At 66.4% G+C, this 56,113-nt stretch carries 52 protein-coding genes (2 of these 52 cut by a window edge); 19 read left to right on the forward strand and 33 right to left on the reverse strand.

What is annotated here, in order from left to right; translation table 11 throughout:
• The 17 genes from nuoN to AC1DIN_RS13715 all read right to left on the reverse strand — a co-directional run.
• Positions 1-196 carry the beginning of an NADH-quinone oxidoreductase subunit NuoN gene (gene nuoN / locus AC1DIN_RS13635; protein ID WP_441470613.1) on the reverse strand. Its footprint begins 1,232 nt before the window's first position, so 196 of the gene's 1,428 nt are visible here — the first part of the coding sequence; the start codon lies at positions 194-196; its stop codon lies beyond the left edge, outside the window.
• 9 nt (positions 197-205) lie between these two features.
• Positions 206-1,720 carry an NADH-quinone oxidoreductase subunit M gene (locus tag AC1DIN_RS13640; protein ID WP_441470614.1) on the reverse strand — a complete coding sequence of 505 codons (1,515 nt, stop codon included), beginning with the start codon at positions 1,718-1,720 and terminating at the stop codon, positions 206-208.
• Positions 1,721-1,724: 4 nt separating this feature from the next.
• Positions 1,725-3,761 carry an NADH-quinone oxidoreductase subunit L gene (gene nuoL / locus AC1DIN_RS13645; protein WP_476810196.1) on the reverse strand — a complete coding sequence of 679 codons (2,037 nt, stop codon included), beginning with the start codon at positions 3,759-3,761 and terminating at the stop codon, positions 1,725-1,727.
• 29 nt (positions 3,762-3,790) lie between these two features.
• Positions 3,791-4,099: an NADH-quinone oxidoreductase subunit NuoK gene (gene nuoK, locus AC1DIN_RS13650; protein WP_061968159.1), complete on the reverse strand. Its 309-nt coding sequence runs from the start codon at positions 4,097-4,099 to the stop codon at positions 3,791-3,793.
• Entirely contained in the window at positions 4,099-4,722 is a 624-nt protein-coding gene (locus AC1DIN_RS13655; protein ID WP_441470616.1) for an NADH-quinone oxidoreductase subunit J, read from the reverse strand. Before AC1DIN_RS13655 ends, nuoK begins: the two co-directional genes overlap by 1 nt.
• A gap of 232 nt (positions 4,723-4,954) precedes the next feature.
• Complete coding sequence (nuoI, locus tag AC1DIN_RS13660) at positions 4,955-5,443, reverse strand: NADH-quinone oxidoreductase subunit NuoI (protein ID WP_038367698.1); 489 nt, start codon at positions 5,441-5,443, stop codon at positions 4,955-4,957.
• A 19-nt stretch (positions 5,444-5,462) separates the two neighbouring features.
• Positions 5,463-5,693 (reverse strand): hypothetical protein, encoded by a 231-nt coding sequence (locus tag AC1DIN_RS13665; protein WP_441470617.1) that lies wholly within the window; start codon positions 5,691-5,693, stop codon positions 5,463-5,465.
• Between the two features lie 2 nt (positions 5,694-5,695).
• Positions 5,696-5,860: a hypothetical protein gene (locus AC1DIN_RS13670; RefSeq protein ID WP_441470618.1), complete on the reverse strand. Its 165-nt coding sequence runs from the start codon at positions 5,858-5,860 to the stop codon at positions 5,696-5,698.
• A gap of 32 nt (positions 5,861-5,892) precedes the next feature.
• Positions 5,893-6,945, reverse strand: coding sequence for an NADH-quinone oxidoreductase subunit NuoH (gene nuoH, locus AC1DIN_RS13675; RefSeq protein ID WP_441470619.1), 1,053 nt, complete (start codon positions 6,943-6,945; stop codon positions 5,893-5,895).
• Between the two features lie 6 nt (positions 6,946-6,951).
• The gene (gene nuoG / locus AC1DIN_RS13680) at positions 6,952-9,030 is read right to left on the reverse strand and encodes an NADH-quinone oxidoreductase subunit NuoG (RefSeq protein WP_441470620.1); all 2,079 of its coding nucleotides are present in this window, start codon (positions 9,028-9,030) and stop codon (positions 6,952-6,954) included.
• Positions 9,031-9,034: 4 nt separating this feature from the next.
• Positions 9,035-10,339 carry an NADH-quinone oxidoreductase subunit NuoF gene (gene nuoF / locus AC1DIN_RS13685; protein ID WP_441470621.1) on the reverse strand — a complete coding sequence of 435 codons (1,305 nt, stop codon included), beginning with the start codon at positions 10,337-10,339 and terminating at the stop codon, positions 9,035-9,037.
• Positions 10,340-10,349: 10 nt separating this feature from the next.
• Positions 10,350-11,279 carry an NADH-quinone oxidoreductase subunit NuoE gene (gene nuoE / locus AC1DIN_RS13690; protein WP_441470622.1) on the reverse strand — a complete coding sequence of 310 codons (930 nt, stop codon included), beginning with the start codon at positions 11,277-11,279 and terminating at the stop codon, positions 10,350-10,352.
• Positions 11,280-11,569: 290 nt separating this feature from the next.
• Complete coding sequence (locus AC1DIN_RS13695; protein ID WP_441470623.1) at positions 11,570-12,760, reverse strand: NADH-quinone oxidoreductase subunit D; 1,191 nt, start codon at positions 12,758-12,760, stop codon at positions 11,570-11,572.
• Complete coding sequence (locus tag AC1DIN_RS13700) at positions 12,757-13,197, reverse strand: GFA family protein (protein WP_476810197.1); 441 nt, start codon at positions 13,195-13,197, stop codon at positions 12,757-12,759. Before AC1DIN_RS13700 ends, AC1DIN_RS13695 begins: the two co-directional genes overlap by 4 nt.
• Entirely contained in the window at positions 13,197-13,802 is a 606-nt protein-coding gene (locus tag AC1DIN_RS13705; RefSeq protein ID WP_476810198.1) for an NADH-quinone oxidoreductase subunit C, read from the reverse strand. The genes AC1DIN_RS13700 and AC1DIN_RS13705 overlap by 1 nt, the downstream gene beginning before the upstream one ends.
• Before the next feature lie 40 nt (positions 13,803-13,842).
• The gene (locus AC1DIN_RS13710; protein ID WP_441470626.1) at positions 13,843-14,427 is read right to left on the reverse strand and encodes a NuoB/complex I 20 kDa subunit family protein; all 585 of its coding nucleotides are present in this window, start codon (positions 14,425-14,427) and stop codon (positions 13,843-13,845) included.
• 65 nt (positions 14,428-14,492) lie between these two features.
• Entirely contained in the window at positions 14,493-14,873 is a 381-nt protein-coding gene (locus AC1DIN_RS13715) for an NADH-quinone oxidoreductase subunit A (RefSeq protein WP_400510278.1), read from the reverse strand.
• A 340-nt stretch (positions 14,874-15,213) separates the two neighbouring features.
• On the opposite strand from AC1DIN_RS13715, the gene AC1DIN_RS13720 reads away from it, so the two are divergent.
• On the forward strand, positions 15,214-15,921 hold the full coding sequence (locus AC1DIN_RS13720) for a YcbK family protein (RefSeq protein WP_476810199.1): 708 nt from the start codon (positions 15,214-15,216) through the stop codon (positions 15,919-15,921).
• 71 nt (positions 15,922-15,992) lie between these two features.
• Here AC1DIN_RS13720 and AC1DIN_RS13725 read toward each other — a convergent pair whose 3' ends face one another.
• Positions 15,993-18,554 (reverse strand): bifunctional acetate--CoA ligase family protein/GNAT family N-acetyltransferase, encoded by a 2,562-nt coding sequence (locus tag AC1DIN_RS13725; protein ID WP_476810200.1) that lies wholly within the window; start codon positions 18,552-18,554, stop codon positions 15,993-15,995.
• A 178-nt stretch (positions 18,555-18,732) separates the two neighbouring features.
• Entirely contained in the window at positions 18,733-19,506 is a 774-nt protein-coding gene (gene pcaD, locus AC1DIN_RS13730) for a 3-oxoadipate enol-lactonase (protein WP_476810201.1), read from the reverse strand.
• Positions 19,507-19,623: 117 nt separating this feature from the next.
• Here pcaD and AC1DIN_RS13735 point away from each other — a divergent pair, with 117 nt between their 5' ends.
• The 7 genes from AC1DIN_RS13735 to AC1DIN_RS13765 all read left to right on the forward strand — a co-directional run bounded on the left by AC1DIN_RS13735 (position 19,624) and on the right by AC1DIN_RS13765 (position 26,041).
• A complete protein-coding gene (locus AC1DIN_RS13735; protein WP_441470630.1) occupies positions 19,624-20,274 on the forward strand; it encodes a TetR/AcrR family transcriptional regulator in 651 nt (216 codons plus the stop codon).
• A gap of 14 nt (positions 20,275-20,288) precedes the next feature.
• Positions 20,289-21,527: a metal-dependent hydrolase family protein gene (locus AC1DIN_RS13740; RefSeq protein WP_476810202.1), complete on the forward strand. Its 1,239-nt coding sequence runs from the start codon at positions 20,289-20,291 to the stop codon at positions 21,525-21,527.
• 18 nt (positions 21,528-21,545) lie between these two features.
• Positions 21,546-22,766, forward strand: coding sequence for an ABC transporter substrate-binding protein (locus tag AC1DIN_RS13745; protein ID WP_441470632.1), 1,221 nt, complete (start codon positions 21,546-21,548; stop codon positions 22,764-22,766).
• Between the two features lie 74 nt (positions 22,767-22,840).
• Entirely contained in the window at positions 22,841-23,704 is an 864-nt protein-coding gene (locus AC1DIN_RS13750; RefSeq protein WP_441470633.1) for a branched-chain amino acid ABC transporter permease, read from the forward strand.
• Positions 23,704-24,588 (forward strand): branched-chain amino acid ABC transporter permease, encoded by an 885-nt coding sequence (locus tag AC1DIN_RS13755; protein ID WP_476810203.1) that lies wholly within the window; start codon positions 23,704-23,706, stop codon positions 24,586-24,588. The genes AC1DIN_RS13750 and AC1DIN_RS13755 overlap by 1 nt, the downstream gene beginning before the upstream one ends.
• Positions 24,585-25,343, forward strand: a complete 759-nt coding sequence (locus AC1DIN_RS13760; protein WP_476765107.1) for an ABC transporter ATP-binding protein — start codon at positions 24,585-24,587, stop codon at positions 25,341-25,343. Before AC1DIN_RS13755 ends, AC1DIN_RS13760 begins: the two co-directional genes overlap by 4 nt.
• Positions 25,340-26,041, forward strand: coding sequence for an ABC transporter ATP-binding protein (locus AC1DIN_RS13765; protein WP_441470636.1), 702 nt, complete (start codon positions 25,340-25,342; stop codon positions 26,039-26,041). The genes AC1DIN_RS13760 and AC1DIN_RS13765 overlap by 4 nt, the downstream gene beginning before the upstream one ends.
• Before the next feature lie 65 nt (positions 26,042-26,106).
• On the opposite strand, the gene AC1DIN_RS13770 is transcribed toward AC1DIN_RS13765, so the two are convergent.
• Genes AC1DIN_RS13770 through AC1DIN_RS13780 form a run of 3 tightly spaced genes read right to left on the reverse strand, consistent with a single transcriptional unit; the run spans position 26,107 to position 29,344 of the window.
• Positions 26,107-27,579, reverse strand: a complete 1,473-nt coding sequence (locus AC1DIN_RS13770) for a protein adenylyltransferase SelO (RefSeq protein ID WP_476810204.1) — start codon at positions 27,577-27,579, stop codon at positions 26,107-26,109.
• 40 nt (positions 27,580-27,619) lie between these two features.
• A complete protein-coding gene (locus tag AC1DIN_RS13775; protein ID WP_441470638.1) occupies positions 27,620-28,936 on the reverse strand; it encodes an MFS transporter in 1,317 nt (438 codons plus the stop codon).
• 45 nt (positions 28,937-28,981) lie between these two features.
• On the reverse strand, positions 28,982-29,344 hold the full coding sequence (locus tag AC1DIN_RS13780) for a MarR family winged helix-turn-helix transcriptional regulator (RefSeq protein ID WP_476810205.1): 363 nt from the start codon (positions 29,342-29,344) through the stop codon (positions 28,982-28,984).
• Positions 29,345-29,615: 271 nt separating this feature from the next.
• Here AC1DIN_RS13780 and AC1DIN_RS13785 point away from each other — a divergent pair, with 271 nt between their 5' ends.
• The 6 genes from AC1DIN_RS13785 to AC1DIN_RS13810 all read left to right on the forward strand — a co-directional run bounded on the left by AC1DIN_RS13785 (position 29,616) and on the right by AC1DIN_RS13810 (position 37,108).
• Positions 29,616-30,461, forward strand: a complete 846-nt coding sequence (locus AC1DIN_RS13785; protein WP_476810206.1) for a VOC family protein — start codon at positions 29,616-29,618, stop codon at positions 30,459-30,461.
• Positions 30,462-30,520: 59 nt separating this feature from the next.
• Positions 30,521-32,125 carry an ABC transporter substrate-binding protein gene (locus AC1DIN_RS13790; RefSeq protein WP_476810207.1) on the forward strand — a complete coding sequence of 535 codons (1,605 nt, stop codon included), beginning with the start codon at positions 30,521-30,523 and terminating at the stop codon, positions 32,123-32,125.
• A gap of 62 nt (positions 32,126-32,187) precedes the next feature.
• Positions 32,188-33,165, forward strand: a complete 978-nt coding sequence (locus tag AC1DIN_RS13795) for an ABC transporter permease (protein ID WP_476810208.1) — start codon at positions 32,188-32,190, stop codon at positions 33,163-33,165.
• 3 nt (positions 33,166-33,168) lie between these two features.
• Positions 33,169-33,999, forward strand: a complete 831-nt coding sequence (locus AC1DIN_RS13800) for an ABC transporter permease (protein ID WP_476810209.1) — start codon at positions 33,169-33,171, stop codon at positions 33,997-33,999.
• On the forward strand, positions 33,996-35,630 hold the full coding sequence (locus AC1DIN_RS13805; RefSeq protein ID WP_476810210.1) for an ABC transporter ATP-binding protein: 1,635 nt from the start codon (positions 33,996-33,998) through the stop codon (positions 35,628-35,630). The genes AC1DIN_RS13800 and AC1DIN_RS13805 overlap by 4 nt, the downstream gene beginning before the upstream one ends.
• Entirely contained in the window at positions 35,627-37,108 is a 1,482-nt protein-coding gene (locus tag AC1DIN_RS13810) for an NAD(P)-binding domain-containing protein (protein WP_476810211.1), read from the forward strand. The genes AC1DIN_RS13805 and AC1DIN_RS13810 overlap by 4 nt, the downstream gene beginning before the upstream one ends.
• 18 nt (positions 37,109-37,126) lie before the next feature.
• On the opposite strand, the gene AC1DIN_RS13815 is transcribed toward AC1DIN_RS13810, so the two are convergent.
• Both AC1DIN_RS13815 and AC1DIN_RS13820 read right to left on the reverse strand, forming a co-directional pair.
• Positions 37,127-38,413, reverse strand: coding sequence for an NAD(P)/FAD-dependent oxidoreductase (locus AC1DIN_RS13815; RefSeq protein WP_476810212.1), 1,287 nt, complete (start codon positions 38,411-38,413; stop codon positions 37,127-37,129).
• A 190-nt stretch (positions 38,414-38,603) separates the two neighbouring features.
• Positions 38,604-39,788, reverse strand: coding sequence for a MalY/PatB family protein (locus AC1DIN_RS13820; protein WP_476810213.1), 1,185 nt, complete (start codon positions 39,786-39,788; stop codon positions 38,604-38,606).
• A 326-nt stretch (positions 39,789-40,114) separates the two neighbouring features.
• Between AC1DIN_RS13820 and AC1DIN_RS13825 the strand changes: the two genes are divergently transcribed.
• A complete protein-coding gene (locus AC1DIN_RS13825) occupies positions 40,115-41,494 on the forward strand; it encodes a M20/M25/M40 family metallo-hydrolase (protein ID WP_476810214.1) in 1,380 nt (459 codons plus the stop codon).
• Between the two features lie 84 nt (positions 41,495-41,578).
• On the opposite strand, the gene AC1DIN_RS13830 is transcribed toward AC1DIN_RS13825, so the two are convergent.
• The 5 genes from AC1DIN_RS13830 to cyoA all read right to left on the reverse strand — a co-directional run bounded on the left by AC1DIN_RS13830 (position 41,579) and on the right by cyoA (position 46,667).
• Positions 41,579-42,334 (reverse strand): SURF1 family protein, encoded by a 756-nt coding sequence (locus AC1DIN_RS13830; RefSeq protein ID WP_476766383.1) that lies wholly within the window; start codon positions 42,332-42,334, stop codon positions 41,579-41,581.
• A 154-nt stretch (positions 42,335-42,488) separates the two neighbouring features.
• Entirely contained in the window at positions 42,489-42,863 is a 375-nt protein-coding gene (gene cyoD, locus AC1DIN_RS13835; protein WP_476810215.1) for a cytochrome o ubiquinol oxidase subunit IV, read from the reverse strand.
• Entirely contained in the window at positions 42,860-43,495 is a 636-nt protein-coding gene (gene cyoC / locus AC1DIN_RS13840) for a cytochrome o ubiquinol oxidase subunit III (RefSeq protein ID WP_476766381.1), read from the reverse strand. Before cyoC ends, cyoD begins: the two co-directional genes overlap by 4 nt.
• Positions 43,496-43,504: 9 nt before the next feature.
• Complete coding sequence (gene cyoB, locus AC1DIN_RS13845) at positions 43,505-45,505, reverse strand: cytochrome o ubiquinol oxidase subunit I (RefSeq protein ID WP_476810216.1); 2,001 nt, start codon at positions 45,503-45,505, stop codon at positions 43,505-43,507.
• 31 nt (positions 45,506-45,536) lie between these two features.
• Entirely contained in the window at positions 45,537-46,667 is a 1,131-nt protein-coding gene (gene cyoA, locus AC1DIN_RS13850; RefSeq protein ID WP_476810217.1) for a ubiquinol oxidase subunit II, read from the reverse strand.
• Positions 46,668-46,803: 136 nt separating this feature from the next.
• Between cyoA and AC1DIN_RS13855 the strand changes: the two genes are divergently transcribed.
• Positions 46,804-48,129: an MFS transporter gene (locus AC1DIN_RS13855; RefSeq protein WP_441470654.1), complete on the forward strand. Its 1,326-nt coding sequence runs from the start codon at positions 46,804-46,806 to the stop codon at positions 48,127-48,129.
• Positions 48,130-48,257: 128 nt separating this feature from the next.
• Here the strand turns inward: AC1DIN_RS13855 and AC1DIN_RS13860 are convergent, their stop codons facing one another.
• Together AC1DIN_RS13860 and AC1DIN_RS13865 are read right to left on the reverse strand one after the other, a co-directional pair.
• On the reverse strand, positions 48,258-49,040 hold the full coding sequence (locus AC1DIN_RS13860; RefSeq protein ID WP_476810218.1) for an enoyl-CoA hydratase/isomerase family protein: 783 nt from the start codon (positions 49,038-49,040) through the stop codon (positions 48,258-48,260).
• A gap of 13 nt (positions 49,041-49,053) precedes the next feature.
• Positions 49,054-50,247: a CaiB/BaiF CoA transferase family protein gene (locus tag AC1DIN_RS13865; protein WP_441470656.1), complete on the reverse strand. Its 1,194-nt coding sequence runs from the start codon at positions 50,245-50,247 to the stop codon at positions 49,054-49,056.
• Positions 50,248-50,489: 242 nt separating this feature from the next.
• Here AC1DIN_RS13865 and AC1DIN_RS13870 point away from each other — a divergent pair, with 242 nt between their 5' ends.
• Positions 50,490-52,853 (forward strand): heavy metal translocating P-type ATPase, encoded by a 2,364-nt coding sequence (locus tag AC1DIN_RS13870; protein ID WP_476810219.1) that lies wholly within the window; start codon positions 50,490-50,492, stop codon positions 52,851-52,853.
• A gap of 62 nt (positions 52,854-52,915) precedes the next feature.
• On the opposite strand, the gene AC1DIN_RS13875 is transcribed toward AC1DIN_RS13870, so the two are convergent.
• Positions 52,916-53,257, reverse strand: a complete 342-nt coding sequence (locus AC1DIN_RS13875) for a hypothetical protein (protein WP_476810220.1) — start codon at positions 53,255-53,257, stop codon at positions 52,916-52,918.
• Positions 53,258-53,805: 548 nt separating this feature from the next.
• Here AC1DIN_RS13875 and AC1DIN_RS13880 point away from each other — a divergent pair.
• Together AC1DIN_RS13880 and trmFO are read left to right on the forward strand one after the other, a co-directional pair.
• A complete protein-coding gene (locus AC1DIN_RS13880) occupies positions 53,806-53,961 on the forward strand; it encodes a DUF1127 domain-containing protein (RefSeq protein ID WP_441470659.1) in 156 nt (51 codons plus the stop codon).
• A gap of 181 nt (positions 53,962-54,142) precedes the next feature.
• A complete protein-coding gene (gene trmFO, locus AC1DIN_RS13885; RefSeq protein WP_476810221.1) occupies positions 54,143-55,549 on the forward strand; it encodes a methylenetetrahydrofolate--tRNA-(uracil(54)-C(5))-methyltransferase (FADH(2)-oxidizing) TrmFO in 1,407 nt (468 codons plus the stop codon).
• A gap of 245 nt (positions 55,550-55,794) precedes the next feature.
• Here the strand turns inward: trmFO and AC1DIN_RS13890 are convergent, their stop codons facing one another.
• Positions 55,795-56,113 carry the end of a phytoene/squalene synthase family protein gene (locus tag AC1DIN_RS13890; protein WP_476810222.1) on the reverse strand. Its footprint extends 569 nt past the window's final position, so only the last 319 of its 888 coding nucleotides appear in the window; its start codon lies beyond the right edge, outside the window — the gene reads right to left on this strand; it ends in the stop codon at positions 55,795-55,797.

Raw genomic sequence — 56,113 nt, forward strand, 5'->3', positions numbered from 1 at the left:
AGCCGTTGTTGAAGGTCAGGAGCTTGCCGCCGGCCGAGACGACCAGCACCAACGCGACCGCAAGCAGTACGAGCGCGAGGCCTTCGAGCAGGCGCGTCGCGCGCTCACCCTGGATCGCGCCGATCAGCACCATCGCGATGGCGCCGACGGCGAGGATGATTTCCGGCAGGGCCGGGCCGAGAGCGGGCAGAGCCATGACGAGACCTTACTGCACGGCCGCCACTGCCGTCTTCGCGACAGTGAGCGCAGCCTGATAGTTCTTGATGAGCGCTTCGGTCGGCGCCGCGAAGGCGTCGAGGATCGTGTGCGGCTGCACGCCGTACCAGATCGTCAGCAGGACGAGCGGGACCAGTATCGCGATCTCGCGGCCGTTCAGGTCCTTGATGTCCTTGAGCTCCGGCTTGACGAGCTCGCCGAAGACGACCCGGCGGTAGAGCCAGAGCGCATAGGCGGCCGAGAGAATGACGCCGGAGGTCGCGAAGAAGGCAACCCAGGGATTGGCGCGGAAGGCGCCGACCAGCGTCAGGAACTCGCCGACGAAACCGGCGGTGCCCGGCAGGCCGACATTGGCCATGGTGAAGACCATGAACACCACCGCATAGAGCGGCATGCGGTTCACCAGCCCGCCATAGGCGGCGATCTCGCGGGTGTGCATGCGGTCGTAGATCACGCCGACGCAGAGGAAGAGCGCGCCCGAGACGAGGCCGTGGCTCATCATCTGGAACATCGCGCCCTGGATGCCCTGCGGCGTCAGGGTGAAGAGGCCCATGGTGACGAAGCCCATATGCGCCACCGAGGAGTAGGCGATCAGCTTCTTGATATCCTCCTGCATCAGCGCCACCAGCGAGGTGTAGACGATGGCGATGACGGAGAGCGCGAAGACCAGCGGCGCGAAATAATGCGACGCCTCCGGGAACATCGGGATCGAGAAGCGGATGAAGCCGTAGCCGCCCATCTTCAGCAGGATCGCCGCCAGGATGACGGAACCGGCCGTCGGCGCCTCGACGTGCGCGTCGGGCAGCCAGGTATGGACCGGCCACATCGGCATCTTCACCGCGAAGGAGGCGAAGAAGGCGAGCCACAGCCATGTCTGCATGCCGGCCGGGAACTTGTGGGCGAGCAGCGCCGGAATGTCGGTCGTACCGGCGTTCCAGTACATCGCCATCACCGCCAGCAGCATCAGCACCGAGCCGAGCAGGGTGTAGAGGAAGAACTTGTAGGAGGCGTAGACGCGCCGCTTGCCACCCCAGATGCCGATGATCAGGAACATCGGGATCAGGCCGGCTTCGAAGAACAGGTAGAACAGCACGAGGTCGAGCGCCGCGAAGACGCCGATCATCAGCGTCTCCAGGATCAGGAAGGCGACCATGTACTCTGCCACCCGCTTCTCAACCGAGGTCCAGGAGGCGAGGATGCAGAACGGCATCAGGAACGCCGTCAGCACGATGAAGGGGAAGGAAAAGCCGTCGACGCCGAGCTTGAACTTGATGGCATCAGAGACCCAGCCATGGGTCTCGACCATCTGGAAGCCGGGGTTGGCCGTGTCGAAGCGGCTCCAGGCGACGCAGGCGAGCACGAAGGTCAGCACCGTCGTGATCAGCGCCGCCCAGCGAGCGTTGGAGTCGACCGAGGCCTGATCGCCACGCTGCGCCAGGATGAAGGCAGCGCCGACCAGCGGCAGGACCAGAAGACCGGTGAGGATACCGAAACCGAAGGACATCATCTCACCCGCGGGTCACAAGATACCAGGTCACCAGCCCAGCGACGCCGATCAGCATCGCGAAGGCATAGTGATAGAGATAGCCGGTCTGCAGCCGGACCACCCGGTTGGTCACATCGACCACGCGGGCCGAGATGCCGTCCGGTCCGAGGCCGTCGATGACCAGGCCATCGCCCTTCTTCCAGAGGAAGCGGCCGAGCCATTTCGCCGGGCGCACGAACAGGAAGTCGTAGAGCTCGTCGAAGTACCACTTGTTGAGCAGGAACTGGTACAGCGCCGGGTTCGCAGCGGCGAGCTTGCCCGGAATGTCCGGGCGGCGGACATACATCCAGTAGGCGAGCACGAAGCCGGTCAGCATCGCCACGAACGGTGATGCCACGACCCACTTGGGCACCTCGTGCATGGTGTGCAGGATGTGGTTGTCCTTGCCCATGAACAGCGCCGACTTCCAGAAATGCTCGAAGTCGTGACCGACGAAGTACTCCTTGAAGGCGACGCCCGCGAAGATCGCGCCGACCGAAAGCAGGGCGAGCGGCAGCAGCATCACCCAGGGGCTCTCATGCGGCGTGTGATCATGGCCGTGGCCGTGATCGTCATGCGCGTGCTCATCGTGACCGTGCGCGGCATGGGCATGGTCGTCGTGACCATGCGAGTCATGGCCGTGGCCCCAGCGCGGCGCGCCCTCGAAGGTCATGAAGTAGAGCCGCCAGGAATAGAAGGACGTCATGCAGGCGGCGACGACCAGCAGGATGAAGGCATAGGAGCTGGCGAAGCCACCATGCTCGACCGAGGCATAGGCGCTCTCGATGATCGCATCCTTCGAGAAGAAGCCGGCGAAGCCGAAAACCGTCCCGGGGATACCGACGCCGGTCAGCGCCAGGGTGCCGATCGTCATCGCCGCCGCGGTCAGCGGGATGTGCTTACGCAGGCCGCCCATGCGGCGCATGTCCTGCTCGTGGTGCATCGCGTGGATGACCGAGCCGGCGCCCAAGAAGAGCAAGGCCTTGAAGAAGGCGTGGGTGAAGAGGTGGAAGATTCCGGCGCCGTAATTGCCGACGCCGAGCGCGACGAACATGTAGCCAAGCTGCGAGCAGGTCGAATACGCGATGACGCGCTTGATGTCGTTCTGCACGAGGCCGACCGTCGCGGCGAAGAAGGCCGTGGTGGCGCCGATGACGACGACGACGGTGAGCGCGACGGGAGCATACTCGAAGAGCGGCGACAGGCGCGCCACCATGAAGACACCGGCAGTAACCATGGTCGCGGCATGGATGAGGGCCGAGACCGGGGTCGGGCCTTCCATCGCGTCAGGCAGCCAGGTGTGGAGCAGGAACTGGGCCGACTTGCCCATCGCGCCGACGAACAGCAGCAGGCAGGTCAGGGTCAGCGCGTTCCAGTCATAGCCGAGGAAGCGGAAGCCCTGGTTCACGAACTCGCCGGCGCGCGGGAAGATCGCGTCGAAGGCGACCGAGCCGAACAGCACGAAGACCAGGAACATGCCGAGCGAGAAGCCGAAGTCGCCGACGCGGTTGACGATGAAGGCCTTCATCGCCGCGGCATTGGCCGAAGGCTTCTGGTACCAGAAGCCGATCAGCAGATAGGAGGCGAGACCGACGCCCTCCCAGCCGAAGAACATCTGGACGAGATTATCCGCCGTCACCAGCATCAGCATCGCGAAGGTGAACAGCGAGAGATAGGCGAAGAAGCGCGGACGGTGCGGATCCTCGTGCATGTAGCCGATCGAATACAGGTGCACGAGCGAGGACACCGTGTTGACGACGACCAGCATCACCACGGTCAGCGTGTCCACGCGGAAGGCCCAGTCGACCTGGAGGCTGCCGGAGGAGATCCAGCTCGCGACCTGGATCCGCGTCGTGGCGGAACCGAAGCCGACCTGGACGAAGGCGACCCAGGACAGGATTGCCGAGACGATGAGCAGCGAGGTCGTGACGATCTCGGAGCCGCGCGCGCCGATCAGCCGGCCGAAGAGGCCGGCGATCAGGAAGCCGATCAGGGGGAGGAAGACGATCAGGTGATACATGGCCGTGAGGTCCAGGCGCCGGACAGCGCTCAGCCTTTCATCATGTTGATGTCTTCCACCGCGATCGTGCCGCGGTTGCGGAAGTAGACGACGAGAATGGCGAGGCCGATCGCGGCCTCAGCCGCCGCCACCGTGAGCACGAGCAGCGCGAAGACCTGTCCGACGATGTCGTTCAGGAAGCTCGAGAAGGCGACGAAGTTCAGATTGACCGAGAGCAGGATGAGCTCGACCGACATCAGGATGACGATGACGTTCTTGCGGTTGATGAAGATGCCGAGCACGCCGAGCGTGAACAGGATGGCGCTGACGGCGAGATAGTGGCCCAGTCCGATCGTCATCACGCCATCTCCTCGGGAACGCCGGCGCGCGAGGGCACCTGCTTGACCTCCATGGCCGCGTCCTTGGTCCGGGCGTTCTGGGTCGGGACGTGCTGGCGCTTGATGCCGTGACGCTCGCGCAGCGTCAGCACGATCGCACCGATCATGGCGACCAGCAGCACGAGCCCCGCCGCCTGGAAGTAGTAGACGTACTGGGTGTAGAGCACGCGGCCGAGCGCCTCGGTGTTGGTGACGCCGGCAGGGATCGCGGCGACCGGCGCCTTGACGATCTGCGGGTCGATGACCCAGGCGCCGACGACCAGCAGCAGCTCGACGGCGAAGATGAAGCCGATCAGCGCACCGACTGGCAGATAATTCAGGAAGCCCTGGCGGAACTCGGCGAAATCGACGTCGAGCATCATCACCACGAAGAGGAAGAGCACCGCGACCGCGCCGACATAGACGACGACCAGCAGCATCGCGAGGAACTCGGCACCCAGCAGCATGAACAGCCCGGCCGCATTGACGAAGGCCAGGATCAGGAACAGCACCGAATGCACGGGATTGCGTGAGGTCACCACCATGAAGGCGGATGCCACGGTCACCCCTGCGAAAAGATAGAAGAAAGCCGCTGCGGCATTCATCTCGGCCAGCCCTTCCCGCCCCTTTTCGGCGCGGTCCTCGTTTGGTTCGTGCTCCGGGACTCGGGATCCCGGTGCAATTTGGAGCGTCTATAATCAGGCCCGCCGGACGCGACAACCGGGCGGCGGGTCTGGTCTCATTCCAAGGGCGTCAATCTCGGGCGAAGCGAAGCTCTGACCCGAGAATCTCCTGCAAGAGATGCTCGGGGCAAGCCCGAGCATGACGGCCAGTTCATCATCGATACGGCGCATCCATCGCAATATTGCGCGCGATCTCGCGTTCCCAGCGCGCGCCGTTCGCGAGCAGCTTGTCCTTGTCGTAGAACAGCTCCTCGCGCGTTTCGGTCGCGAACTCGAAATTCGGCCCCTCGACGATGGCATCGACCGGGCAGGCTTCCTGGCAGAAGCCGCAATAGATGCACTTCGTCATGTCGATGTCGTAACGGGTGGTGCGGCGCGTGCCGTCGTTGCGGCGCGGACCGGCCTCGATGGTGATGGCCTGCGCCGGGCAGATCGCCTCGCAGAGCTTGCAGGCGATGCAGCGCTCCTCGCCGTTCGGATAGCGGCGCAGCGCGTGCTCGCCGCGGAAGCGCGGCGAGAGCTGGCCCTTCTCGAACGGGTAGTTCAACGTCGCCTTCGGCTTGAAGAAGTAGCGCATCGACAGGCCGATCGCCCCGACGAACTCCTTCAGCAGCAGGCCCCTTGCGGCTTGCGCGAGTGACATCGCCTTCGTCCTTCCATCCTCAGCCGAACAGCGTCCGGCCGATCACGAAACCCAGGATCGGCATGAAGCCGATCGTCATTGCCATCAGCGCCCGCCGCAGGATGCGGATGCGGCGCTCATAATCCATCTTTTCGGCCTCTGTCGTCGAGTGATCCGTGCGCCTCAGCGCCCCGATCACCACGGCCGAGATCAGCCGGTATTCCAGCAGGCCCAGCCCGAAGCCGATCAGGGCGCCGAGGAAACCCGCCATGTTCATGCCGCCAGCAGCCCAAGCCACTGAACAGCCTTGTATCCGCCGAAGCCACCGACAACCGCGGCGGCCACCGCCCCTCCGAGCGCCACGTCAAGCGCATCGAAGATTCGGCTTCGCCGCGCCCACCAGCACGCCGAGCCGTACAGAACCAGTGCTGCGATCATACCGAATGCAATTCCGGAGATCGCAGCCAAACTCACCCGCCGACCGGACCCCAGCCCGTCAACTGCAGCACCAGCGCCACGATCACCACGCTGGCGATCGAGAGCGGCAGGAAGACCTTCCAGCCCAGACGCATCAACTGGTCGTAGCGGTAGCGCGGCACGAAGGCCTTCACCAGCGCGAACATGAAGAACACGAGGCAGACCTTGAGCGCGAACCAGAACACGCCGGGCAGCCAGGTGAAGGGCGGCAGCGCGACCGGCGGGGCCCAGCCGCCGAGGAACAGGATCGTCGTCAGCGAGCACATGGTCATGATCGCCACGTATTCGCCGAGCATGAACAGCAGGTACGGCGTCGAGGAATACTCGACCATGAAGCCCGCCACGAGCTCAGATTCCGCCTCGGCCAGGTCGAAGGGCGGCCGGTTCGTCTCGGCCAGCGCCGAGATGAAGAAGACCACGAACATCGGGAAGAGCGGCAGGAAGTACCAGTTCAGGATGCTGAGCCAGGGCACGCCGAGCGCATGGGCCAGGCCACGGTTCTGCTGGGCTTCGACGATAGCCGAGAGGTTGAGCGAACCGACGCAGAGCAGCACGGTGATGATGACGAAGCCGATCGAGACCTCGTAGGACACCATCTGCGCCGCCGAGCGCAGCGCGCTCATGAACGGGTACTTCGAGTTCGAGGCCCAGCCGGCCATGATGATGCCGTAGACGCCGAGCGAGGAGATCGCGAGGATGTAGAGCACGCCGACATTGATGTCGGCGATCGCCCAGCCTTCCGCCACCGGGATCACCGCCCAGGCGCCGAGCGCCAGCAGGCAGGAGATGAAGGGCGCGAGCAGGAAGATGCCCTTGTTGGCGCCGGCCGGGATGATCGGCTCCTTGAGCGCGAACTTGATCAGGTCCGCGAAGCTCTGGAACAGCCCCCAGGGACCGACGACGTTCGGGCCACGGCGCAGCTGCACCGCCGCCCAGACCTTGCGGTCGGCGAGCAGTATATAGGCGATGAAGACCAGCAGGCAGACCAGCAGCAGCAGGCTCTTGCCGAGGATGATCGCGATATCGAGGACGAGGTCCCAGTTCATGGCCGGTTACTCCGCCGCCTGCTGGTGCCGGCCCGAGGCCAGCGCCGAGCATTCCGCCATCACGGCAGAGGCACGCGCGATCGGGTTGGTCTGGTAGAAGTCACTGACGGCCGGGGCGAAGCCCGCCTTGTCGGTCTTGCCGCCAAGGCCGGCGAGCTTGCCGATCTCCGCTGCGTCGTTGACGGGCAGACCGTCGAGCGCCGCGAAATGCGGGTGCGCCCCGTAGAGCGCCTTGCGCAGGCCGGACAGGGAGTCGAAGGGCAGCGTCTTGCCGAGATGGCCCGAAAGCGCACGCAGGATCGCCCAGTCCTCGCGGGCATCGCCCGGCGGGAAGGTAGCGCGATCCGCCATCTGCACGCGGCCTTCGGTGTTCACATAGGTGCCGGACTTCTCGGTATAGGCCGCACCCGGCAGGATGACGTCGGCGCGATGAGCGCCCTTGTCGCCATGCGTGCCCTGGTAGACGACGAAAGCGCCTTCCGGCACCTCGATCTCGTCGGCACCGAGCAGGAAGAGCACGTCGAGCGCACCCGGCTGGACCATGGCGGCGGCATCCAGACCGCCCGATCCATGAGCGTTTTCTTGCGGCACGAAGCCGAGATCGAGCGCACCGGCGCGGGCGGCGGCGGTGTGGATCACGCCGAAGCCGTTCCAGCCTTCGGCAATCGCGCCCAGCGACTGCGCCGCCTTGGCGGCGAGCGAGAGCACGGCCTCGCCGTCGGCGCGGGCAAGAGCCCCCTGCCCGATCAGCACCATCGGCTTGCCGCCGGCGGATGCGGCGGACTTGACGATATCGGCCAGCGTCTCCGGGCCGGCGCCGAGATAGTCGTAGGAATAGGTCAGGTCGGCCTTCTCGCCGATGACGCCGATCTTGAAGTCACCGCGCAGCCAGCGCTTGCGGATGCGGGCATTCAGGATCGGGGCCTCGCGGCGCGGGTTCGAGCCGATGATCAGCAGCGAGGTCGCGTCCTCGATGCCGGCGATGCCGGCGTTGAGGAGGTAGGAGGCGCGGCCGAACTTCGGATGCAGCTTCGTGCCGTCCTGGCGCGCGTCGAGATTGGCTGATCCGAGCGAGGCGATCAGCGCCTTCAGCGCGAACATCTCCTCGACCGCGGCCAGATCGCCAGCGATGGCGCCGATCTTCTCAGGCGCGGCAGCCTTCACCTTGGCGGCGATGGCGGCGAAGGCCTCGTTCCAGCTCGCCGGGCGCAGCCGGCCGTTCTCGCGGATATAAGGCCGGTCGAGGCGCTGGGTCTTGAGGCCGTCGGCGACGTGCCGGGTCTTGTCGGAAATCCACTCCTCGTTCACCGCCTCGTTGAGGCGGGGCAGGATGCGCATGACTTCCTTGCCGCGCGAGTCGACGCGGATCGCGGAGCCGACCGCATCCATCACGTCGATGCTCTCGGTCTTGGAGAGCTCCCAGGGGCGGGCCTTGTTCTGGTAGGGCTTCGAGGTCAACGCGCCGACGGGGCAGAGATCGACGATATTGCTCTGCAGCTCCGAGCTCATCGCGTGCTCGAGATAGGTCGTGATCTCCATGTCCTCGCCGCGGCCGATGGCGCCGAGGTCGGAGGCACCGGCGACCTCGGTGGTGAAGCGGACGCAGCGCGTGCACTGGATGCAGCGCGTCATCGTCGTCTTGACCAGCGGGCCGATATACTTGTCCTCGACGGCGCGCTTGTTCTCGGCATAGCGCGACGTGTCCGCGCCATAGGCCATCGCCTGGTCCTGCAGGTCGCATTCGCCACCCTGGTCGCAGATCGGGCAGTCGAGCGGGTGGTTGATGAGCAGGAACTCCATCACCCCTTCGCGCGCCTTCTTGACCATCGGCGACTTGGTCGAGACGACCGGCGGCTCGCCGTTCGGGCCAGGGCGCAGGTCGCGCACGCCGATGGCGCAGGAGGCCTGCGGCTTCGGCGGGCCACCCTTCACCTCGACGAGGCACATGCGGCAGTTGCCGGCGATCGAGAGCCGCTCGTGGAAGCAGAAGCGCGGCACCTCGACGCCCGCCGCCTCGCAGGCCTGGAGGACCGTGTATTCGGCGGGTACGTCGACCTCGATGCCGTCGATGAGGAGTTTCGTCATGGTCTCACTCCGCCGCCATCAGACGCACAGGCTCGCTGTGCGGGTTGGCGGCATAGTCGTCGATGCGCTGCTCGATCTCGTGCCGGAAATGCGCGATCAGGCCCTGGATCGGCCAGGCCGCGGCGTCGCCGAGCGCGCAGATGGTGTGGCCCTCGATCTGCTTGGTGACGTCGAGCAGCATGTCGATCTCGCGCTTCTGGGCGCGGCCTTCGGCCATGCGCTCCATGACGCGCCACATCCACCCCGTGCCTTCGCGGCAGGGCGTGCACTGGCCGCAGCTCTCATGCTTGTAGAAATGGCTGATGCGGGCAATGGCGCGGACGATGTCGGTCGACTTGTCCATCACGATCACCGCCGCCGTGCCGAGGCCGGAGCGCAGCTTCGAGAGCGAGTCGAAATCCATCGGCGTGTCGATGATCTGCTCGGCCGGCACCATGCGCACCGAGGAACCGCCGGGGATGACCGCCTTCAGATTGTCCCAGCCGCCGCGAATGCCACCGCAATGCTTGTCGATCAGCTCGCGGAAGGGGATGCCCATCGCCTCTTCGACGTTGCAGGGCTTGTTCACATGGCCCGAGACGCAGAAGAGCTTGGTCCCGACATTGTTCGGGGTGCCGATCGAGGAGAACCAGCTCGCGCCGCGGCGCAGGATGGTCGGAGCGACCGCGATCGACTCGACGTTGTTCACCGTGGTCGGGCAGCCGTAGAGGCCCATATTGGCGGGGAAAGGCGGCTTCAGCCGCGGCATGCCCTTCTTGCCTTCGAGGCTCTCCAGCAGCGCCGTCTCTTCGCCGCAGATATAGGCGCCGGCGCCGTGATGAACATAGAGATCAAAGGGATAGCCGTGGACGTTGTCCTTGCCGATGAGCTTGGCCTCATAGGCCTCGTCGACAGCGCGCTGCAGCGCTTCGCGCTCACGGACATATTCGCCGCGGATGTAGATATAGGCCGCATGCGCGCCCATGGCGAAGGAGGCGATCAGGCAGCCCTCGACCAGCGTATGCGGGTCGTTGCGCATGATCTCGCGGTCCTTGCAGGTGCCGGGCTCCGACTCGTCGGCGTTGACGACGAGGTAATGCGGGCGCCCGTCGCTCTGCTTCGGCATGAACGACCATTTCAGCCCGGTCGGGAAGCCGGCACCGCCGCGCCCGCGCAGGCCGGACTTCTTCATCTCGTCGATGATCCAGTCCCGGCCCTGCTCCAGCAGGAATTTGGTGCCATCCCAGGCGCCGCGCTGGATCGCACCCTTCAGGGTACGGTCATGCAGGCCGTAGAGATTGGTGAAGATGCGGTCGCGATCTGCGAGCATGATCTGATCCTCACTCCGCCGGCTTGTCGCCGCTCTTGGCGGTCTTGGCACGCGAGCGGGTCGTCTTCGGCTTGCCGTCGGCGGACGGCGTGTCCTGGGCGGCGCTGCTCGGCTGGGCGGGCTCCGAAGGCTTTGGGCGGCCAGCGGCGGCGGTCTCGCTTGCAGGCTTGCTGGCGACGGCGGCCGGCGTGGCTTCGGCCTTCTTGGCGTCGGCTTCGGCAGTCTTCTTCGCTTCCGCCTCGGCTGCAGCCTTGGCGGCTGCGGCTTCGGCCGTGGCCTTGCGCTGCTCGGCGATGCGCTTCTGCCAGTCGCCGGCGCCGATCATCGAGCCGTCATAGAGGGCCTTGTCGGTCAGGGTCTGCGGACCGCCTTCGGGCTCGGAGCCGGTGCGGCCGTTCTGCGGGCCGGGCTGGGTCGGCCGGCCGTTGCGCAGGTCGTCGAGAAGCTGGCGGAAATTGGCCGGCGTCAGATCCTCGTAGTAATCGACGTTGATCTGCGCCATCGGCGCATTGCAGCAGGCGCCGAGACACTCGACTTCCAGCCACGACAACTTCCCGTCGGCGGTGACGGTCGATTGCGGGCCGATGACGTCCTCGCAGACCTTCTTCAGCGCTTCCGCGCCGCGCAGCGCGCAGGGCGTCGTGCCGCAGAGCTGGACGAAATACTCGCCCACCGGCTGCAGGTTGAACATGGTGTAGAAGGTCGCGACCTCCAGCACGCGCATCGGCGCCATGCCGAGGCGCCGGGCGACGGTCTCGATCACGGCGCGCGAGACCCAGCCCTCCTGCTCCTGCGCCTTCCACAGCAGCGGGATGACGGCCGAGGCCTGGCGGCCCGCCGGGTACTTGGCGATCTGCTGGTCGATCCAGTTCTCGTTCGCCGGGGTGAAGGCGAAGGAGGCCGGTTGGACAGGATCAGGTGCGAGACGACGGACGGACATTCGGCTTTCTCAACCCTGGCAATAGCTTCGATAGTGGGCGGCAGCGCGCGGCAGAGCCGGCGCACAACGCCCATAATTCGGATCCTGGCCGCCGCAACTGCAGCTGAAGACCGGATCCGTACAACGGCGGACATAAATCCAAGAGCACCAGCTCACATAGCCTGGCTGATCCTTGGCAACATAGCGAAACCCGGCCTTCTCGAGCTGCTGATAGGTCGGACGGCCCTGCGCCGACGCGCCGCAAGCGGCGATCGCGCACCCGACCAGACCGATCAAGACAGCGGCCAATCTCACCGATCGACCTCCCCAAACACGATGTCCAGCGAACCGAGAATCGCGGAGACGTCGGCGAGCATGTGCTTGCGGCACATGAAATCCATGGCCTGGAGATGGGCGAAGCCCGGGGCCTTGATCTTGCAGCGATAGGGCTTGTTGGTGCCGTCCGAGACCAGATAGACGCCGAACTCGCCCTTCGGCGCCTCGACGGCGGCATAGACCTCGCCGGCCGGCACCTTGTAGCCCTCGGTGTAGAGCTTGAAGTGGTGGATCAGCGCTTCCATCGAGCGCTTCATCTCGCCACGCTTGGGCGGCACCATCTTGCCGTCGAGCGAGGAGACCGGGCCGCCGCCATCGGCCGCCAGCAGCTTGTCGCAGCACTGCTTCATGATGCGCACCGACTGGCGCATCTCTTCCATGCGGATGTGGTAGCGGTCGAAGCAGTCACCGTTCTTGCCGACGGGGACGTCGAATTCCATCTCCTCGTAGCATTCGTAGGGCTGCGACTTGCGCAGGTCCCAGGGCGCGCCGGAGCCGCGCACCATCACGCCCGAGAAGCCCCATTTCCAGCAGGTCTCGAGGTCGACCACGCCGATATCGACGTTGCGCTGCTTGAAGATGCGGTTGTCGCTGAGCAGCCCTTCGAGGTCGTCGCAGACCTTGAGGAACGGATCGCACCACTCGGCGATGTCGTGGATCAGCGAGACCGGCAAGTCCTGATGCACGCCGCCGGGGCGGACATAGGCCGCATGCATGCGCGCGCCGCAGGCCCGCTCGTAGAAGATCATCAGCTTCTCGCGTTCCTCGAAGCCCCAGAGCGGGGGCGTGAGGGCGCCGACGTCCATCGCCTGCGTGGTGACGTTGAGCAGATGCGAGAGGATGCGGCCGATCTCGGAATAGAGCACGCGGATGAGCTGGCCGCGGCGCGGCACGGTCACGCCGACGAGACGCTCGACCGCCAGCGCAAAGGCATGCTCCTGGTTCATCGGAGCGACATAGTCGAGCCGGTCGAAATAGGGCACGGCCTGGAGATAGGTCTTGGCCTCGATCAGCTTTTCGGTGCCGCGGTGCAGCAGGCCGATATGCGGATCGACGCGCTCGACCACCTCGCCGTCAAGCTCCAGCACGAGGCGCAGCACGCCGTGCGCCGCCGGATGCTGCGGGCCGAAATTGATCGAGAAGTTACGGATGTTGTGCTCGGTCATTGCCGGCCTTCCTGCTGCGCCTGGAAGCGCGCCATCACTTCTGCGCCCGTCAGCCGCGGGCGCTCGCCGGCGAAGTCGTAGAGCGCCGGCTTCTCATCGATGAAGATCTCTTCGAGGAACTTGAACGAGCTGGTGTCGTCAAAGCTCTGGAAAGCCACGGCAACATGGTCCCCGCCCTCGCGCAGCCGCCAGAACAGGCTCGAACCGCAATTGCGACAGAACTGGCGCATGCCCCAGTCGGAGGAGACATAGCTGCCGAGCTGGCTCTCGTCCTCGATCGTGACCTCGCCGCAAGGCACGGCCATGAAGACCCCGCCGCTCCAGCGCCGGCACATGCCGCAATGGCAGACGTCCATCTCGTGCTTCGTCGGCACGGCGCTGAACCGCACCGCGCCGCACAGGCAGCCGCCGGACAGTTTTTGCGCCGCAGCCGCCATCACGCCCCCTTCGCCTTCTCGTCACCCGGCAGCACGTAGTCCGTGCCTTCCCACGGCGAGAGGAAATCGAAGTTGCGGAATTCCTGGTTGAGCTTCACCGGCTCGTAGACGACGCGCTTCTGCTCGTCGTCGTAGCGGACCTCGACGAAGCCGGTCAGCGGGAAGTCCTTGCGCAGCGGGTAGCCCTCGAAGCCGTAGTCGGTGAGGATGCGGCGCAGGTCCGGATGGCCGGAGAAGAGGATGCCGTAGAAGTCGTAGGCCTCGCGCTCGAACCAGTTCGCCGCGGGGAAGACATCGATCACGGAGGGAACCGGCGTCGCCTCGTCGGTCTGGACCTTCACACGGATACGCCGGTTATGGTGCGGCGCCAGCATATGATAGACGACGTCGAAGCGCTTCTCGCGGCCCGGATAGTCCGCGCCGGCGATATCGGTGAAATTGACGAAACGGAAGCGCGGATCGCTGTAGAGCACCCGCAGCACCTCGACGATCGAAGCCGCCTCGGCATGAACTGTCAGCTCATCGAAGGCGACGACCGCCTCCGTCACCGCGCCGGGCAGCGCGGCCTTGATCTCTTCGCCGAGTTTTACGAGCGCTTCGCTCATCGTCTCACCCTATCGCCTGCAGCATCGACCGACGGAGCGCTCAGCGCTCGATCGTGCCGGTGCGGCGGATCTTCTTCTGCAGCAGCAGCACGCCGTAAAGCAGCGCCTCGGCCGTCGGCGGGCAGCCCGGGACATAGATGTCGATCGGGACGATGCGGTCGCAGCCGCGCACCACCGAGTAGCTGTAGTGGTAGTAGCCGCCGCCATTGGCGCAGGAACCCATCGAGATGACGTAGCGCGGCTCCGGCATCTGGTCGTAGACCTTGCGCAGCGCCGGGGCCATCTTGTTGGTCAGCGTGCCCGCCACGATCATCACGTCGGACTGGCGCGGTGAGGCGCGCGGCGCGAAGCCGAAGCGCTCGACGTCGTAGCGCGGCATCGAGAGCTGCATCATCTCGACCGCGCAGCAGGCCAGGCCGAACGTCATCCACATCAGCGAGCCCGTGCGGGCCCAGTTGATCAGATCGTCGGTGGCGGTGACGAGGAAGCCCTTGTCGGCGAGCTCGTTGTTGATCTCGACGAAGAACGGATCACGCGTGCCGACCGGCTTCCCGTCCGGGCCGAGAAGCCCCCGCGGTGCCTGCGCGACGAGCGGGTCGCCGCGATCGATCGCTGTGATTGCCATAACCTAACCCTCGTGAACCTTTGCCTGCCAGATAGGAAGCGGAACTCCGCCCCGCGATCCGACAGTCAGTCCCACTCCAGCGCGCCCTTGCGCCACTCGTAGACGAACCCCACGGTCAGCACGCCGAGGAAGATCATCATCGACCAGAAGCCATACCAGCCGAGGCTGCCGAAGGCGACGGCCCAGGGGAACAGGAATGCGACTTCGAGATCGAAGATGATGAAGAGAATCGCGACCAGATAGAACCGGACATCGAACTTCATGCGGGCGTCGTCGAAGGCGTTGAAGCCGCATTCGTAGGCCGAGAGCTTTTCCGCATCCGGCTTCGAATAGGCGATCGCGAAGGGGGCGATCAGCAGGGCCAGGCCGATGACCGCCGAGACACCGATGAACAGCACCAGCGGCAGGTAGTCGCTCAGGATCGATGACACCGGAAGAGCTTGCATGGTCGAACTCACTTCAGACGGCCGCGGGGCGGCTCGCTGTCCCAGTCGCTTAGACCCTCGATTAGAATGAAGCAAGACTCCGCCGCGCCGCACAATCGCGCGAGCGGGTTGAATGCAGCGCAGGATGGGGCAGAATTCGTCTGCGTCCGCACACCCTCTCCGCCGTTCTGGGCGGAATTCCGTCGGAAACGCGTATTTTCAGCTGCAGGGACGGGCAGAAATCCGTTCACCGTGCCGAATCGTTCCCGGCCGGCAAGCCTGCCACGCCCGAAAGGCCTTCGATGTCTAAGCCGTTTCAGCCCGCCTTCGCGCCGAATCCGGCAATGGTTCCCGCGGCGCGATGAAGCCCGCCTGCCTGCGCGCCGCGGTCGTCCCGGCGCTTGCCCTTCTGCTTTCCACAACATCGGCCATGGCCCAGGAGGGCGAGCGCGTCCGCGCGCCCTTGCCGCCGCAGCGGCCGTTCGATCTCGATCTGGAGGGCACGCCGAAACTGCCGGACATCATCGTGCCGCGGGCCGCTTCCACGACAGCGCCGTCACCCCGCAGCGCCGCTCAGGACACGCCTCCTGCAGCGCCGGGGCCCGAAACACCTGAGAGCACTCCCGCCTCCGTAACCCCGCCCGCCGAAAGTACTCCGCCCGCCCCCGGCGAGCTGGACGACGATGAAGGCGTGGAATGGCCGAAGCTGACGCCGGGCCAGAAGGCCGGCGCCGAGCCCGACTTCGACCCGAACGAGAAGCCCGAGCGGCCGGGAATCTCGACCGATCCCGGCACCTCGATCACCTGCCTGCCCGACCAGCTGAAGCAGACCCTCGGCAAGATCGTGGATCGCTATGGCGCGGTGAAGGTGACTTCGACCTGGCGGCCGCCCTGGCGCGCGCGGCGCGGCTCCTATCACAAGGGCTGCCAGGCCATGGACTTCCGCGTCCCTGGCGTGCGCCCGCGCGTCGTCCTGGAATGGGTGCGCAGCCTGCCGGAGGTCGGCGGGCACCATGTCTACTGGAACGGGCTGATCCACATCGACACGGGACCGCGCCGACCCTGGTAGGGAGCGGCGCTCCCGCCGTCTTCCCTGTTTGAGCGCCCGCGAACGCGGCCGCTCATTCCTTTCAACCGGACTCAGGGCTTTCCCGCCGACTCCGAATGGCGCGGCGCATCAAGCCGCAGCGTGACCCGCTTGACCGAAACATCATCGGGGTCGAGCGCAATCTCGAAACCGAGGCTGTGACAGAGAGCGAGCATCGGCCCGTTCTCCGCCAGCACCTGGCTATGCACGCGGCGGATGCCCTCGGCCCTGGCCCAGTCGATCATCAGCATCATCAATGCGCGGCCAAGCCCCATGCCTTTCAGGTCCGAACGCAGCAGGATCGCGTATTCGGCCTCGACATGTCCGGGGTCGGCATGGAGCCGGACCGCTCCGGCAGCGTCGCCGCTGCCGTCCTCTGTGGCGATGAAAGCCATCTCACGCGCGTAGTCGAGCTGGGTCAGGCGCGCGAGGAAGCTGTGGCTGAAGGATTTGAGCGGCGCGAAGAAGCGCAGCCTCAAATCCTCCGGCGTCACCCTGTTCAGCATCGCGCCGATCAGGAGTTCGTCTTCCGGCTTGATCGGGCGGACCGAAAAGCTCCGCTCGCCCAGCTCCAGCCGCCTCGTCCACGCAGCCGGATAGGGGCGGATCGCCGGGCGCCGGCGGCGCGTGGGGTCGGGTTCCAGCGCGATGCGGGCATCGACCGTGACGGCGCCGTTCGCATCGGCCAGGATCGGATTGAGATCGAGTTCGCGGATCTGCGGCAGCTCGGACGCCATCTTCCCCAATGCGACCAGCACCATGGCGATCGCGCGCCGGTCGGCCGCCGGGACATCGCGATAGGCCGCCAGGATACGCGAGACGCGGGTTCGCGAGATCAGGCTCTCGGCCGAAGCGAGATCGAGCGGTGGCAGCGCGACATGCGTATCGGCGATGAGCTCCGCCGCGGTTCCACCCCGGCCGAAAACGATCACGGGACCGAAGCAGGGATCAGTGGCGAATCCGGCGATCAGCTCCCGTGCCTTGGCGCGGTGCGCCATCGGCTGCACCATGAAACCGGTCAAGCGTGCCTGCGGCCGCTGCCGGCGAAGGCGCTCCGCCATCTGCTCCGCGGCCGCGCGCACCGCGCCTTCGTTGCCAAGGTCGAGTTCGACGCCGCCGACATCCGATTTATGCGGAACGTCGGGGGAGACGATCTTGAGCGCGACAGTTCGTCCTGCCTCGAACTGCGCCCTGGCTGCCGCAACCGCCGCCTCGGCATCGGGGGCGATGACGAGATCGAGCGTCGGGATCCGGAACAAGGCGAGCAAACGCGTCACCTCATCCGGCTCGAGCCAGTTGCGCGCTTCTCCGAGCGCCCGCTCGATGATTGTCTCGGCGGCGGCGACGTCGGGCGGGTCGTCGTCATCGACCGATGGCGGCGTCGCCATCAGCTCCTTGATCAGCCGGGCATGACGGGTGAGGTGCTGGAACCCTACGACCGCCTCTTGCTCCGTGGCGAAAGAGGGAATCCCGGCGGCGGCGAAGATCGCCGCTGCGCTCTCTCCCGCTCCGATCCAGGCAGCGAGCACGGGCTTGGCCCGCGCGTCCCGGCGGGCACGAACGACCGCCCGGGCGCAATCCAGCGGATCGGCTGGCGCGACCGGCGCGTTGAGCGCCAGCACCGCGTCGACCGTTTCCTCCGCCAGCAAGCGCGAGACGGCTTCGTAATAGTCCTGCGGGCTACGGACGATCTCAGGCTCCCGGCGCGGCGGCTGGGAGCCTGCCGCCTGCCGCAACCTGCCAGCGGCCAACGCGGCGAGCCCCTCCCCGTTGCTGACGATGGCAAGCCGGCCGGCATCGGCCGACCGGGCCCGGCCGAGCGTCTCCGCGGCGGCGAAGAGTTCGTCGAGATCGTTCACGCGCAGCAGCCCGGCGCGATGAAAGGCTGCGTCATGCGCGGCATCGCTGGTCACGATCAGCCCGGCGTGGGTCAAGGCCGAGGAGGTGCCATCGGGGCGCGGTGGCTTCAGAACCAGCACCGGCTTGATCCGCGCGGCAGCGCGTGCCGAGGACAGGAAACGCGCGGCATCCGTGACCTCGTCGATAGCCAGCAGAATGGTGCGTGTGTGCGGATCGGCGGCAAAATGATCGAGGCAATCGGCGATATCGACATCCGCCCCCTCGCCTACGACCACGGCTCCTGACAGGCCGATCTCGCGACGCCCCGCCCAGGACAGGATGCCGGCGGCCACCGAGTTGGACTGCGCGGCCAGCGCCAGCGTGCCGGCGGAAAGATGCGTAGGCACTGCGGTCGCATTGAGGCCTAGGCGGGGAGCCGCGATCCCGAGGGACGACGGCCCGACCAATCTCACCCCCGCGGCACGGGCGGCCGCGCACAGCCGGTCGCGATCGGCGGCGTCCCCGTCCGGCACCAGCAGACCGGCGCAGCCGCGCTCCCCTGCCGCGGCCAGCGCCCGTTCCGCAGCCGCGCTGGAGGCGATGACGAGATCGGAAGGCGGCATGGACGGCAGGTCGTCCTCCCCGGAGAGCACGACCAGCTTGCCCCGATAAGCGCCCGCCTGGATTTGCCTTGCCAGCTCATCCGGTTCGGCAGCGCCGGCAATCACGGTGATTGTGGCAGGCTCGAGCAGGCGCTTGATCAGGGCGAGCGTCATCGGTCGGCCATGTCCGTTTGCAGCGGTGCGATCAGAAACGATCCTGGCCGCTCCGGCCAGGTGTCATCGACAGCTTTCACATACGATCGCGCACATCCCGTGACGAGCCTCTCGAACGAGCTGGCACGTCACAGTTCTCCCATGTCCGCGACCAAGACGCGACGACCTTCCGTTCCCATCATCCGAGAAATGCATCGACCTCGGCGCCGAATTGCTCGGCCTGCTCGATATTCGAGATATGGGCGGCGTCCAGCAGGCACTTGCGGGCGCCGGGTATCGCCACTCGGATAGCCTCGCCATCGGCCGGTGTCGTGGCCGGGTCCTTCGATCCGACGATCACGAGAACCGGATTCCGGATCGACTTGATCGACTCCCGCTGGTCCATGTCGCGGATCGCCATGCACGACCCTTGATAGCCGATGACAGGCGTCCCCAGAATCATGGCCCGCATCCGCGCCATGGTCTCGGGTGCCGCAGCGCGGAAGGATTCCGGGAACCAGCGCGCGATCGTCGCCTCGACGAGCGCTTCCATGCCGCCACTTTCGGCTGCCGCGACGCGGCCGCTCCAGAGATCGGCCGGCCCCATATAGGCGGCGGTATTGGCCAGGACCGCCCGCTCGATTCGGTCCGGCGCATGGGTCAGCAGCCACATGCCGACCATGCCACCCATCGAGAGCCCGCAAAAATGTGCGCGTGCGACGCCGAGTGCATCGAGCACGTCGAGCGCGTCCCGCCCCAGTTGCTGCATCGTGTAGGGAGCCGGCGAAACGATGCTGCGGCCATGGCCCCGCTGATCGTAGCGGATCACGCGGAAGCGCTTCGACCAGAGCGGAATCTGGTCGTCCCACATCGACATGTCCGAGCTGAGCGAATTCGAGAGCAACAGCGCAGGCGCCGTATCGCTGCCGTCGATGCGCACTTCGAATTCCTCATGGCCGATCTTGATCCGCATCGCCGTCGCTCCGTCCGTTTCGGTCTCTTTGTGTGCTGGGGATATCATTGTGCGCAACAACAGAAAAAAGAAACATGCATGCTTGTCTGTTTGTTTCACGCCGACTAAGGTCCCCGGATGCCGCCATCAGCCGAGAAGCAGCGCCGGACTCAGGAGGAACGCTCGACGGAAACGCGGGCGCGGCTCGTCGAGGCGACGCTCGACCTCCTGGTCGAACGCGGCTACGCGCTTGCGACGACAGCAGATATTGCGACCCGCGCAGGCGTCACCCGTGGCGCGCTGAACCACCATTTTTCCGGCAAGGACGATCTGATCGTCCAGTCCGTGAGCCATCTGCTCCGGAGCTGGATCGACGAGATCCGCGAGGTCGCCGAACTCGTCAAAGCCGGAAGCCTGTCCCTCTCCGAATTCGTCGATCGGATGTGGGAATTGTTCTCCGGCAAGCTGTTCCTGGTCACGCTCGAGCATGTGACGGCCGCGCGCCACAATCCCTACCTGCGCGAACAGCTGGTTTCGGTGACGCGCGAATTCCATGCGGCGCTCGACGGCACCTGGCAGGATTTCTTCGACGGAACCGGCCTGCAGAAGCCTGAGGTCGAGGCCGCCTTCAACGCCACGCTCTGCCTGATGCGCGGCATGAGCCTGCAGACCATCCTGCGCGACGACCCCGCCTATTACGCGCGCCTTCTCGGCTTCTGGAAGACGGTCCTGGCCGAGCACTCGCAGAGCAGCCGCGCAAGCGAAGGCGCCATTTCCGTTCTGACATAGCAAGGCAGACTCCAGTGACACAGGCGATCATCTTCGAGAATGCAAGGCTGCTCGACGGGTCCAGCCCGGAAGGCGAGCATGACCGCTTCGTGCGTGTCGAAGGCGGGCTGATCCGCGAGGTCTCGGACCGTCCCATCGCCGACGGCGGCGCGCGGCGCATCGATCTCAAGGGCCGGACCTTGATGCCCGGCCTGATCGACTGCCACGTCCATGTGATCGCCAATTCCGCGAATTTCGGCCAGAACGCGCTCCTCCCGGATGCGCTCGTCGCCTTGCAGGCCGTGAAGCTGATGGGCGAGATGCTGCATCGCGGCTTCACCACGGTCCGCGACGTTGGCGGCGCGACCTATGCCCTCGTCGAGGCGCAGGAGCAGGGCCTCTATGTCGGCCCGCGCCTCGTCATCTGCGGCAAGGCCCTGTCGCAGACCGGCGGACACGCCGATTTCCGCGGCCGCTACGACAACCGCAGGCCCGACTACCAGACCCATCAGCTCGGCTCGCTCGGCCGCATCTGCGACGGCATCGACGCCTGCCGCGCGGCTGCGCGCGACGAGATCCGCCAGGGCGCGCAGTTCGTGAAGATCATGGCCAATGGCGGCATCGCCTCGCCGACCGATCCGATCGCCTTCCTCGGCTTCAGCGATGCCGAGATCGCCGCGATCGTCGAGGAAGCCCACAACGCGCAGACCTATGTCGCCGCGCACCTCTATACCGACGAGGGCATCGCGCGCGCCGTGAAGCTCGGCGTCCGTTCGATCGAGCACGCCAACCTCGTCCAGGCCGCGACCGCGCGCCTCATGCATGAGCGCGGCGCGATCGCTTGCCCGACGCTCGTCACCTATGAGGCGCTGAACAACGAAGGCGCCTCCTACGGCCTGCCCCCCTCCTCCGTCGCCAAGATCGACGACGTCCGCCTGCGTGGCCTGGAATCGCTCGAGATCATGCGCGAGGCCGGCGTGACGATGGCCTACGGCACGGACCTGCTCGGCGCCATGCACCGCCACCAGTCGGAGGAGTTCGTCATCCGCGGACGCGTGCTGCCCGCCATCGAGGTCATCCGCTCGGCAACCGTCAATGCGGCCGAGCTGATCGGCATGACCGGCAAGATCGGCACCATCAAGCCCGACGCCTATGCAGACTTCATCGTGGTCGACGGCGATCCGCTGGCCGACCTCTCGCTCCTGACGGGACAGGGGCGCAACATGCCGGTCATCATGAAGAACGGCGACTTCATCAAGAACGAACTGAACTAACCAAAAAGGGAACAGGCCATGACCACCAACCGTCGTCAGTTCATCGGCACGCTGGGTGCCGCTTCGGCGCTGATCGCAGCGCCTTCCGTCCTGCGCGCACAGTCGCAGGGCGTCTTCCGCATCGGCGCGCTCTGCCCGGTCACCGGCGCCGGCGCGCCTTACGGCTCCGGCATGCAGAAGATGATCATCGCCGCGGCCGAGATCGTCAACGCCGCTGGCGGCGCGGCCGGCCGCAAGATCGAGGTCGTCGCGGAGGACACGCAGACCAGCCCGCAGGCCGGCGTGCTCGCCGCCAAGAAGCTGATCGACGTCAACAAGATCCAGGCGCTGTTGGGGACATGGTCGTCCGGCGTCTCGCTGGCGGTGCTGCCGCTGACCAATGACGCCAACATCATCATGATGAATACCTCCGGCGCACCGGCCCTGTCCGTGCCTCCCGCCAACGCCAAGGGCCTGGCCTATCGCTTCCAGGCCACCAATGATCGTTTCGGCAGGGCCTTCGCCGAGATCTGCGTGAAGGAGGGCTTCAAGCGCCCGGCCACCATGGCCTTCAACAACGCCTCCGGCATCGGCAATACCGAGGGCTTCCGCAAGGCCTGGGAGGCGAAGGGCAACAAGGTCGTCGAGAACGTCGTCTACGAGCCGAACCAGGCCTCGTACCGTTCCGAGCTGCAGAAGGTGTTGGCTGCCAATCCCGACGTGATCGTGACCGGCTCCTACCTCTCCGATACCACGATCATCATGCGCGAATGGTTCCAGACCGGGCAGCCGGTCAAGTGGATCATCCCCGGCTGGGCCGCCAACCCCGATCTGGTGAAGGCGACCGGCCCCGAGGTCGTCGAGGGCGTGATCTCCGTCGACTCGGTCTCCAACGAGACGGCGCCGTCCTTCAAGGCCTATGAAGAAGCCTATCAGAAGGCGACCGGCCAGTCCGGCCAGTCGAACATCTTCAGCGCCATGACCTGGGACATGGTCCATGCGCTCGCCCTGGCGATCGAGGCCGCCGGCTCCACCGAGACGGCGGCGATCAATGCCAAGATCCGCGAGGTCTGCAACCCAGACGGGACGAAGGTCTACGGCTACGCCGAGGGCAAGGAAGCGCTGAAGAAGGGCAAGATCAACTACGAGGGCGCCTCCTCCGTCCTGGATTTCGACCAGTACGGCGATGTCTCCCCGTCCTTCGGCGTCTTCTTCATCGAAGGCGGCAAGCTCAACCGGCGCTACGTCGTCAACATCTGACGCATCGCCCCTGCAGGCCATCGCCTGCAGGGGCCGCAGGCTCCGGCCGCGGCGATGCCCGACCAGGTTGCTCCATGTTCTATGCTCAGCTTTTCATAAACGGGTTATTCCAGGGCCTCGTCATCGGCCTGGCGGCGCTCTCGATCACCCTCGTCTTCGGGATCGCACGCTTTCCCAACGCTGCGACCGGTGACTCCATGACGCTCGGCGCCTATGCGGCGCTGGCGGCCCACAAGGCCAGCGGCTCCTTCATCGTGGCCGGGCTCGGTGCGGCCGGCGCGACCGGAATCGTCCTGCTCCTCGCCTATTGGAGCGTGTTCCGGAAGCTCGCCAACCGCTCGGTCGTCGCGCTCCTCGTCGCCTCGATCGGCGTCGCCTTCGTGCTGCGGGCGGCGCTCGGCGTCGCCTTCGGCCATGGCCAGCAGGTCTTTCAGGTGCCGCTCTCGCGCCCCTATGTCTTCGGCGGACTGCGCATACTGCCGCTCGACCTGCAGATGGCGCTGGTCGCGCTCGTCACCCTGATCGCCGTCTTCGGCCTGCTCTACCTCACCGCGATCGGGCGGCAGATGCGTGCCGTAGCGGACAACCGCGACCTCGCCCGCGTCTCCGGCATCCGGCCGGGCCGCGTCATGATCGCGCTCTGGCTGCTTGCCGGCGCCGTCGCCGGCATCGCCGGGATGATGCTCGGCATGAAGACGATCGTGACCCCGGAATTCGGTTGGGAAATGCTGCTGCCTGCTTTCACCGCGGCGATCCTCGGCGGCATCGGCTCGCCGGTCGGCGCGGTCGTCGCCGGGCTCATCCTCGGCGCGATGCAGGAGGTTTCGACCCCCTTCGTCGGCTTCACCTACAAGATCGCCATCGCCTTCCTGATCATGCTCGCCGTCCTGCTGGTCAGGCCGCGCGGATTGTTCGGTCGCGTCGAAGGAGTGCGCTGATGGAAGCCTATCTCGTCGCGATCGGCATCATCGCGCTGATCTACGTCCTGCTCAGCCTCGGGCTGACGCTGCAATACGGGCTCACCGGCCTGATCAATTTCGGCCATGTCGGCTTCTTCGCGATCGGCGCCTATGCCAGCGCGCTGCTCGTCATGAACGGCGCGCCGTTCATCGTCGGCTTCGCGGGCGCGGCCCTGTTCGCGGCAGTGGCGGCGTGGCCGATCGGCCTGGTCTCGCTGCGCCTGCGCGACGATTACTTCGCCGTCGTCACGCTGGGATTCTCGGAGGTCGTGAGGATCGTCCTGACCAGCGAGCGCTGGCTGACCAATGGCGTGCAGGGTATTCCCGGCATTCCGCGGCTCTATTCCGGCCTCGGCGGCGCTGCCGGGCAGCTCGCCACCTTCGCCACCATCCTGGCCGTCACCGTGGTCGCCGCCTGGATGATCCGCCGCATCGCGCGCTCGCCCTTCGGCCGCATCATCGAGGCGATCCGCGACAACGAGGAAGCGGTGCAGGCGCTGGGCAAGGACCCGCCGCGCTTCAAGATCCAGGTGCTCGTGGTCGGCGCGGCGCTCGCCGGCATCGCCGGCGCCTTCTACGCCCACTACATCACCTACATCGTGCCCGAGCAGTACATCCCGCTCGTCACCTTCTATGTCTGGATGGCGATCATCATGGGCGGCGTCGGTCGCGTATCCGGCGCGGTGATCGGCTCGGTAATCCTGATGGCCTTCCTCGAAGGCTCCCGCTTCATCCGCGACGTCGTGCCGGGCATCTCCGAGGTTGACATGGCCTCGGTCCGCATCGGCCTCGTCGGCCTGCTGCTGATCCTGTTCATTATCTATCGGCCGCAGGGGCTCATGGGGGATTACACCAAGCGATGAGCCTCGAAATCCGCAACATCACCAAGTCCTTCGGCGGCTTTCAGGCCCTCGACGGCGTGCGCCTCACCATCGAGACCGATGCCCTGTTCGGGATCATCGGCCCGAACGGCGCGGGCAAGTCGACACTGTTCTCGGTCATCTCCGGCTTCGTCCCGGCCGACGCCGGCGAGATCCTGCTGAACGGCGAGCCCATCGACGCACTCTCCCCGCCGCAGCGCGCCCGCGCCGGCATGGTCAGGACCTTCCAGGTTCCGCGCGAGTTCTCGCATCTGACGGTGCGCGAGAACCTGATGGCCTCCGCCCCCGATCAGACCGGCGAGAGCCTGCTCGGCCTGTTCTTTCGCCCCGGCCAGGTCCGCAAGGAAGAAGCGGCGATCGCCGAGACCGTCGAGCGCACCATTGCCTTCCTCAAGCTCGGCAAGGTCGCCGACGTGCCATCGGGCAAGCTCTCCGGCGGCCAGAAGAAGCTGCTCGAACTCGGCCGCGCCCTGATGGTCGAGCCGAAGCTCATCCTCCTCGACGAGCCCTTCGCCGGCGTCAATCCGGTGCTGATCGGCGAGATCATGGAGCGGATCGAGGAGCTGAACGCGCGTGGCATCGGCTTCGTCATCATCGAGCACGATCTGCAGGCGCTGACCCGGCTCGTGCCGCGGCTCGCCGTCATGGATCGCGGCAAGGTTCTGGCCGAGGGCGCGCCCGCCGCTGTACTCGAGGATCCCGTCGTGCGCGAAGCCTATCTCGGAGGCGTGTCGTGACGCTGCTGGAAATCAAGGACGTCCGCGGCGGCTACGGCGAGGTCGACATCCTCAACGGCATTTCGCTGTCGCTGCAGAAGGGCGAGATCCTGACGGTCGCCGGCACCAACGGCGCCGGCAAGTCGACGCTGGCGAAGGCGATCGTCGGCCTGCTGCCGCGCGTCTCCGGCGGCATCCGGTTCGAGGGGCGCGACCTGCTGCCGCTCGCGACCGAGGATCGTATCGCGGCCGGCATCGGCTATGTCCCGCAGGTCGCCAACGTCTTCGGCTCGATGAGCATTCTGGAGAACCTGCAGGTCGTCGTCGGCGTGCGCGATCAGGCACAGCGCATCCGCGAGCTCTTCGAAGCGTTCCCTCTGCTCGGCGAACGCAAGCGTGCGCGCGCCGGCTCGCTCTCCGGCGGCGAACGCCAGCAGCTCGCCTTCGCCCGCGCCCTGATGACGCGCCCGCGCCTGATGATCCTCGACGAGCCGACGGCGGCCCTTGCCCCCGCCAAGGTGGCCGAGGCCTTCGCTCTGATCAAACGCCTGCCCGAGCTCGGCGTCTCGGTTCTGGTCGTCGAGCAGCGCGCGCGCCAGTCGCTCGCGATCTCCGACAATGGCTGCATCCTCGACGGCGGCAAGGTCGCGCTCGCTGGCCCCGCCCAAAGCCTGCTCGACGATCCGAAGGCAGCAGAGCTTTATCTCGGCCAGCACTGACGAAGCGGCCGCTGTCCAACCGGCAGCGGCCCGCAAATCCCGATCATCTATGGACGCGCAAAACGCTAGGTGCCGCAGAAGGTTGCCAGCACGCGCTCATGCACGGCCGGCGGCTGAGCGTAGTCCTCACGGCCCGGTTGCTCGTCGTAGGGCTTCGCTAAGACGGCCAGCAATTCCTCGAACGGCGCCAGATCGTCCCGTTCCACGGCTGACTGGATCACCGCCTCGACCCGGTGGTTCCGCGGAATGAACAGCGGATTGACGCTTCGCATCGCGCGCTGCCGCTCTTCCGCGGAGGGGCTCTCCTGCTGCAGCCGCTGCTGCCAACGGACGTACCAATCGTCGAACTCTCCGGGATTGCCGAAGAGCTCGCGGCAGCTCTGCCCGTTGCCCCCGGCATCATCGCTGAGCCGCCGGAAGGTCAGCGTGAAATCCGCCTGTCCGCGCTGCATCGTGTCCAGCAGTCCCTTGATGAGCGGGACGTCATCGGGCTGTTCGGTCGCGAGGCCAAGCTTGCGGCGGAAGCCGGCGATCAGCGCGGCCTGGAACAGTTCATTGAAGCGGTTGACCGCGTCCTGCGCGATCGCGACGGCCTTTTCCTGGTCATCCGCCAGCAGCGGCAGCAGCGCCTCCGCGAGCCGCGTCAGGTTCCACAGCGCGATCGGCGGCTGGTTGCCATAAGCGTAGCGTCCGTGCTCGTCGATCGAGCTGAAGACGGTCGCCGGATCGTAGCTGTCCATGAAGGCGCAGGGGCCGTAATCGATGGTCTCGCCCGCGATCGACATGTTGTCGGTGTTCATCACGCCATGGATGAAGCCGATCAGCATCCAACGCGCAACGAGATCGGCCTGCGCGGCGACGACGGCTTCCAGCAGGGCAAGATACGGCGCTTCGCTCTCCGCCGCCGGCGGGTAGTGCCGCGCGATGACGTGGTCGGCGAGGAGGCGCAGCGCCTCGACATCGCGCCGCGCTGCGAAGAACTGGAACGTCCCGATTCGGATATGGCTGGCGGCAATGCGGGTCAGGATGGCGCCGGGCAGCAGCGTCTCGCGTCGAACCGTCTCGCCGGTCAGCACAGCAGCGAGCGCCCGTGTCGTCGGCACCCCGAGCGCGGCCATGGCTTCGCTGACGATGTATTCGCGCAGCACCGGCCCCAGCGCCGCCCGCCCGTCGCCCCGCCGCGAGAACGGCGTCGGGCCGGCTCCCTTGAGCTGGATGTCGCGGCGCTGGCCGTCACGGTCCACCACTTCGCCAAGGAGGATGGCCCGGCCGTCGCCGAGCTGCGGGCTGAAGCCGCCGAACTGATGCCCGGCATAGGCCGTCGCGATCGGGGTCGTGCCCTCGACGAGGCTGTTGCCGGCGAGCAGGGCCAAACCGTCCTGCCCTTTCAGCCAGCCCGGATCGAGGCCAAGCTGCCGCGCCAGCGCCTCGTTCAACTTGATCAGCCGGGGTGCCGCGACAGCAGTCGGGTTCACCGCGGCGTAGAACCGCTCCGGCAGGCGCGCATAGGAGTTGTCGAACGGAATCGCGATCATCATCCGTAGATATGCGCGCCAGCCGGCATGGCAACGTCAACCCTCATGCAGCCACCGGGACGAGGCCCCTCTCGCGCGGCTCGCGCACCGACACGATTGCGACGGCAGCGATGAGGCAGAGCACGCCGGCAATGAAGAAGGCCGGCAGGTAGCTCGCATAGACCGTGCGGCTGAAACCCGCCCCCCAGGCGGCGGTAGCGGCGCCGAGCTGATGGCCGGCGAAGATCCAGCCGAAGACGAGGTTGGCGCGTTCGCCGAAGCGGTCGGCCGCGAGCTTCACCGTCGGCGGCACCGTCGCCACCCAGTCGAGCCCGTAGAACACCGCGAAGATCGAGAGCTCGTAGAAGCTGAAGCTGGTGAAGGGCAGATAGATCAGCGAAAGCCCGCGCAGGCCATAGTACCAGAACAGCAGCTTGCGGCTGTCGAAGCGGTCGGACAGCCAGCCCGAGCCGACCGTGCCGGCGAAGTCGAAGACACCGATGATCGCAAGCATGCCGGCCGCGGCCACCGGCGCCATGCCGAAATCGCCGCAGAGCGAGACGAAATGGGTCTGCACCAGGCCGTTCGTGCTGGCGCCGCAGACGAAGAAGGTGCCGAACAGCGCCCAGAAGATGCCGGAGCGCGAGGCGTCCTTGAGTGCGACAAGCGGCGAGGCCAGCATCGCGCCCAGCGTCGCGGGTGCTGCTGGCGGCGCTGCCGTCGGAGCTGTCGCGCCATAGGGCGCCAGCCCGATATCGGACGGCCGGTCGCGCATCAGGATCAGCACCGCGACAGCGGCGAGCAGCAGCATGACGAGCACGACGGCGAGCGCGCTGCGCCAACCCACCGTCTCCGTCAGCGAGGCGAGCAGGGGCAGGAAGACGAGCTGGCCCGTCGCCGTGCTGGCCGTGAGCAAGCCGATCACAAGACCGCGCCGTGCCGCGAACCAGCGCGTCGCGACTGTCGCGCCCAGCACCATGGCGGTCAGCCCTGTGCCGAAGCCGACCACGACGCCCAGGAACAGCATCAGCTGCCACAGCGTGGTCATCACGAAGGAGCCGAGCACACCCGCGGCGATCAGCGTCAAGGCGACGGCCGCGACGCGCCGGACGCCGAAGCGGTTCATGAAGGCAGCGGCGAACGGCCCGATCAGCCCGAACAGCACCAGGCGGATCGCGAAGGCGGACGAGATCTCCGATGTCGACCAGCCGAACTCCTGATGCAGCGGGCCGATCAGGACGCCGGGCGCACCGACGGCGCCGGCCGTCACCAGCATGGTCAGGAAGGTGACCGCCGCGACCACCCAGCCATAATGGATGCCGCGGCGGGCGAAGAAGCGGGGTAATGCCGAGTTCTCGGCGGAGACGGCTATCTGCGACATGAGAGCATCCAATTTATGGGTATATACCCGCTTAAGATTAAACGATCAGAGAAGATCGCTCAGCCCGTTGAGAGCCTTGAGACGCTCGGCGCCAAGACGCCCGGTGATATCCTGCTGGCACGTCTCCCAGAGCGGAGATGCCTCCTCCAGAATCGCCTCCCCCTGCGCGCTCAGCGACACGACCAGCTCCCGCTGATCTTCGCCGCGCCCCAGTTGTACGAGGCCCATCTTCTCGACCACGCGGATATTGCGCCCCATGGTCGATCGATCGAGCTCCAGAAGCCGGCCCAGTTCCGTCAGGCTGACTGGCTGATGCCTCCGGACGTTCCTGAGGATCGCGAACTGGGCGATGTTGATCCCCACCGGCGCCAAAGCGACGTCGTAGAGTCCCGCAATCTTGCGGGTCACGGTCTTGAGGCGTGTGCAGTAACAGGCGATGGGCATAGTTGCGGGTATATGCCCGCTTCGCTGCAAAATCAAGCGCGATTCGACGACCGCGCCGCGGCGTGTCCAGCGCAGCCGGCCCGCATGGCACCGACCGCAAAAAGGAGATCATTCATCTCTAAAATCGGAAAACAACGATAAGGACATTCCCCATACCGCCCGACTAGATTGCCGACCGAAGAAGGAAATTCTTCGCTTACGCCGCTGCAGGGCGGCACTGTATCGGACCGGCCTGATGTCTCTCGATCATGTTCTCGGCGTCGACCATGTCGTCGTCGCCGTTCGCGACCTCGCTCTCTCGGCCAAGGCCTGGGAAGGGCTCGGCTTCACCGTCTCGCCGCGCGGCCTGCATTCGCCGCATATGGGCTCGGCCAATCACACGATCATGCTGCAGGAGGACTATCTCGAACTGCTCGGGATCGTCTCCGACACCGACCAGAACAAGCCCACGCGCGATTTCCTGGCGAAGCACGAAGGTGTCGAGCGCATCGCCTTCACCACCGACGACGCCGCGGCCGGAGCAGCCGAGATCACGGCGCGCGGCTTTCCGGCGATCGGACCGGTGCATTTCGGCCGGCCGGTGCCGCTTCCCGGCGGTGGCGAGGCCGATGCCAAGTTCAACGTCTTCCGCTGGCCGCTCGACGAGCAGCCCGGCGGCATCCGCATCTTCGCCTGCCAGCACCTGACGCGCGAGAACGTCTGGATCCCGGTTCTCCAGCAGCACGCCAACGGCGCCGTCGCGCTGCGTCGCATCGAGATCCTGTCGGCCGATCCGCAGGCCGCCGCGGCACATCTCTCGCGGCTGATCGACGAGCCTGCCCGGCAGGAGGGCGCTGCGTGGCGCGTCGCCTCCGGGCGCTCGCGCGCCGACATCCTGTTCTATACCGCCGAGACTTTCGCCGAGCGCTATCCCGGCGCCGTGCGGGAAGGCGCGGCGACGAAGGGCGTCGCTGCGCTGGTGCTGGCGACGCGCGATCTCGACGCCGCCGCCAAGGCCTCCGGAGCGATCCGCCACGGCGACGCCGCCAGCGTCCCCGCCGCTCGCGCCTCCGGTTCCGTGCTCAGCTTCGTGCCTGCCTGACCGGCACGGCTCCTGCATTCCGTCTTTCAGCCTCCGAGCTCAGATCGTCGAGGATCCCCATGGACTTCACCCGCCGTTCCATCCTGATGACCTCCGCCGCCATCGCGGCCAACGTCGTCAACCCGTTCAAGGCCTTCGCGCAGGAGACGCCGCGCAAGGGCGGCGTCTTCGGCGTTCACTACGGCGCCGAGCAGCGCCAGCTCAACCCGAGCCTGCAGGCCTCGACCGGCGTCTACATCATCGGCGGCAAGATCCAGGAGCCGCTGGTCGATCTCGATGCCAACGGCAACCCCGTCGGCGTCCTCGCCGAGAGCTGGGAGGCGACGCCGGACGGCAAGACCATCACCTTCAAGCTGCGCAAGGGCGTGACCTGGCATGACGGCCAGCCATTCACCTCGGCGGACGTCCAGTTCACCGCGATGGAGATGTGGAAGAAGATCCTGAACTACGGCACCACGCTGCAGCTCTTCCTCACCGCCGTCGACACGCCCGATCCGCACACCGCGATCTTCCGCTACGAGCGGCCGATGCCGCTGAACCTGCTACTGCGCGCCCTGCCCGATCTCGGCTACGTCTCGCCGCGCCATCTCTACGAGGGCAAGGGCGACATCCGGAACAACCCGGTCAACCTCGCGCCCATCGGCACCGGCCCTTTCAAGTTCGTCTCCTACGAGCGCGGCCAGCATGTGATCGCCGACCGCAACCCGAACTACTGGCGCGAGAACGCGCCCTATCTCGACCGCATCATCTGGCGCGTGATCACCGACCGTTCGGCCGCCGCCGCCCAGCTCGAAGCCGGCCAGTTGCACTACAGCCCGTTCTCGGGCCTGACGATCTCGGACATGGCCCGCCTGTCGCAGGACAAGCGCTTCATCGTCTCCACCAAGGGCAATGAGGGCAACGCCCGGACCAACACGATCGAGTTCAACTTCCGCCGCAAGGAACTCGCCGATATCCGCGTGCGCCGCGCCATCGCGCACGCACTGGATATCCCGTTCTTCATCGAGAACTTCCTCGGCGACTTCGCCAAGCGCGGCACCGGGCCGATCCCCTCGGTCTCGACCGATTTCTACCCCGCCGACAACGGCCCGCAATATCCGTTCGACAAGGCGCTGGCGGTCAAGCTGCTCGAAGAGGCCGGCTACAAGCCCGGCGCTGGCGGCACGCGCTTCTCGCTCCGGCTGACGCCCGCCCCCTGGGGCGAGGACATCTCACTGTTCTCCACCTTCATCCAGCAGTCGCTGGCGCAGGTCGGCATCAAGGTCGACATCGTCCGCGTCGACGGCGGCGGCTTCCTGAAGAGCGTCTACAACGACTGGGATTTCGACCTCGCCACCGGCTGGCACCAGTACCGCAACGATCCGGCCGTCTCGACGACGGTCTGGTATCGCTCCGGCCAGCCCAAGGGCGCGCCCTGGACCAACCAGTGGGACTGGAAGGACGAGGCCGTCGACAAGATCATCGACGACGCGGCAACCGAGGTCGATCCAGCCAGGCGCAAGGCGCTCTATGGCGAGTTCGTCCGCAAGGTGAACACCGAGCTGCCGATCTGGACGCCGATCGAACAGATCTTCGTCACCACGATCAGCGCCAAGGCCCGCAATCACTCGAACACCCCGCGCTGGGGCTCGTCGAGCTGGCACGACCTTTGGTTGGCCGAGTAAGAACAAGAACAGGAGAGCGGGCCGGCCTCTCGCGCGGCCCGCGACAACACGGCGCGTAGACCATGCGTATCCTCACCCTCGCGGGGCGGCGGCTCGCCGCCTCGATCCCGACGCTGTTGCTGATCCTGATCGGCATCTTCCTGCTGCTGCAGTTCGCGCCCGGCGACACTGTCGACGCCATGATGGCGCAGATGGGCGGCGGCGATGCCAAGCTCGCGCAGGAACTGCGCCGCTTCTACGGGCTCGACCTCTCCACCGCCGAGCGGCTCGGCCAGTATCTCTGGCGGCTGGTCCGGTTCGATCTCGGCCATTCCGCCATCTACGGCAAGCCGGTCGCCAGTGTCATCGCCGAGCGCCTTCCCGCGACGCTGCTGCTGATGGTCTCCGCGCTTTCCTTCGCCTTCTTCGCCGGCATCGTATTCGGCGTCCTCGCCGCGCGCGATGTCAATCGCTGGCAGGACACGCTGATCTCGACGCTCGGCCTGATCTTCTACGCCACGCCCTCTTTCTGGTTCGGGCTGATGGCGATCGTGGTGTTCTCCGTGCATCTGCAATGGCTGCCGGCCGGCGATTTCGAGGATATCGGCGCTGGCCTCACGGGTTTCGCCCGCACGCTCGACATCGCGCGCCACCTCGTCCTGCCGACGCTGACGCTCGGGCTGATCTATCTCGCCATCTATCTGCGGCTGATGCGCGGCGCGATGCTGGAGGTCCTCAACCTCGATTTCGTCCGCACCGCCCGCTCGAAGGGCCTCGACGAGACGCGGGTCATCACCCGCCATGTCCTGCGCAACGCGCTGCTGCCGATGGTGACGCTGATCGGCCTGCAGGCCGGCACGATGCTCGGCGGCTCGGTCGTCGTCGAAAGCGTCTTCTCGCTACCCGGCCTCGGCCGCCTCGCCTATGAATCGGTGATTCAGCGCGATCTCAACACGCTGCTCGGCATCGTCTTCGTCTCGGCGCTGCTGGTGATCGTCGTGAACTTCATCGTCGATCTGCTCTATGCGCGGCTCGACCCGCGCATCGCGCCGGAGGGCTGAGCAATGGACGCCCTCAAGCGCTATTTCCGCAGCCCGCCGGCAGTGATCGGCCTCATCCTCCTGCTGGTCGTCATCGCGATGGCGGCGAGCGCCGGCTGGCTCTTCCCGCGCGATCCGCTGGCGCTCGCCGGCCGGCCGCTGCAATGGCCGCTCGCCAATCCGCGCTTCCTGCTAGGCACCGACAATTCCGGCCGCGACATAGCCGCCCAGATTTTCTACGGCGCGCGCATCTCGCTGCTGATCGGCATCGTCGCCACGGTCATCGCGGTCGCGATCGGCATCGTCATCGGCGCGCTCGCCGGCTTCTATGGCGGCAAGGTCGACACCGTGCTGATGCGCATCACCGAGGCGTTCCAGACCCTGCCGAACTTCCTGCTGCTTCTGGTGCTCGTCGTCGTCTTCGGCTCGACGCTGCCGACGGTGATGGTCGCGATCGGCATCGTCTCGTGGCCGGCGCCCGCCCGCCTCACCCGCGCCGAGTTCCTCTCGCTGCGCAACCGCGAATTCGTGCAGGCCGGGCGCACCATCGGCCTCTCCGACCTCAAGCTGATCTTCGGCGAAATCCTGCCCAACGCGCTGCCGCCGGTCATCGTCTACGCCAGCGTCGTCATGGCGGTCGCTATCCTGCTCGAAAGTTCGCTCGCCTTCCTCAAGCTCTCCGACCCCAACGTCGCCTCCTGGGGCAACCTGATCGGGCTCGGCCGCGACGTGCTGCGCGTGCAGTGGTACGTCTCGGCCATCCCCGGCTTCGCGATCGTGCTCACCGTGCTCGGCGTCTCGCTGGTCGGCCAGGGACTGAACGACGCCCTCAACCCGAGGCTCAAGGGACGATGAGCGCGATCCTTACCCTCGACGGACTGACTGTCAGCCTGCCGGAGGGAGCCGACCGGCCCCACGCAATGCAAGACGTCTCGCTGGAGCTGAAGGCGGGCGAGATCGTCTGCGTCGTCGGCGAATCCGGCTCCGGCAAGTCGATGACCGCCAATGCGATCATGCGGCTCCTGCCCACCGGCGTCGCGATCGAGCGCGGCCGGATCCTTTTCGAAGGCCGCGACATCGCCGCCCTGGCTGAAGCCGAGATGCGAAAAATTCGCGGCGCCGGCATCGCCATGATCTTCCAGGAGCCGATGACGGCGCTGAACCCGCTGCGCTCGATCGGCGACCAGATCGGCGAGATGCTCAGTATCCATACCGCTCTCGACAGGCGCGCGATCGCGGCCCGTGTTCAGGACCTCCTGACGGAAGTCCAGATCCCGGAGCCCGAGCGCGCCGCCAAAGCCTATCCGCACGAGCTCTCGGGCGGTCAGCGCCAGCGCGCCATGATCGCGATGGCGCTCGCGCTCGATCCGAAGGTGCTGATCGCGGACGAGCCGACGACGGCGCTCGACGTCACCACCCAGGCACAGATCCTCAAGCTCATCCGCGAGCTGCAGGCGCGCAAGGGCACCGCCGTGCTCTTCATCACCCACGACTTCGGTGTCGTCGCCGAGATCGCGGACCGCGTCGTGGTGATGCAGCACGGGCTCGTCGTCGAGCAGGGCGAACCCAAGACCGTCCTGAGCCGTCCCAGCCACCCCTATACCCGTCAGCTCATCGCGGCCGTGCCGGCCCTGAAGCCGCCGCCGCCGCGCCCGCTTTCGGATGAGGCGATACTGACGATCGAGAACGTCTCGAAGACCTATCGCACCGGCGGCTTCCTCGGCCGTGGCCAGCGCGTCACCCATGCGGTGAAGAACGTGACGCTCACCCTGCCGAAGGGCGCGACGCTCGGCATCGTCGGCGAGTCCGGTTCGGGCAAGTCGACGCTGGCACGCTGCATCATTCGGCTGATCGACCCCGATGCCGGCGCGATCCGCCTGAAAGGCGAGGACCTGACCAAGCTCTCGCGCTCGGAGATGCGCGCGCGCAGCCGGCACATCCAGATGGTGTTCCAGGACCCCTTCGCCTCGCTCAATCCCCGCCGCAAGGTCGGTGATCTCGTCGCGCAGGGCCTCGTCGTCAACGGCATGCCGCGCCGGCAGGCGCTGGAGCGCGCCCGCGAGCTCTTCGGCCTCGTCGGGCTCGATCCCGCAGCGGCGGACCGCTATCCGCACGAGTTCTCCGGCGGCCAGCGCCAGCGCATCGGTCTGGCGCGGGCTCTTGCGCTCGAACCCGACGTCCTCGTCGCCGACGAGCCGGTCTCGGCCCTCGACGTCTCCGTCCAGGCGCAGGTGCTCAAGCTCCTCGCCGATCTGCGCGAGCGGCTGGGGCTCTCCATCGTCTTCATCACCCATGACCTGCGCGTCGCGGCGCAGGTCTGCGATCTCGTCGCGGTGATGAAGAACGGCGAGGTCGTGGAGGCCGGCACGGTGGCCGAGGTGTTCGGCCAGCGCAAACACCCCTACACGCAGGCGTTGCTCGCCTCGATCCCCGGCCAGGGCTTCGGCACGGCCGAGGCCGTCCGCAAAACGGCGGAGGTTCCATGATGAAGCGCATCGCGACGCCGGTGCCGATCGCCGGCGGCCTTGCCCGCCACGAAGCACAGGTGAAGCGCGACCTCGCCTTGCTTGGCTTCCCGGCCAAGCCCTGGCTCCATCCGCGGACGATAAATGCGAGCGAGCCGGTTCTCGACGTCGCCATCATCGGCGCCGGCATGAACGGTATCGCCGCGGCTTCGGCGCTTCTGGCCAAAGGCATCACCAACATCCGCGTATTCGACGCCAACGAGCCGGGGCGCGAAGGTCCGTGGAATCGCTATGCGCGCATGGACACGCTGCGCTCGCCCAAGACGCTGACCGGGCCGGCCCTCGGCATCCCCTCGCTGACCTTCGCCGCCTGGTACATGGCGAGCTTCGGCGAAGCGGCGTGGGAGGCCCTCTACAAGATCCCCAATGCCGTCTGGGTCGATTATCTCGGCTGGCTCCAGCGCGTGCTGGATCTGCCGGTGCAGCACCGGACCACCCTGTCGAAGCTGCGGCCTCGTGACGGCCTGCTCGCCCTCGATATCGGGACAGCGGAGGGAGTGAAGACCGTCTTCGCGCGCCATGTCGTTCTGGCGACCGGGCGAGGCGGCGCCGGCGGCGATGTCTGGCCAGACGTCGTACCGTCGGCGCTTAAGCCGGCCTTCGCAGCTCACAGCAATGACCCGATCGATTTCGACAAGCTGCGCGGCAAGTCGGTCGGCGTCATCGGCGGCAGCGCCTCGGCCTGGGACAATGCAACGACCGCGCTGGAGCAAGGCGCGGCAAGCGCGGCGATGTATCTGCGCCGGCCGCATCTGCCGCAGATCAACAAGGGGCGGGGCTCGGCCAACCCCGGCTACTTCCACGGTTGGGGTGCCCTGCCGGATGCCGAGCGCTGGGCGCTCGCGGCATATCTCGACGACATGCTGGCGCCGCCGCCGCACGAGACCGTGTTGCGCGCCCTGAGATCGGACGGGCTCGACATCCGTTTCCGCCACAGCGTGGCGGCTGTCCGCCGCGAGGGCGAACAGGTCGTGCTCGACATCGACACGCCCGAAGGCCGGATCGAGCGCTGCCACGACTTTCTCGTCGTCGCCACCGGCTTCCAGATCGACGCGGCCAACATCGCGGAACTGGAGGACTTCGCGCCGCATATCGCGCGCTGGAGCGATCGCTACACACCGCCGACCGGGCTCGCCCGCTCCGCCCTGGCGCGGGCGCCCTATCTCGGCCCGGGCTTCGAGCTCCAGCCGCGCAGCGCCGATGCACCGGCCGAACTCTCGCGCATCCATCTCGTCAACCACGGCGCCCTTGTCAGCCATGGCGCAATCGCGAGCGACATTCCCGGCGTCGCCATCGCCGGAGAGCGCGTCGCGCAGGCGCTCGTCGCCGGCTTCTTCCGGCAGGACATCGCCGAGGTCCAGCGCGATCTCGAAGCCTTCGACGAGCCGGAGCTGAAGGATACGCCGTTCTTCAGGCCGGAGGATTTCCCGCATTCCTGACGCGGACGAGGCATGCCATCAGCGCGGCAGGCCGGTTTCGCCGCCCTTCGCCGGTCCCTGCGTGATCAGGCGTGCGCTGCGGTGCCCGCTGACATAGATCCACAGCCAGTTCAGCGCGACGGCGAGGCGGTTGCGCAGGCCGATCAGGAAGAAGATGTGCGCGATGCCCCAGGTCCACCAGGCGATGCGCCCCTTCAGCTTGATCCAGCCGAAATCGACGATGGCCGCACGCTTGCCGATGGTCGCAAGATTGCCGGCATTGCCATAGGCGAAGGGCGGCGGCGCGGCCTTGCCCTTCAGCCGCGCCGTGATCACCCCGGCAACATAGCGCCCCTCCTGCTTGGCCGCAGGCGCGACACCCGGCACCGGCTTGCCGTCCGCTGACACGACATGGGCCGTGTCTCCGACGACGAAGATGTTGGCGTCGCCGGGGACGGTGAGGTCGGGCTCGACCATCACCCGCCCGGCCCTGTCGGCCGGCGCTCCCAGCCATTCCGCCGCCGGCGAGGCTGCAACGCCCGCTGCCCACAGGATCGTCTTCGCCGGCAGGAAGGTGCCCCCAAGCTCGATACCGTCCTCGGTGCAGCGCGACACCGCACGGCCGGTCTTGACCTCGACGCCGAGCCGGGTCAGCGCGCGGTCCGCATAAGCCGAGAGGTCTTCGGTGAAGCCCGCCAGGATGCGCGGGCCCGCCTCGACCAGAACCACCCGCGCGCTGCGGGTATCGAAATTGCGGAAGTCGGTGCGCAGCGTGTCATGCGCCAGCTCGGCGATCGTGCCGGCGAGCTCGACGCCCGTCGGCCCCGCCCCGATGATGACGAAGGTCAGCAACTCGGCGCGCCGGGCCTCGTCCGTCTCCCACTCCGCCTGCTCGAAAGCCGACAGCACGCGCCGCCGGATCTTCGTCGCATCCTCAAGCGTCTTCAGGCCGGGCGCATAGGGCTCCCATTCGTCATGGCCGAAATAGGCATGGCGCGCGCCGGTCGCGAGGATCAGGCTGTCGAAGGCGAGCGGCGGCTCGCCTTCTATCAGCACGTTCTTTGCGTTCCTATCGACGCCGACGACGTTGCCCAGGAGCGTGGTGACGTTCGGATAGCGGCGCAGCAGCGAGCGGACCGGCCAGGCGATCTCGGAGGTCGGCAAAGACGCCGTCGCGACTTGATAGAGCAGCGGCTGGAAGAGATGGTGGTTGCGTCGGTCGACGACCGTGATCCTGACCGGCGCGCCGGCAAGATTGCGCGCCGCTTCCAGCCCGCCGAAGCCGGCCCCGACGATGACGACGTGGTGGGCGGCGGCGGCCGTCATCGGCTATCCGATGTCGGCGAAGCTGCGGCGACGATATCCGGAGATGCGTCTCATGAGGTCTCCCGCTCCAACCAATAAGCCCGTGCGAGCCCGGCGAAAAGCGGAGAGATCAATGCGGGGCGCGACAGCCGTCCCGCATCAGGCGCAACGCGCGTTCTGCCTGCCAGGCGCGGCGGCCCGGCAAACAGCGCTACTGCAGGTCCCGGAAGGCTTCCTGCAGCCGCTCGACGGCCTCGACCACCGTGGCGCGCGGCGTGGCAAGATTGAAGCGCAGGAAGCTGTCGCCCCCCGTGCCGAAGCTCGGGCCGTGGTTTACCGCGATCTTCGCCTGCTTCTCGACACGGGCGGTGAATTCCGCACGTTCCATGCCGGTTCCGGCAAGATCCACCCAGGCGAGATAGGTCGCCTCGAGCGGCATCGAGCGCAGGCCGGGGATGGCATTCACCCCGTCGTCGAACAGCTTCCTGTTGCCGTCGATATAGGCCACCAGCCGGTCGACCCAGGCCGCGCCCTCCGGGCTGTAGGCGGCGGTCGCCATCGCCATGCCGAAGGAGTTGGGCGAGATGCCATGCGCGTTCATCCGCGCGCGGAAGCGCTCGCGCAGAGCCTCGTCGGGGATGATGACATTGCCGATATGGGCCCCGGCGATGTTGAAGGTCTTGGTTGTCGCCGTCATCATCACGAGGCGGTCGACGATGTCGGGCGCCGCGAGCGGCATTACTGTGTGCCGATACCCCGGCATGACCAGATCGTGGTGGATCTCGTCGGCGACGAGGATCAGATCGTGGCGCTTGCAGAACGCCGCGATCTCGCGAAGCTCGTCGGCGGTCCAGACGCGCCCACCCGGATTATGCGGCGAGCACAGGATCAGCATCCGCTCGCGGCCGGTCATCTGCGCGTCCCACGCCGGAATGTCGAGGACATAGCGGCCGTCCTCGACCGGGAGCTGGCACTCGACGACCTGCCGGCCGGCGGAGCGGATGATGCGGGCGAAGGCGTGGTAGACCGGCGTCATCAGCACGACGCCGTCGCCCGGCGCGGTGAAGGCATCGACGCAGAGGGCCGTGCCGTTGACCAGGCCGTGGGTGGTGAAGATCGCCTCCGACGCCACCTCCCAGCCATGGCGGGTCTTCATCCACCAGCGGATGGCGTCACTATTGGTGCGGTCATCGCCGAAATAGCCGTAGACGCCATGGCTTGCCATGCGCTCCACCGCCTGCTGGACGCAAGGAGGCGGCCGGAAATCCATGTCGGCCACCCACATGGCGATGCCGTCGGAAGCCGACACGCCATAGTTCTTCTCCATCGTGTCCCATTTGGCGGAATGGGTTCCGCGGCGGTCGATCAGCTCGTCGAAGTCCGGCATTCTAAACATTGATTATCCCCAGAAGCGGCCGCGAGTGTTTGAATCCGGTCCGCTTCCGCCCGTTTTGCCGCGTCGGATCGCGGGCGTAAACCGGCGAAACCACCACGGCAGCTTTCGAAAATCAGCATGACGACGCAGACGAAGAGCGCGGCGACGGACGACCTCCCGGCTTGTCCTTGCCGCATGGCCGCTGCGGCGGGAATGGCGAGGCGTTCCGGTTGAGAGGCGCAGGATCACCGCCTAGGCTGGCCGCGCTCCCGCTCGGGAGCCGGCCCGACCTGCGGGCGGTCTTTGATTCACAATCGCAACGTTTTTCCGCAAAGGCCTACAACGCAATGGCTTCCTCCGACGCCTTGGCTCCGGTCTTCGATCATATCGAAGCCAACCGCAGCACCTTCCTCGAACGGCTGATCGACTATCTGCGCCACCCGAGCATCAGCGCCGAGAACATCGGCATCGCCGAGGTCGGGGCTCTCTTGGTCGAGATGCTGACGGAGATCGGGCTCGAGACCAGCCTCGTGCAGACCGAAGGACACCCCATGGTCGTCGCCCGCTGGGAGAAGGCGCCGGGCAAGCCGACAGTGCTGCTATACGGCCATTACGACGTGCAACCGCCGGACCCGCTCGACAAGTGGGTTTCCCCGCCCTTCGAGCCCACGATCCGCGATGGCCGCCTCTACGCGCGCGGCGTCGGAGACAATAAGGGCCAGCACTTCGCCCAGATCCTGGCGATCGAATCCCATCTCAAGGTCCATGGCGAACTGCCCTGCAACGTCATCCTGCTGCTGGAGGGCGAGGAGGAGATCGGCAGCCCGCGCATCGCCGGCTTCGTGCGCGCCAACCAGGACAAGCTGAAGGCCGATCTCGCCGTCACCGCCGACGGCCCGCGCCATGCCAGCGGCGCGCCGACCATCAAGTTCGGCTCACGCGGCGTCGTCTCCTTCGACCTGCGCTGTCGCCATGCCAGCCGCGACGTCCATTCCGGCAATTTCGGCGGTGTCGTGCCGAACCCGATCTGGACGTTGGTCCACCTGCTCGCCACCATGAAGAACGCCAATGGCGAGATTACCATCGAGGGCCTGCACGACGACGTCCAGCCGCCGACCGCCGAGGATCTGGAGGCGATCGAGCGCCTGCCGCTCGATATTGAGGCGTTCAAGCAGGGCCTCAGCCTCAAGCGCCTCGACGCACCGCTCGACCGGCCCTTCTATGATCGCCTCTGCTTCCAGCCGACGCTGACGATCAACGGCTTCCACGGCGGCTATGGCGGGCCGGGCACCAAGACCGTGCTGCCGAACGAGGCGCTGGTGAAATGCGACATCCGGCTCGTCGAGGCGCAGGACCCGGAGGATATCCTCCGCAAGGTCAGGGCGCATGTCGAAAAGCACGCGCCGGAGGTCGAGTTCATCGTCGAGGAAACCGGCATGCAGCCCTCGAAGACGCAGATCGCCTCGCGCTATACCGCGCCGCTGCGCCGCGCCTTCGTCGCCGCCCATGGCGAGGAGCCGCTGCTGATCCCGGCCGGCTTCGGCAGCCTGCCGAACTACGTCTTCACCAAGATCCTCGGCATCCCCGCCTATGTCACGCCCTATGCCAACCATGACGAGGCCAACCACGCGCCGAATGAGAACATGACGCTGGATTGCTTCCAGAGCGGCATCAGGACGGGCGCGGCGCTCCTGCACGAGTTGGGGCAGTTGCAGAACAAGGACTGATCGCCCACCCAAAACTCCCCCGTCATTCCGGGGCAAGTCCGGAATGACGGCGTGTTCCCGAAGCATGCTGGATGCACGCCGAGTCTACGAGGCCGACATTTCCTCGTCGGCCTTGCCCCTCAGCAGGAAGATGCCGGCACCGGCGCTCATCAGGGCGAGGCAAAACCAGGTCAGCGCATAGACCAGATGCGCGTTGCGGAAATTGACCTGGGTCATGCCGCCCTGCGGCAGCGGCCCAGGCTCGGAGGCCGCATCGGCATCGACGAAATAGGGTGCGACCTCGCCCAGGCCTCGCGCCGAGGCGATCGCGGCAACGTCGCGTGAATACCAGCGCCCCGCGGCAGGATCGTTGGCGCGCAGGAAACCGCCTGTCGGCTCGGTGAGCCGCAACAGCCCGACCACCCTCGCCTGTTCGCCGGCAACCTTGCGCCGGTCCTCAGCCCCGCGCCGATCCTCCGGCACGAAGCCGCGATTGACGAGGACGGTGAAGCCTGAATCGGCGCGGAACGGCGCGAGCACCCAGAAGCCCGGACCGCGCTCGGTCACGGCCATCGTCAGCGTCTCCGGCGCATCGAGATAGCGCCCCTGCAGAGCGACACGGCGGTATTCGTCGGCAGCTTGGTTGATCGCAGGCCACTCCGACGGCCCTGGCGCAGCCACGGCCGGCGCATGGACGCGCGCATCGACGCGGGCGATCAGGTCGAGCTTCCAGCTCCGCCGCTGGACCTGCCAGACTCCGAGGCCCGCGGCGACCAGCGCAACCAGTGCGAGCGCAAGAACGAAGATGAGGCGGGCGACGCGCGGGCGGCGCCTCGCTCTTGGTACCGGCGGCGGCGTCATGCCGGCGCGTCCGGAGAACGTTTGGCAACTCGCTGCGGAGAGTCGAATGGCAGTGTTTTCGAGAACCTGAGCGGAGCGCACTTCCGCACGTGAGCACCGGAAACGCAGAAAACGCCGTCAGTCGACTGCCGTAGCGGAATTGCCAAGCTGGCTCTCACATCTTGTGCAGCTCGGTCGGCATCATGTTGGTGTTGAGGTGGTACATCACCCACAGCGAACCGGAGAGCGCGATCGCCACGATGACGATCGTGAAGATCAGCGCCATCATCGTCCAGCCGCTTTCGGAGCGGCTGTTCATGTGCAGGAAGTAGACCATGTGGACGACGATCTGCACGGCGGCAAAGCCCATGATCACGATCGCGGTCAGCACCGAATTGCTGAGCACATCGTTCATGACCAGCCAGAACGGGATCGCCGTCAGGACAACCGAAAGCAGGAAGCCGGTGATATAGCCGCGCAGGCTGCCATGCGGCTCCCCGTGGCCGCCGTGCCCGTCTTGATGCTCGACGTGGTTCTGGCCAGCGCTCATTTCAGCACGCCCATCAGATAGACGAAGGTGAAGACGCCGATCCAGACGACGTCGAGGAAGTGCCAGAACATGCTCAGGCACATTAGCCGGCGCCGATTGGCCTCGATCAGCCCGCGCCGCCTGACCTGGACCATCAGCACCGTCAGCCAGATCAGGCCGAAGGTGACATGCAGCCCATGCGTGCCGACCAGCGTGAAGAACGAGGACAGGAAGGCGCTGCGCATCGGCGTCGCGCCCTCATGGATCATATGCGCGAACTCGTAGAGCTCGATCGCGAGGAAGGCGAGCCCGAAGAGCCCGGTGACCACGAGCCAGGCCTGCATCGCCGCCTGCCGGCCCTTGTCCATAGCGAGCATGGCGAAGCCGTAGGTGATCGAGGAAAGCAGCAGCATGGTGGTGTTGACCGCCACCAGCCTGAGGTCGAACAGGTCAGCGCCCGAAGGCCCCGCCGCATAGTTGCGCCCCAGCACGCCGAAGGTCGCGAAGAGAACTGCAAAAACCAGGCAGTCGCTCATCAGGTAGAGCCAGAAGCCGAGCATGGTCGAGCCGCCGGAGTGCTCGTGCTCGTCTTCCGTCACATAGAAGGCCGGAACACCGTTCGCAGCCTGCGCTTCCGCTCTCGCCTTAGCCATCATCGCCCCTCAGGCCCGGCTAAGCTGTTCGGTGCGCGAATCTTCTTCGCGCAGAATGGCTTCGGCCGGGATGTGGAAGTCGCGGTTGTAGTTGAAGGTATGCGCGATCGCCGTCGCCAGGACGCCGACGAAGCTGAGCGCCGCCAGCCACCAGATGTACCAGATCAAGGCGAAGCCGCAGATCGTCGCGAACCCGGCGATGATCAGACCAGCGCTCGTGTTCCGCGGCATGTGGATCGGCCGGAAGCCGCCGAGCGGGCGCTTGGAGCCGCGCTTCTTCATGTCGGCCCAGGCGTCGAGGTCGTGCACTATCGGCGTGAAGGCGAAGTTGTAGGCCGGCGGCGGCGACGAGGTCGACCATTCCAGCGTGCGCCCGTCCCAGGGATCGCCGGTCGTATCGCGCAACTCCTCGCGGCGCAGGATGCTGACGCCGATCTGGATGATGAAGCAGAGGATGCCGAGCGCGATCAGCACCGCTCCTGCAGCCGCGAGCACGAACCAGATCTGGAGCGAGGGGTCTTCGAAACGGCTCAGGCGCCGCGTCACGCCCATCAGGCCGAGCACATAGAGCGGCATGAAGGCAACGTAGAAGCCGATCACCCAGAACCAGAAGGAGAGCAGGCCCCAGAACCGGTCGAGCTTGAAGCCGAAGGCTTTCGGGAACCAGTAGGCGATGCCCGCGAAGACGCCGAAGACCACGCCGCCGATGATGACGTTGTGGAAATGGGCTATCAGGAACAGGCTGTTGTGCAGCACGAAATCGGCCGGCGGCACCGCCAGCATGACGCCGGTCATGCCGCCAATGACGAAGGTCAGCATGAAGGCGACAAGCCACATCATCGGCAGCTCGAAGCGGATACGGCCGCGATACATCGTGAACAGCCAGTTGAAGATCTTCGCGCCCGTCGGGATCGAGATGATCATCGTCGTGATGCCGAAGAAGGAGTTCACGCTGGCGCCCGAGCCCATCGTGAAGAAGTGATGCAGCCAGACGAGATACGACAGGATGGTGATGACCACCGTCGCGTAGACCATCGAGGCGTAGCCGAAGAGGCGCTTGCCGCAGAAGGTCGAGGCCACCTCCGAATAGACGCCGAAGATCGGCAGGATGAGGATGTAGACCTCGGGATGGCCCCAGATCCAGATCAGGTTCACGTACATCATCGGGTTGCCGCCGAGGTCGTTCGTGAAGAAGTTGGTGCCGACATAGCGGTCGAGCGTCAGCAGCGCGAGCGTCGCCGCCAGGATCGGGAAGGTCGCGACGATCAGCACGTTGGTGCACAGCGCCGTCCAGCTGAAGACCGGCATCTTCATCAAGTCCATGCCGGGCGCGCGCATCTTCACGATGGTCGCGATCAGGTTGACGCCCGACAAGGTGGTGCCGACGCCCGCGATCTGCAGCGCCCATAGGTAATAATCCATGCCGACCCCGGGCGAGTAGGCAGCCCCCGAGAGTGGCGGATAGGCAAGCCAGCCCACCTTGGCGAATTCACCGACGAAGAGCGACATCATCACCAGAACGGCGCCGCCCACCGTCATCCAGAAGCTGAAATTGTTCAGGAAGGGGAAGGCGACGTCGCGGGCGCCGATCTGCAGCGGCATGACGTAGTTCATCAGGCCCGTGACGAAGGGCATCGCCACGAAGAAGATCATGATCACGCCATGGGCCGTGAAGATCTGGTCGTAATGGTGCGGCGGCAGGTAGCCCTCGTTGCCGGCGAAGGCGATCGCCTGCTGGCCGCGCATCATCAGCGCGTCGGCGAAGCCGCGCAGCAGCATGATCACGCCCAGGATCATGTACATGATCCCGATCTTCTTGTGGTCCACGCTGGTGAACCACTCGTGCCAGAGATAGCCCCAGAGCTTGTAGCGGGTGACGAGCGCGATGAGCGCCAGTCCGCCGAGCGCGACCGCCGCGAAGGTCCCGAGCAGGATCGGCTCGTGATAGGGGATCGCTTCGAGCGTGAAGCGTCCGAACAGCAGCTTCCACCAGTCGGGGTAGGAGGTCATGGTTCCCTCGCTCGCTACGCGCGCAAGCGCTTCAGTTGGCGACGCGGGCGGTGACGCCCGCGGTGCCGTAGACATCGGTCGGCGTGCAGATCGCCGTCACGAAGGGGCGCGGCGGCATCGGCTGCCCGCCCCTGCGCACGCTCTTGTCGTATTCGAGCGATGCGACGATATAGATGCCCTCCTTGCCGCCGCCGCCCTTGGCATCCATCGCCATCATGTCGCGCGTGCACATCTTGGCGCGGTCGACACACATGTTGAGGATGGCGCCGAAGAGATCGGACGGGACGTCACGGAACTGGCGCACCGGCTCGCGCTCGCTGGGACGCTCCAGCACGAGATACTCCTCGCGCCCGAGCGGCTTGCCGTTGCCGATCGCGCCCTGCACCCACTCGCCGAAGCCCTTCTCGTCGACGCCCCGGAATCGGAAGCGCATGTCGGAGAAGCCGGCGCCGCTGTAGTTCGCCGAAAAGCCCTCGAAATCGCCGGGATGATTGATCACGGCGTTGAGCTTCGTCTGCATGCCCGGCATCGCGTAGATCTGGCCGGCGAGCGCGGGAATGAAGAGCGAGTTCATCACCGAAGAGGAGGTGATGCGGAACTCGATCGGCTGATCGACCGGCGCCACCACCTCGTTGAGCGAGGCGATGCCCTGCGCCGGGTAGAGGAACAGCCATTTCCAGTCGAGCGCCACGACCTGGATGACCAGCGGCTGCTTCCTGGGTCCGTTCCCGCCCGCTTTCGCTTCGACGGCCGGCTTGTTCGCGCTGATGCGGTCGAGCGGCCGATAGGGATCGAGCAGATGCGTGCCCATCCAGGTCATCGCGCCGATGATGACGATGATCAGCAGCGGCACCGACCAGATCACCACCTCGAGCGGCAGCGAATGGTTCCAGTCCGGGTGATAGGTGGAATTTGCCGAGGCGCGGTAGCGCCAGGCGAAGAAAATCGTCAGCGCCATCACCGGAATGATGATGAGCAGCATCAGCGCCGTGGAGGCGAGCATGAGGTTTCTTTGCTGCATCGCAACATCGCCCGACGGCGACAGCAATACCCACTGGCATCCGCCAAGCAGCGCAAAAACCGGCAAAGCCGCTAAAAATCGAAAGATCCGCAAGAGACTCGTGACCTCCCTCTTCCGGGAACAGCCGTTCTCTATTCCCATTCTTTCGCACCGCACATCGGACAATCTGTCCCATTGCGGCCGTTTGACGGGTGGCTTCTATCCACCGTATCCATTTGTATGAGGTGCGGGCAAGCCCGGTCGTTCCGGTGAGCCCCCCAGCGAGGAATTCGCGGTCATGAGCGCTGACGCGGCGAGCCATTCATCGGGGCATCTGACGGACGAGCACGGACGGGATCACGTGACGCCCGCCGATATCGCGCTCGGCGTCATCATCGGCCGGACGTCGGAGTATTTCGACTTCTTCGTCTTCGGCCTCGGCTGCGTGCTGGTCTTCCCCGAACTGGTCTTCCCCTTCGTCGACCGGCTCACCGGCACGCTCTACGCCTTCGGCATCTTCGCACTCGCCTTCGTGACGCGCCCCTTCGGCTCGGTGCTGTTCTTCGCGATCGACCGGCGCTACGGCCGGGCGACCAAGCTCACCGCGGCGCTGTTTCTCCTCGGCGGCTCGACGGCCGCCATCGCCTTCCTGCCGGGCTACGAGACGATCGGCATCTGGTCCGTCGTCATCCTCGCCGGCTTTCGCCTGCTGCAGGGCATCGCGCTCGGCGGCGCCTGGGACGGGCTGTCCTCGCTGCTCGCCCTCAACGCGCCGCCTAACCGGCGCGGCTGGTATGCGATGCTGCCGCAGCTCGGCGCCCCCTTCGGCTTCATCCTCGCCGCCGGGCTCTTCGCCTATTTCGAGGGCGCGCTCTCGAAGGAGGACTTCCTCGGCTGGGGCTGGCGCTACCCCTTCTTCGTCGCGCTGACGATCAACGTCGTGGCCCTGTTCGCCCGGCTACGCATGGTCGCGACCCATGAATTCGCCGAGTTGATGGAAACGCGCGAGCTGGTGCCGGTGCCGGTGTCCGAACTCATCCGCGCCCATGGCTGGACGCTCGTCATCGGCGCCTTCGTGCCGCTGGCGAGCTTCGCGCTCTTTCACCTTGTCACCATCTTCCCGGTGAGCTGGATCAACCTCTACACCGACCGCTCCGTCTCGGAGTTCCTGCTGGTCCAGGGCGCGGGCGGCGTGGTCGGAGCGGGCGCGATCGTCACCTCCGGCCTGATCGCCGACCAGATCGGCCGTCGCAACACATTGCTCCTGTCCGGCTCGATGATCGCGCTGTTCAGCCTGTCGAGCATCGTCGCACCACTGCTCTTCGGCGACAGCCTGGCGGGCCAGACGATCTACGTCATCATCGGCTTCGGCCTGCTCGGCCTCTCCTACGGCCAGACGGCCGGCGCGGTCGCGTCGAGCTTCGGCACGCAGTATCGCTACACCGGCGCGGCCCTGACCTCCGACTTCGCCTGGCTCATCGGCGCCGGCTTCGCGCCGCTGGTGGCGCTGACCGTGTCGAGCACCTTCGGCCTCGCCTGGGTCGGCGTCTACCTGCTCTCCGGCGCACTCTGCACGCTGGCGGCGCTGACGATCGACCGCAGGCTGGAGAGCCGCTACGGCTGAGCGGCCTTCGGCGCGTCATTCTCGGGCGACCGCAGGGAAACCCGAGAATCGTCACGAGGTTTGGGTTCCCGACCGGGCTTGTCCAGAGATGCTCGGGTCAAGCCCGAGCATGACGGTTATGGCCGCGATCAGCGCCCCGTCCAGTTGGGCGGACGCTTGCCGAGGAAGGCTTCCATGCCCTCGCGGAAATCGGCGCTGGTGTAGCAGAGCGTCACCAGATCGCGGCCGTCGAGCCCCTCCGCGGTCGCGGCCGTCAAACGGCGCATCGCTTCCTTGGTGGCGCGCATGGTCAGCGGCGCATGGCCGGCGATGGTCTGCGCCAGCGCGCCCGCCCGGTCCATCAGCGCAGCGTGGTCCGGCAGCAGCTCGCTGTAGAGACCGATGCGCTGCCCCTCCTCCGCCTCGACAAGCCGCGCGGTGAAGACGATGTCCTTGACCCGCGCCGGGCCGAGCATCGCGTAGAGCCGCGCATAGTTCTCCATCGACAGGCAGTTGCCGAGCGTGCGCGCGATCGGGAAGCCGAAGCGCGCCGTCAGGCTCGCGATCCTGAGATCGCAGGCGAGCGCGATCGCCGCGCCGCCCCCCGTCACCGCGCCGGAAATCGCGGCGAGTGTCGGCACCGCACAGCGCTCGATCGTCCCGATCACGGTCTCGATGCGCTCCTCATAGGCGAGTGCGTCGTCGGCACTCTCGAAGGCGCGGAATTGGGAGATGTCGGTGCCGGCGCCGAACGCCTTGTCGCCGGCCCCGGTCATGATGATCACGCGCGGATCGCCATGATCGGCCGGATCGCGGCAGATCTCGGCAATGCGCTCATACATCGCGAAGGTCAGCGCGTTGCGCGCCTGTGGCCGGTTGAGCGTGATCGTGCCGACCCCATTCTCGACCGCATATAGAATTTCGTCGCTCACTTGAGGGTCTCCGTCAGATCACGCCTTCGGCCCGCAGTCTTGCGAGCCCTGCTTCGTCATAGCCGAGCCCGGCCAGGATCTCGTCATTATGCTGCCCGGCCGTCGGTGTCGGCGTCGCGACATCAGCCGGCGTGCGCGATAGCGTCACGGGCTGGCCGACGAGGCGGATATCGCCGAGCTCGGGGTGGCTCACCGGCCTGGCGATGCCGAGATGGCGCACCTGCGGGTCCTCGAACATCTCGTCGACCGCATAGATCGGCCCGGCCGGAACGCTGTTGCGCTCCATCGCCTCCAGCCAATGAGCGCTGTCGGCCTCGGCGAAAATCTCCTCGATCACCTCCCTCAGCTCCGGCCGGCGCGCAAAGCGTTTCTCCATGCTGTCGTAGCGAGCATCGGCGCCCCATTCCGGCCGTCCGATCGCGCGGCAGAAGGAACGCCATTGTTCCTCGCCTCCGACGCCGAGATTGATCGCGCCGTCGCGCGTCCGGTAGACGCCCATCGGCGTCTGGTAGGGGTGATCATTGCCGGCCTGCGGCGGAACGGAGCCCTCGACGAGATAGCGCGCCGCCTGGAAATCCATCATCGCGATCTGGGCTTCGAGCAGCGAAGTCTGCACCCACTGGCCCTTTCCGGATGCGGCGCGCTCCTGCAGCGCCACCAGCGCGCCGACAGCGCCGTAGAGTCCTGCCGAGGAATCGGCGAGCGCGATGCCGGCCCGGACCGGCCCCTGCCCCGGCAGGCCGGTCACCGACATCATCCCGCCCATGCCCTGCGCGATCTGATCGAAGCCCGCGCGGGTCCGGTATGGGCCGGACTGGCCGAAGCCGGAGATCGAGACCAGAATCAGCCGTGGATTGCGGGCGTGCAACGTCTCGAAATCGAGCCCGAGCCGTTCCTTCACATCGGGCCGGAAGTTCTCGACGAGCAGATCGGCGTCGTCGACGAGCTTCATCAGGATCGCCCTGCCCTCCGGCGTTTTCAGATTGAGCGCCAGCGAGCGCTTGTTGCGGTGCAGGTTCTGCATGTCGTAGCCGAGGCGCGGCCCGCTCATGTTCTCGTTTGGATCGACGCCCGGCGGGCTTTCCACCTTGATCACGTCGGCGCCGAAATCGGCGAAGACGCGCACACAGGTCGGCCCCGCCCGCACCCGTGTCAGATCCAGCACGCGGAGCCCCGCAAGGGCTGTCGATGGTCTCGGCTGCGCCATTTTTCGTTCGCTCCTCCCGGTAGCGAACTATCCGGTTCTCTTCCCGAGCCCGTCAATCGCCTTGTGCATACTGCATGCAGACGCCGCGTGCATGACGGGAACCGCTTCATTTCCCGCGCTTCGGCTTCGTCATGGCGCCTTGTTCCGAGGGAGGCAGAGCCCGAAATTTTCCGCTTGAACCTGAAGTGGCTACAGCTTGTAGACAAGAGGTCCCGCAGCGAAGCCAGACGGAGACTCAAGATATGGCCGCCCCATCCCCAGCCGAAACCAAGACCCTGTCCTGGAAGGTCGGCGGCATGGATTGCGCGAGCTGCGCGACGAAAATCCGCGGCGCGGTCGAACGCCTTCCGGGCGTCAGCGACGTCAGGCTCTCGGTGATGTCGGAGACGCTGACGCTCTCGCTCGACGCGGACCAAACCACGCCAGAGGCGATCGAGAAGCGCGTCAGCGGCCTTGGCTACACCACCGCGGCGCTGGCGAAGGCTCCGGTGGAAAAGCCGACCGCGAAGGGCAGCTGCTGCGGCCACGACCATCATGATCATGACCATGGCGGGCACCAGCATGACCATGCCGGGCACGAGCATGGCGACACCTGCCGCCCTGGCCATGCGCACGACCATGACCATGGCCACGATCACGCCGGACACAAGCATGGCCCGAAGGCGGCCAAGGCAGCCGCGGCCAATGACCATGGCCACGGCCTCCCCGGCCATGTCCATGAAGTGACGCCCGATGGCGCCCGCTGGTACCAGACTGGCAAGGGCCGCCTCGTCATCGGCACAGGCCTGCTTCTCGGCGCCGCCTACGCAGCCCGCCTGCTCTGGGCAGATATCGGTCACTGGGCCTTCATCCTGGCCTGTATCGTCGGTGTCCTGCCGGTCGCGCGGCGTGCCTTGGCAGCCGCCCGCGCCGGCATTCCCTTCACCATCGAGATGCTGATGACGATCGCCGCCATCGGCGCGCTCTTCATCGGCGCAGCCGAGGAAGCGGCACTGGTCGTCTTCCTCTTCGCGGTCGGCGAAGTGCTGGAAGGCGTCGCGGCCGACCGCGCCCGCGCCTCGATCCGCGCGCTCGGCGACCTCGTCCCGAAGACCGCCATCATCGAGGAGAACGGCGCGACCCGTCAGGTCGATGCCGCGAGCCTGACTATCGGGCAGACCGTGCTGGTCCGCCCCGGCGACCGCATTCCAGCCGATGGCGAGATCACCGAGGGCACTTCCGGCATCGACGAAAGCCCGGTCACGGGCGAATCCGTGCCGAAGACCAAGGGCATCGGCGAGCCCGTCTTCGCCGGCTCGGTCAACCGCGAGGCCGCGCTGCGCGTACGCGTCGACAAGGCGGCCGAGGACAACACCATCGCCCGCATCATCCGCCTCGTCGAGGAGGCGCAGGAGGCGCGCGCGCCGACCGAGCGCTTCATCGACCGCTTCTCGCGCTGGTACATGCCGGCCATCGTCGGGCTTGCGCTGCTGGTCGCGTTCGTACCGCCGCTCGCGTTCGGGGCCGAATGGTCGGTCTGGATCTACCGGGCTCTGGCGCTGCTGCTGATCGGCTGCCCCTGCGCGCTGGTCATCTCGGTGCCGGCGGCGATCGCCGCCGCGCTTTCGGCCGGCGCCCGCCAGGGCCTGTTGATGAAGGGCGGCGTCGTCATCGAGACCGCCGCCAAGACCGGCCTCGTCGCCTTCGACAAAACCGGAACGCTGACTCAAGGCAAGCCGCGCGTCACCGACGTCGTCGCCCTCGCCGTCAGCGAAACGGAGGTCCTGGCGCTGGCCGCCGCCGTCGAGCACGGTTCCGCCCATCCGCTCGCCGAAGCCGTGCTCGAACGCGCCCGCGCCGACGGCATCGCCTATGCGCCAGCGGCCGAGGCCGCGGCCCTCGCGGGCCAGGGCGTCACGGGCAGCGTCGGCGGCCGTTCGATCTTCGTCGGTGCCCCGCGCCACGCGGAAAAGCGGGCTGCGTTCGACAAGCGGGCACGCCTTGCCGCCGAGGAGCTTGAAGCCGCCGGCAAGACCGTCGCTGCCGTGGTGGTCGACGGCGCGCTCGCCGGCTTCATCGCCTTGCGCGACGAGCCACGGGAGGATGCCGCCGCCGCCATCGCCGAGCTCAAGGCGATGGGCATCCGCTCGGCCATGCTCACCGGCGACAATGCCCGCACGGGCGCCGCAATCGCAGGCCAGCTCGGCATGGAGCACAAGGCCGAGTTGATGCCGGACGACAAGGTCACAGCGATCAAGGCTTTCGCTTCGCAAACCCCGGTGATGATGGTCGGTGACGGCATCAACGACGCGCCAGCCCTTGCGGCGGCCAGCATCGGCGTCGCCATGGGCTCAGGGACCGATGTCGCGCTGGAGACTGCCGATGGCGCGGTGCTGAAGAGCCGCGTCCGCGACGTTGCGGCGCTGATCCGGCTGGCGCGCGCGGCGATGGCCAACATCCGCGCCAACATCACGATCGCACTCGGACTGAAGGCCGTGTTCCTGGTCACCAGCGTGCTGGGCTACACCGGCCTCTGGGTCGCGATCCTCGCCGACACCGGCGCGACCGTCATCGTGACCGCCAACGCGCTGAGGCTGCTGCGCTTCGACGCAGGCAAGACCGGCTGACAACCGAAGCTGGATCGAACCTCGAACAACGGAGCCGGGCAGAAGGCCCGGCTTCAGCGCGTCTAGACTCTGATGTCGGCGAAGGCCCCGTTCCGGCGTTCGTTCTTCGCTTCCATCTGCCTGAGCATCTCTTCGCGGACCTTGGCCATCACGTCGGCCTTGGCCTTCGAATCGAGTTTGTTGAACTGCTCCTCGGTCATGCCGAGCTTGTCGAGGATCGCCTTCTGGACCCGCTCTTCCGGCGTCATCCGGGCGATCTTCAGGAATTCGGCCTCGGTCGAGGACGAGGAGGCCGCGGTGGAGGCGGTGAAATCCTGCTTCGAGTCGCCTTCCGCCGTCGGCTTGGTCGCATAGGTAGTGGGTAGATTGATCGGCCAGTTCGAGGTCGAGAACGAGACGGACATCGCGCGCTCCTTTCTGCTGGGCAGGGACACGCAATCTCCGGACCGCATCTGGAAATCAAGAATTTATCCGCGATTTCAATTCACTACCTGATCAGCAACGAGAAGAAGCGATTGCCGCGCCCAGCGAATCCGGCAATTTCTGCCCGGCAAACATCGCCTCCCGCCTAGATTAGACGGGCGATCGGCAACCGCCTCGGCCGCGCGGGCCGCAGCTCATTTTGCAACGCAAAATTGCCGCACCCGAACGGCGCTCGATTGAGCAAGTGCAATATGCCCACCAGATAGTCAGACGATACGGCGCCTGTCCCAGAATGACGCCACCGCCCAATTCATAGGCAGAGAATCAACCATATTTCGGCCACAACCCTTACCTGAGCGCAGGTCGACCTCACAAAAATGACCGGAAACTTAATTGGCCATGCGAAAAAAGCATAACAGAGCTGACCAGCAGCCACTGTTAGAGGCAATCGGCCTCCCTTATATGCACTGCACAACGAAATTATCGCTGTGGGCACCGCCCCGCTCCGGAATACGCAAGGAAAACCACCATGTTCGTCACGATGATCGCCGCCAAAATTCGAGCCTACCTCCGCTATCGCGAGACCGTTCGCGAGCTGTCCCGCCTGACCGACCGCGAGCTCGACGATCTCGGCCTGTCGCGCTCGGAGATCACCTTCATCGCCCGCTCGCACGCGTCGGCCTGAAGACCCTGATTTCGAACCGCCGCGCATCGGCGCGGTGCGTTCTGTGTAGTTTCTCCCGGGTTCGGGTTTCCCCTCCCCCCGAACTTGGTCGAAGAGCGAATGCCCGCCTCACGGCGGGCATTTTGCATTTCAGGCCTGCTTCTCGCTTGACCTCGAAGCCTGCTGCGGACACATCGCAGCCATGGAACCAGTACACATCATCGGCGGCGGTCTCGCCGGCTCCGAAGCCGCCTGGCAGATCGCCGAGGCCGGCGTCCCGGTCGTCATCCACGAGATGCGCCCCGTGCGCGGTACCGACGCGCACAAGACCGACGGGCTCGCCGAGCTCGTCTGCTCGAACTCCTTCCGCTCCGACGATTCGTCCAGCAACGCGGTCGGCCAGCTCCATTGGGAGATGCGCCGTCTCGGCTCGCTGATCATGGCCAAGGGCGATGCCCATCAGGTGCCGGCAGGCGGCGCGCTCGCGGTCGACCGCGACGGCTTCTCGCAGGCCGTCACCGCCGCGCTGGAGAGCCATCCGCTCGTCACCATCGACCGCGGCGAGATCGCCGGCCTGCCACCGGCCGAATGGGACAATGTCGTCATCGCCACCGGTCCTCTGACCTCGCCTGCCCTGGCGCAGGGCCTACAGTCGCTGACCGGCGAAGATTCGCTCGCCTTCTTCGACGCCATCGCGCCGATCGTCCATTTCGATTCGGTCGACATGGACAAGGCCTGGTTCCAGTCACGCTACGACAAGGCGGGGCCGGGAGGCACCGGCGCCGACTACATCAACTGCCCGCTCGACCGTGACCAGTACGAGGCCTTCATCGACGCGCTGCTCGCCGCCGAGAAGACCGAGTTCAAGGAGTGGGAGGGCACGCCCTATTTCGACGGCTGCCTGCCGATCGAGGTGATGGCCGAACGTGGCCGCGAGACCTTGCGCTGGGGCCCGATGAAGCCGGTCGGCCTCACCAACAAGCATAACCCGACCGTCAAGGCCTATGCCGTGGTGCAGCTGCGCCAGGACAATGCGCTCGGCACGCTGTTCAACATGACCGGCTTCCAGACGAAGCTGAAATATGGCGAGCAGGCCGCGATCTTCCGGATGATCCCGGGCCTGCAGAATGCCGAGTTCGCCCGGCTCGGCGGCATCCACCGCAACACCTATCTGAACTCCCCGAAGCTGCTCGACGGACACCTGCGGCTCAAGGCCGATCAGCGCCTGCGCTTCGCCGGCCAGATCACCGGTTGCGAGGGCTATGTCGAGAGTGCCGCCACCGGGCTCCTCGCCGGACGCATGGCCGCAGCCGAGCGGCTTGGCCGCGAGCTACCGCTGCCGCCTGCGACGACGGCTCTCGGCGCGCTGGTCAATCACATCACCGGCGGCCACATCGTCACCATCGACGAGGGGCCCCGCTCCTTCCAGCCGATGAACATCAATTTCGGGCTGTTCCCGCCGATCGAAGGCGTTGCGACGACCGGCCCCGACGGCAAGCGCCTGAAGGGCCCGGCCAAGAGCGTCGCCCGCAAGCAGGCGCTCACCGCGCGCGCAAAGGTCGAGATGGACGCCTGGACGAGCAGCGTCGAGGCGAAGGCGGCGGAGTAGAACACTCCGTCATTCCGGGACAGGCCGAAGGCCTGAGCCCGGAACCCGTCAACACGACGCCATTCCAGAGGCTCATGCTCGCCCTTGTGACGAGCATCCACGTCTGGTCGAGACAGGCCCGACCATGGCGGCAAACGGCGTGCTCATGGGTTCCGGGCCCTTCGCTGACGCGAAGCCCTGGAACGACGATATGCTTCCGCGTCGCGAGATGCTCGGTTTTGGCCCGAGCGCGACGGCGCTTGCTTCTAAGCTTTCCGCGCCGCCCGCCACAGGATCCACTGTCGGCGCCAGGCCGGCAGGGTGATGATGGTCCGGTACGGATCGTATCCCCTCGCCTCCATCCGCCGGAGATAGGGCTCCACCAGAGCCGCCGGCAGGAAGGCCGGCTTCAGCGTCGGCGGAATCGACTCGCCGAGGCTCGCGAGCTTCTTCAGGTGGTTGCGGGCGATCTCGCGCAGTTCCTTGAGCGTGTAGAGCACGCCCGGGCCGCCCCGCCCGCGCACGATGTCGTCACGCGTGACGCCGTTGCGGGAAAGGATGTCGGCCGGCAGGTAGACCTGCCCT

This window comes from Allobosea sp. 05T438 (genome assembly GCF_056396025.1).

Excerpts from the sequence above, each read along its gene's own strand:
- AC1DIN_RS13790 (WP_476810207.1), top strand. The coding sequence starts at position 30,521 with ATGGACTTCACCCGCCGTTCCATCCTGATGACCTCCGCCGCCATCGCG.
- AC1DIN_RS13875 (WP_476810220.1), bottom strand. The coding sequence starts at position 53,257 with ATGTCCGTCTCGTTCTCGACCTCGAACTGGCCGATCAATCTACCCACT.
- AC1DIN_RS13640 (WP_441470614.1), bottom strand. The coding sequence starts at position 1,720 with ATGTCCTTCGGTTTCGGTATCCTCACCGGTCTTCTGGTCCTGCCGCTG.
- AC1DIN_RS13715 (WP_400510278.1), bottom strand. The coding sequence starts at position 14,873 with ATGCAAGCTCTTCCGGTGTCATCGATCCTGAGCGACTACCTGCCGCTG.
- nuoF (WP_441470621.1), bottom strand. The coding sequence starts at position 10,339 with ATGCTCGCAGATCGCGACCGCATCTTCACCAATCTCTACGGCCTGCAT.
- AC1DIN_RS13810 (WP_476810211.1), top strand. The coding sequence starts at position 35,627 with ATGATGAAGCGCATCGCGACGCCGGTGCCGATCGCCGGCGGCCTTGCC.
- nuoH (WP_441470619.1), bottom strand. The coding sequence starts at position 6,945 with ATGAACTGGGACCTCGTCCTCGATATCGCGATCATCCTCGGCAAGAGC.
- AC1DIN_RS13670 (WP_441470618.1), bottom strand. The coding sequence starts at position 5,860 with ATGATCGCAGCACTGGTTCTGTACGGCTCGGCGTGCTGGTGGGCGCGG.
- AC1DIN_RS13825 (WP_476810214.1), top strand. The coding sequence starts at position 40,115 with ATGGCTTCCTCCGACGCCTTGGCTCCGGTCTTCGATCATATCGAAGCC.
- nuoK (WP_061968159.1), bottom strand. The coding sequence starts at position 4,099 with ATGACGATCGGACTGGGCCACTATCTCGCCGTCAGCGCCATCCTGTTC.
- nuoI (WP_038367698.1), bottom strand. The coding sequence starts at position 5,443 with ATGTCACTCGCGCAAGCCGCAAGGGGCCTGCTGCTGAAGGAGTTCGTC.
- AC1DIN_RS13710 (WP_441470626.1), bottom strand. The coding sequence starts at position 14,427 with ATGGCAATCACAGCGATCGATCGCGGCGACCCGCTCGTCGCGCAGGCA.
- AC1DIN_RS13760 (WP_476765107.1), top strand. The coding sequence starts at position 24,585 with ATGAGCCTCGAAATCCGCAACATCACCAAGTCCTTCGGCGGCTTTCAG.
- AC1DIN_RS13745 (WP_441470632.1), top strand. The coding sequence starts at position 21,546 with ATGACCACCAACCGTCGTCAGTTCATCGGCACGCTGGGTGCCGCTTCG.
- AC1DIN_RS13805 (WP_476810210.1), top strand. The coding sequence starts at position 33,996 with ATGAGCGCGATCCTTACCCTCGACGGACTGACTGTCAGCCTGCCGGAG.
- AC1DIN_RS13735 (WP_441470630.1), top strand. The coding sequence starts at position 19,624 with ATGCCGCCATCAGCCGAGAAGCAGCGCCGGACTCAGGAGGAACGCTCG.
- cyoC (WP_476766381.1), bottom strand. The coding sequence starts at position 43,495 with ATGGCTAAGGCGAGAGCGGAAGCGCAGGCTGCGAACGGTGTTCCGGCC.
- AC1DIN_RS13750 (WP_441470633.1), top strand. The coding sequence starts at position 22,841 with ATGTTCTATGCTCAGCTTTTCATAAACGGGTTATTCCAGGGCCTCGTC.
- cyoD (WP_476810215.1), bottom strand. The coding sequence starts at position 42,863 with ATGAGCGCTGGCCAGAACCACGTCGAGCATCAAGACGGGCACGGCGGC.
- AC1DIN_RS13815 (WP_476810212.1), bottom strand. The coding sequence starts at position 38,413 with ATGACGGCCGCCGCCGCCCACCACGTCGTCATCGTCGGGGCCGGCTTC.
- AC1DIN_RS13665 (WP_441470617.1), bottom strand. The coding sequence starts at position 5,693 with ATGGCGGGTTTCCTCGGCGCCCTGATCGGCTTCGGGCTGGGCCTGCTG.
- AC1DIN_RS13820 (WP_476810213.1), bottom strand. The coding sequence starts at position 39,788 with ATGTTTAGAATGCCGGACTTCGACGAGCTGATCGACCGCCGCGGAACC.
- AC1DIN_RS13880 (WP_441470659.1), top strand. The coding sequence starts at position 53,806 with ATGTTCGTCACGATGATCGCCGCCAAAATTCGAGCCTACCTCCGCTAT.
- pcaD (WP_476810201.1), bottom strand. The coding sequence starts at position 19,506 with ATGCGGATCAAGATCGGCCATGAGGAATTCGAAGTGCGCATCGACGGC.
- AC1DIN_RS13800 (WP_476810209.1), top strand. The coding sequence starts at position 33,169 with ATGGACGCCCTCAAGCGCTATTTCCGCAGCCCGCCGGCAGTGATCGGC.
- AC1DIN_RS13855 (WP_441470654.1), top strand. The coding sequence starts at position 46,804 with ATGAGCGCTGACGCGGCGAGCCATTCATCGGGGCATCTGACGGACGAG.
- AC1DIN_RS13865 (WP_441470656.1), bottom strand. The coding sequence starts at position 50,247 with ATGGCGCAGCCGAGACCATCGACAGCCCTTGCGGGGCTCCGCGTGCTG.
- AC1DIN_RS13785 (WP_476810206.1), top strand. The coding sequence starts at position 29,616 with ATGTCTCTCGATCATGTTCTCGGCGTCGACCATGTCGTCGTCGCCGTT.
- trmFO (WP_476810221.1), top strand. The coding sequence starts at position 54,143 with ATGGAACCAGTACACATCATCGGCGGCGGTCTCGCCGGCTCCGAAGCC.
- AC1DIN_RS13770 (WP_476810204.1), bottom strand. The coding sequence starts at position 27,579 with ATGATGATCGCGATTCCGTTCGACAACTCCTATGCGCGCCTGCCGGAG.
- AC1DIN_RS13725 (WP_476810200.1), bottom strand. The coding sequence starts at position 18,554 with ATGACGCTCGCCCTGATCAAGCGCCTGCTCGAGCCTGCCACAATCACC.
- AC1DIN_RS13830 (WP_476766383.1), bottom strand. The coding sequence starts at position 42,334 with ATGACGCCGCCGCCGGTACCAAGAGCGAGGCGCCGCCCGCGCGTCGCC.
- AC1DIN_RS13755 (WP_476810203.1), top strand. The coding sequence starts at position 23,704 with ATGGAAGCCTATCTCGTCGCGATCGGCATCATCGCGCTGATCTACGTC.
- cyoA (WP_476810217.1), bottom strand. The coding sequence starts at position 46,667 with ATGGGAATAGAGAACGGCTGTTCCCGGAAGAGGGAGGTCACGAGTCTC.
- AC1DIN_RS13700 (WP_476810197.1), bottom strand. The coding sequence starts at position 13,197 with ATGGCGGCTGCGGCGCAAAAACTGTCCGGCGGCTGCCTGTGCGGCGCG.
- AC1DIN_RS13655 (WP_441470616.1), bottom strand. The coding sequence starts at position 4,722 with ATGAATGCCGCAGCGGCTTTCTTCTATCTTTTCGCAGGGGTGACCGTG.
- AC1DIN_RS13775 (WP_441470638.1), bottom strand. The coding sequence starts at position 28,936 with ATGTCGCAGATAGCCGTCTCCGCCGAGAACTCGGCATTACCCCGCTTC.
- AC1DIN_RS13795 (WP_476810208.1), top strand. The coding sequence starts at position 32,188 with ATGCGTATCCTCACCCTCGCGGGGCGGCGGCTCGCCGCCTCGATCCCG.
- nuoE (WP_441470622.1), bottom strand. The coding sequence starts at position 11,279 with ATGTCCGTCCGTCGTCTCGCACCTGATCCTGTCCAACCGGCCTCCTTC.
- AC1DIN_RS13705 (WP_476810198.1), bottom strand. The coding sequence starts at position 13,802 with ATGAGCGAAGCGCTCGTAAAACTCGGCGAAGAGATCAAGGCCGCGCTG.
- nuoL (WP_476810196.1), bottom strand. The coding sequence starts at position 3,761 with ATGTATCACCTGATCGTCTTCCTCCCCCTGATCGGCTTCCTGATCGCC.
- AC1DIN_RS13695 (WP_441470623.1), bottom strand. The coding sequence starts at position 12,760 with ATGACCGAGCACAACATCCGTAACTTCTCGATCAATTTCGGCCCGCAG.
- nuoG (WP_441470620.1), bottom strand. The coding sequence starts at position 9,030 with ATGACGAAACTCCTCATCGACGGCATCGAGGTCGACGTACCCGCCGAA.
- AC1DIN_RS13720 (WP_476810199.1), top strand. The coding sequence starts at position 15,214 with ATGAAGCCCGCCTGCCTGCGCGCCGCGGTCGTCCCGGCGCTTGCCCTT.
- AC1DIN_RS13870 (WP_476810219.1), top strand. The coding sequence starts at position 50,490 with ATGGCCGCCCCATCCCCAGCCGAAACCAAGACCCTGTCCTGGAAGGTC.
- cyoB (WP_476810216.1), bottom strand. The coding sequence starts at position 45,505 with ATGACCTCCTACCCCGACTGGTGGAAGCTGCTGTTCGGACGCTTCACG.